Source organism: Streptomyces sp. NPDC001415, from assembly GCF_053597395.1.
Map to the genome: position 1 here is coordinate 1 of NZ_JBSFIE010000012.1, position 57671 is coordinate 57671.

At 69.6% G+C, this 57671-nt stretch carries 52 protein-coding genes and 3 pseudogenes (1 of these 55 running past the window's edge); 26 read left to right on the plus strand and 29 right to left on the minus strand.

The genetic code is table 11. The annotated features are described in order from the left end of the window. The first annotated feature begins 237 nt into the window (after window positions 1–237). From ACWC2B_RS18090 to ACWC2B_RS18110, 5 genes are all read left to right on the plus strand, one after another. Window positions 238–417, plus strand: coding sequence for a hypothetical protein (locus ACWC2B_RS18090; protein ID WP_450717597.1), 180 nt, complete (start codon window positions 238–240; stop codon window positions 415–417). A gap of 108 nt (window positions 418–525) precedes the next feature. After that, a complete protein-coding gene (locus ACWC2B_RS18095) occupies window positions 526–705 on the plus strand; it encodes a hypothetical protein (protein WP_450717599.1) in 180 nt (59 codons plus the stop codon). Between the two features lie 449 nt (window positions 706–1154). Further along, window positions 1155–1583 (plus strand): MarR family winged helix-turn-helix transcriptional regulator, encoded by a 429-nt coding sequence (locus ACWC2B_RS18100; RefSeq protein ID WP_450717601.1) that lies wholly within the window; start codon window positions 1155–1157, stop codon window positions 1581–1583. A 3-nt stretch (window positions 1584–1586) separates the two neighbouring features. Continuing rightward, window positions 1587–2612 carry an NADP-dependent oxidoreductase gene (locus tag ACWC2B_RS18105; protein ID WP_450717603.1) on the plus strand — a complete coding sequence of 342 codons (1026 nt, stop codon included), beginning with the start codon at window positions 1587–1589 and terminating at the stop codon, window positions 2610–2612. Between the two features lie 517 nt (window positions 2613–3129). Next, window positions 3130–3984 carry a class I SAM-dependent methyltransferase gene (locus ACWC2B_RS18110; protein ID WP_450717605.1) on the plus strand — a complete coding sequence of 285 codons (855 nt, stop codon included), beginning with the start codon at window positions 3130–3132 and terminating at the stop codon, window positions 3982–3984. A 318-nt stretch (window positions 3985–4302) separates the two neighbouring features. Here ACWC2B_RS18110 and ACWC2B_RS18115 read toward each other — a convergent pair whose 3' ends face one another. The 3 genes from ACWC2B_RS18115 to ACWC2B_RS18125 form a co-directional block, all read right to left on the minus strand. After that, a complete protein-coding gene (locus tag ACWC2B_RS18115) occupies window positions 4303–5277 on the minus strand; it encodes a hypothetical protein (protein WP_450717607.1) in 975 nt (324 codons plus the stop codon). 255 nt (window positions 5278–5532) lie between these two features. After that, window positions 5533–6186, minus strand: a complete 654-nt coding sequence (locus tag ACWC2B_RS18120; RefSeq protein WP_450717609.1) for a hypothetical protein — start codon at window positions 6184–6186, stop codon at window positions 5533–5535. Between the two features lie 15 nt (window positions 6187–6201). Further along, on the minus strand, window positions 6202–6486 hold the full coding sequence (locus ACWC2B_RS18125) for a hypothetical protein (protein ID WP_450717611.1): 285 nt from the start codon (window positions 6484–6486) through the stop codon (window positions 6202–6204). A 1596-nt stretch (window positions 6487–8082) separates the two neighbouring features. Between ACWC2B_RS18125 and ACWC2B_RS18130 the strand changes: the two genes are divergently transcribed. Then, window positions 8083–8361 (plus strand): hypothetical protein, encoded by a 279-nt coding sequence (locus tag ACWC2B_RS18130; RefSeq protein WP_450717613.1) that lies wholly within the window; start codon window positions 8083–8085, stop codon window positions 8359–8361. Between the two features lie 351 nt (window positions 8362–8712). On the opposite strand, the gene ACWC2B_RS18135 is transcribed toward ACWC2B_RS18130, so the two are convergent. Continuing rightward, window positions 8713–9525, minus strand: coding sequence for a C1 family peptidase (locus tag ACWC2B_RS18135; protein ID WP_450717615.1), 813 nt, complete (start codon window positions 9523–9525; stop codon window positions 8713–8715). A 452-nt stretch (window positions 9526–9977) separates the two neighbouring features. On the opposite strand from ACWC2B_RS18135, the gene ACWC2B_RS18140 reads away from it, so the two are divergent. Beyond that, a complete protein-coding gene (locus ACWC2B_RS18140) occupies window positions 9978–11309 on the plus strand; it encodes an alkaline phosphatase family protein (RefSeq protein ID WP_450717617.1) in 1332 nt (443 codons plus the stop codon). Window positions 11310–12713: 1404 nt separating this feature from the next. On the opposite strand, the gene ACWC2B_RS18145 is transcribed toward ACWC2B_RS18140, so the two are convergent. From ACWC2B_RS18145 to ACWC2B_RS18160, 4 genes and pseudogenes are all read right to left on the minus strand, one after another. Next, a complete protein-coding gene (locus ACWC2B_RS18145) occupies window positions 12714–12914 on the minus strand; it encodes a hypothetical protein (RefSeq protein WP_450717619.1) in 201 nt (66 codons plus the stop codon). A 337-nt stretch (window positions 12915–13251) separates the two neighbouring features. Then, window positions 13252–15234, minus strand: a complete 1983-nt coding sequence (locus ACWC2B_RS18150; RefSeq protein WP_450717621.1) for a glycoside hydrolase family 31 protein — start codon at window positions 15232–15234, stop codon at window positions 13252–13254. An 80-nt stretch (window positions 15235–15314) separates the two neighbouring features. Then, a complete protein-coding gene (locus tag ACWC2B_RS18155) occupies window positions 15315–15818 on the minus strand; it encodes a phosphotransferase family protein (protein ID WP_450717623.1) in 504 nt (167 codons plus the stop codon). Further along, a pseudogene (locus ACWC2B_RS18160) lies at window positions 15754–16061 on the minus strand (sugar hydrolase); the annotation flags it as partial. The gene ACWC2B_RS18155 and the pseudogene ACWC2B_RS18160, both read right to left, overlap by 65 nt. Before the next feature lie 215 nt (window positions 16062–16276). Between ACWC2B_RS18160 and ACWC2B_RS18165 the strand changes: the two are divergent. The 9 genes from ACWC2B_RS18165 to ACWC2B_RS18205 all read left to right on the plus strand — a co-directional run bounded on the left by ACWC2B_RS18165 (window position 16277) and on the right by ACWC2B_RS18205 (window position 30543). After that, window positions 16277–17947, plus strand: coding sequence for an ABC transporter substrate-binding protein (locus tag ACWC2B_RS18165; protein ID WP_450717625.1), 1671 nt, complete (start codon window positions 16277–16279; stop codon window positions 17945–17947). Further along, window positions 17944–18891 (plus strand): ABC transporter permease, encoded by a 948-nt coding sequence (locus tag ACWC2B_RS18170; RefSeq protein ID WP_450717627.1) that lies wholly within the window; start codon window positions 17944–17946, stop codon window positions 18889–18891. Before ACWC2B_RS18165 ends, ACWC2B_RS18170 begins: the two co-directional genes overlap by 4 nt. Further along, window positions 18888–19862 carry a carbohydrate ABC transporter permease gene (locus tag ACWC2B_RS18175; protein WP_450717629.1) on the plus strand — a complete coding sequence of 325 codons (975 nt, stop codon included), beginning with the start codon at window positions 18888–18890 and terminating at the stop codon, window positions 19860–19862. Before ACWC2B_RS18170 ends, ACWC2B_RS18175 begins: the two co-directional genes overlap by 4 nt. 112 nt (window positions 19863–19974) lie before the next feature. Next, the gene (locus tag ACWC2B_RS18180; protein WP_450717631.1) at window positions 19975–21003 is read left to right on the plus strand and encodes a LacI family DNA-binding transcriptional regulator; all 1029 of its coding nucleotides are present in this window, start codon (window positions 19975–19977) and stop codon (window positions 21001–21003) included. A gap of 27 nt (window positions 21004–21030) precedes the next feature. Continuing rightward, window positions 21031–23016 carry a beta-galactosidase gene (locus tag ACWC2B_RS18185; protein ID WP_450717633.1) on the plus strand — a complete coding sequence of 662 codons (1986 nt, stop codon included), beginning with the start codon at window positions 21031–21033 and terminating at the stop codon, window positions 23014–23016. Window positions 23017–23055: 39 nt separating this feature from the next. Further along, window positions 23056–25200 carry a glycoside hydrolase family 36 protein gene (locus tag ACWC2B_RS18190; RefSeq protein WP_450717635.1) on the plus strand — a complete coding sequence of 715 codons (2145 nt, stop codon included), beginning with the start codon at window positions 23056–23058 and terminating at the stop codon, window positions 25198–25200. Window positions 25201–25372: 172 nt separating this feature from the next. Further along, window positions 25373–27145, plus strand: coding sequence for a cellulose binding domain-containing protein (locus ACWC2B_RS18195; protein ID WP_450717637.1), 1773 nt, complete (start codon window positions 25373–25375; stop codon window positions 27143–27145). Window positions 27146–27231: 86 nt separating this feature from the next. Next, window positions 27232–28743, plus strand: a complete 1512-nt coding sequence (locus ACWC2B_RS18200) for a glycoside hydrolase family 43 protein (RefSeq protein WP_450717639.1) — start codon at window positions 27232–27234, stop codon at window positions 28741–28743. 48 nt (window positions 28744–28791) lie between these two features. Continuing rightward, entirely contained in the window at window positions 28792–30543 is a 1752-nt protein-coding gene (locus ACWC2B_RS18205; protein ID WP_450717641.1) for a cellulase family glycosylhydrolase, read from the plus strand. A gap of 403 nt (window positions 30544–30946) precedes the next feature. Here the strand turns inward: ACWC2B_RS18205 and ACWC2B_RS18210 are convergent, their stop codons facing one another. Next, on the minus strand, window positions 30947–31138 hold the full coding sequence (locus ACWC2B_RS18210) for a hypothetical protein (RefSeq protein ID WP_450717643.1): 192 nt from the start codon (window positions 31136–31138) through the stop codon (window positions 30947–30949). 36 nt (window positions 31139–31174) lie between these two features. Next, the gene (locus ACWC2B_RS18215) at window positions 31175–31705 is read right to left on the minus strand and encodes a VOC family protein (protein WP_450717645.1); all 531 of its coding nucleotides are present in this window, start codon (window positions 31703–31705) and stop codon (window positions 31175–31177) included. 375 nt (window positions 31706–32080) lie between these two features. Here ACWC2B_RS18215 and ACWC2B_RS18220 point away from each other — a divergent pair, with 375 nt between their 5' ends. The 4 genes from ACWC2B_RS18220 to ACWC2B_RS18235 all read left to right on the plus strand — a co-directional run bounded on the left by ACWC2B_RS18220 (window position 32081) and on the right by ACWC2B_RS18235 (window position 36775). Continuing rightward, window positions 32081–33151, plus strand: a complete 1071-nt coding sequence (locus tag ACWC2B_RS18220; protein ID WP_450717647.1) for a TerD family protein — start codon at window positions 32081–32083, stop codon at window positions 33149–33151. 435 nt (window positions 33152–33586) lie between these two features. After that, window positions 33587–34258, plus strand: a complete 672-nt coding sequence (locus ACWC2B_RS18225; protein WP_450717649.1) for a response regulator — start codon at window positions 33587–33589, stop codon at window positions 34256–34258. A 26-nt stretch (window positions 34259–34284) separates the two neighbouring features. Beyond that, the gene (locus ACWC2B_RS18230; protein ID WP_450717945.1) at window positions 34285–35373 is read left to right on the plus strand and encodes a sensor histidine kinase; all 1089 of its coding nucleotides are present in this window, start codon (window positions 34285–34287) and stop codon (window positions 35371–35373) included. Between the two features lie 217 nt (window positions 35374–35590). Then, window positions 35591–36775, plus strand: coding sequence for a DUF418 domain-containing protein (locus tag ACWC2B_RS18235; RefSeq protein ID WP_450717651.1), 1185 nt, complete (start codon window positions 35591–35593; stop codon window positions 36773–36775). Window positions 36776–36948: 173 nt separating this feature from the next. Here the strand turns inward: ACWC2B_RS18235 and ACWC2B_RS18240 are convergent. The 8 genes and pseudogenes from ACWC2B_RS18240 to ACWC2B_RS18275 all read right to left on the minus strand — a co-directional run. Further along, window positions 36949–37728: pseudogene (locus ACWC2B_RS18240) on the minus strand (ATP-binding cassette domain-containing protein); the annotation flags it as partial. Between the two features lie 68 nt (window positions 37729–37796). Beyond that, window positions 37797–38303, minus strand: coding sequence for a hypothetical protein (locus tag ACWC2B_RS18245; RefSeq protein ID WP_450717653.1), 507 nt, complete (start codon window positions 38301–38303; stop codon window positions 37797–37799). Window positions 38304–38554: 251 nt separating this feature from the next. After that, window positions 38555–39157 (minus strand): SigE family RNA polymerase sigma factor, encoded by a 603-nt coding sequence (locus ACWC2B_RS18250; RefSeq protein WP_450717655.1) that lies wholly within the window; start codon window positions 39155–39157, stop codon window positions 38555–38557. 135 nt (window positions 39158–39292) lie between these two features. Further along, window positions 39293–39877, minus strand: coding sequence for a TerD family protein (locus ACWC2B_RS18255; RefSeq protein WP_450717657.1), 585 nt, complete (start codon window positions 39875–39877; stop codon window positions 39293–39295). Between the two features lie 109 nt (window positions 39878–39986). Further along, window positions 39987–40562, minus strand: a complete 576-nt coding sequence (locus ACWC2B_RS18260; RefSeq protein WP_450717659.1) for a TerD family protein — start codon at window positions 40560–40562, stop codon at window positions 39987–39989. Between the two features lie 125 nt (window positions 40563–40687). Further along, window positions 40688–40876, minus strand: a complete 189-nt coding sequence (locus ACWC2B_RS18265) for a hypothetical protein (protein ID WP_450717661.1) — start codon at window positions 40874–40876, stop codon at window positions 40688–40690. Between the two features lie 330 nt (window positions 40877–41206). Next, window positions 41207–41614 carry a hypothetical protein gene (locus ACWC2B_RS18270; protein ID WP_450717663.1) on the minus strand — a complete coding sequence of 136 codons (408 nt, stop codon included), beginning with the start codon at window positions 41612–41614 and terminating at the stop codon, window positions 41207–41209. Between the two features lie 84 nt (window positions 41615–41698). Then, entirely contained in the window at window positions 41699–43360 is a 1662-nt protein-coding gene (locus ACWC2B_RS18275; RefSeq protein ID WP_450717665.1) for a hypothetical protein, read from the minus strand. Between the two features lie 285 nt (window positions 43361–43645). Here ACWC2B_RS18275 and ACWC2B_RS18280 point away from each other — a divergent pair, with 285 nt between their 5' ends. The 5 genes from ACWC2B_RS18280 (at window position 43646) to ACWC2B_RS18300 (ending at window position 47489) form a co-directional block, all read left to right on the plus strand. After that, a complete protein-coding gene (locus ACWC2B_RS18280; RefSeq protein ID WP_450717667.1) occupies window positions 43646–44017 on the plus strand; it encodes a hypothetical protein in 372 nt (123 codons plus the stop codon). Then, a complete protein-coding gene (locus ACWC2B_RS18285; RefSeq protein ID WP_450717669.1) occupies window positions 44014–44154 on the plus strand; it encodes a hypothetical protein in 141 nt (46 codons plus the stop codon). The genes ACWC2B_RS18280 and ACWC2B_RS18285 overlap by 4 nt, the downstream gene beginning before the upstream one ends. 361 nt (window positions 44155–44515) lie before the next feature. Continuing rightward, complete coding sequence (locus tag ACWC2B_RS18290; protein WP_450717671.1) at window positions 44516–44857, plus strand: hypothetical protein; 342 nt, start codon at window positions 44516–44518, stop codon at window positions 44855–44857. 843 nt (window positions 44858–45700) lie between these two features. Continuing rightward, complete coding sequence (locus ACWC2B_RS18295) at window positions 45701–46441, plus strand: SDR family oxidoreductase (protein ID WP_450717673.1); 741 nt, start codon at window positions 45701–45703, stop codon at window positions 46439–46441. Window positions 46442–46472: 31 nt separating this feature from the next. Then, complete coding sequence (locus ACWC2B_RS18300; RefSeq protein WP_450717947.1) at window positions 46473–47489, plus strand: RNA polymerase subunit sigma-70; 1017 nt, start codon at window positions 46473–46475, stop codon at window positions 47487–47489. 456 nt (window positions 47490–47945) lie between these two features. On the opposite strand, the gene ACWC2B_RS18305 is transcribed toward ACWC2B_RS18300, so the two are convergent. The 6 genes and pseudogenes from ACWC2B_RS18305 to ACWC2B_RS18330 form a co-directional block, all read right to left on the minus strand. After that, window positions 47946–48428: a hypothetical protein gene (locus ACWC2B_RS18305; RefSeq protein ID WP_450717675.1), complete on the minus strand. Its 483-nt coding sequence runs from the start codon at window positions 48426–48428 to the stop codon at window positions 47946–47948. Window positions 48429–48495: 67 nt separating this feature from the next. Beyond that, window positions 48496–48783, minus strand: coding sequence for a hypothetical protein (locus ACWC2B_RS18310; protein ID WP_450717677.1), 288 nt, complete (start codon window positions 48781–48783; stop codon window positions 48496–48498). Beyond that, entirely contained in the window at window positions 48780–48923 is a 144-nt protein-coding gene (locus tag ACWC2B_RS18315; RefSeq protein WP_450717679.1) for a hypothetical protein, read from the minus strand. Before ACWC2B_RS18315 ends, ACWC2B_RS18310 begins: the two co-directional genes overlap by 4 nt. Before the next feature lie 507 nt (window positions 48924–49430). Then, window positions 49431–49640, minus strand: coding sequence for an SCO3870 family protein (locus ACWC2B_RS18320; RefSeq protein WP_450717681.1), 210 nt, complete (start codon window positions 49638–49640; stop codon window positions 49431–49433). Window positions 49641–50325: 685 nt separating this feature from the next. Further along, window positions 50326–50862: pseudogene (locus ACWC2B_RS18325) on the minus strand (integrase core domain-containing protein); the annotation flags it as partial. Between the two features lie 156 nt (window positions 50863–51018). Further along, entirely contained in the window at window positions 51019–51258 is a 240-nt protein-coding gene (locus ACWC2B_RS18330) for a hypothetical protein (RefSeq protein ID WP_450717683.1), read from the minus strand. A 213-nt stretch (window positions 51259–51471) separates the two neighbouring features. Here ACWC2B_RS18330 and ACWC2B_RS18335 point away from each other — a divergent pair, with 213 nt between their 5' ends. Continuing rightward, window positions 51472–51912, plus strand: coding sequence for a hypothetical protein (locus ACWC2B_RS18335; protein WP_450717685.1), 441 nt, complete (start codon window positions 51472–51474; stop codon window positions 51910–51912). Between the two features lie 231 nt (window positions 51913–52143). Here the strand turns inward: ACWC2B_RS18335 and ACWC2B_RS18340 are convergent, their stop codons facing one another. The 5 genes from ACWC2B_RS18340 to ACWC2B_RS18360 all read right to left on the minus strand — a co-directional run. After that, the gene (locus ACWC2B_RS18340) at window positions 52144–52524 is read right to left on the minus strand and encodes a hypothetical protein (RefSeq protein ID WP_450717687.1); all 381 of its coding nucleotides are present in this window, start codon (window positions 52522–52524) and stop codon (window positions 52144–52146) included. Window positions 52525–53020: 496 nt separating this feature from the next. Further along, window positions 53021–54073: an aldo/keto reductase gene (locus ACWC2B_RS18345; RefSeq protein WP_450717689.1), complete on the minus strand. Its 1053-nt coding sequence runs from the start codon at window positions 54071–54073 to the stop codon at window positions 53021–53023. A gap of 328 nt (window positions 54074–54401) precedes the next feature. After that, complete coding sequence (locus ACWC2B_RS18350; protein ID WP_450717691.1) at window positions 54402–54860, minus strand: winged helix-turn-helix transcriptional regulator; 459 nt, start codon at window positions 54858–54860, stop codon at window positions 54402–54404. A 58-nt stretch (window positions 54861–54918) separates the two neighbouring features. Further along, a complete protein-coding gene (locus ACWC2B_RS18355; protein WP_450717693.1) occupies window positions 54919–56487 on the minus strand; it encodes an alpha-L-arabinofuranosidase B in 1569 nt (522 codons plus the stop codon). Between the two features lie 42 nt (window positions 56488–56529). Beyond that, window positions 56530–57671: the 3' portion of a glycoside hydrolase family 43 protein gene (locus ACWC2B_RS18360; RefSeq protein ID WP_450717695.1), read on the minus strand. Its footprint extends 286 nt past the window's final position; only the last 1142 of its 1428 coding nucleotides appear in the window; its start codon lies beyond the right edge, outside the window; it ends in the stop codon at window positions 56530–56532.

Consider the following 57671-nt stretch of genomic DNA (forward strand, 5'->3'; position numbering starts at 1 on the left):
GTAGTGTTTTAAAACAAAAGGTATATCGTGCGTTTGTTGTTCGGGGGAAACCCCCCCCACGACGTGGACGCGCTCATCGAGCAGCTGGAGAGCGAGTTCGAGGATTCCCAGCTCCTGACGATGAGCTTCGCAGTCGGTACGGAAGGCTGCACCAAGGTCGCGAGCTGTACGGGAAGTTGCCCCTGCGGGTCTGGCTGACCCTGCCCTGCGCACCCCACCGGAGAGGAGGTGAAGGCCATGGACATCGACCGTCTGGCCGATGAGCACTCCGTAGTCGATGACGTCGACAGGCTCATCGAGCAGCTGGAAACCCGGTTCGAGGACTCCGAGCTGCTCACCGCGCCCACGATGGCCAGCACGGAAGGTTGCACCAAGGGCGCGACCTGCACCGGAAGTTGCCCCTGCGGGCCGGGCTGACCCAGGCACCACAGAACACACGGACGGCGGCCGCCGGTGCCTCCCCGGCTCCATCCATCGCCGACGGCCGCCCCACCTACGCGCCTCACCGGAGAGGAGGTGAAACCCATGGAAAACGACGGCAACTCCGAAGAGCGCCTCGTACTCGACGACTTCGACGTGCTGATCGCGGATCTGGAGACCCGGTTCGAAGACTCCGAACTGCTCAAGGGACCCACGATGGTCGGCACTTCCGGCTGCACCGACGTCTACAAGTGCACCGGCAGCTGCCCCTGCGGAGGCGGCTGACGGATTGAGTTCCCAGCCCCACGGGCCGCCGGCGCCTCGCATCACCCCTCCACCGGCGGCCCGTGCCCCTTTCTCGTAGGGCGTGCACGGCTCGACGCGTACGCATCGATCGAACACCGCACTTGCGAAAGGCCCACCATGACGACCATCGGCCATCCCCTCGCGACCTCCGCCCGCCTGCTCCCCGTATCCACGCCACTGGTCACGGAGCTGACGTGGATGGTTGTGGACAGCGTCGGGGCGGCCGCCTGTGATCCACGCAGCACGCGGAACAGACATGCCGAGTCGTTCTGTGAGGTCGTCATCTTTCGATCCTGAAACATCAACCAACTTGAGGCCAAGCAGTCGCGACATGGGCCGGTCGGGGCGGTTTGCCGCACACCGAGCCGCGCGGTTATCGTTGAGTACTCATCGAACTATCAACGTGATCTCAGCATGTGAAGGACCCCATGAACCGGTCGCAGAAGGCAGATGACCTCGCCCTCGCCCTGAAGCTTTCCCGCGCCGCGGCGGGACTGCGGCGGCGGCTCGATGTACAGGGGCTCTCCTTCCGGGAGTTCGCCGTCCTGCACCACCTCGCGCTGGCCCCCGAGCAGCGGCTGCGCCGGCTCGACCTCGTCGACCTGCTCGGCATCACACCGTCCGGTGTGGCCCGGCTGCTCGCACCACTGGAGAAGCAGGGTTACGTCGACCGCTGCCCCGACCCGCGCGACGCCCGGCGCGCCCTGGTCACCCTGACCGACGCGGGGGCCGCACAGGCCGAGGACGCTACGGCCGTCGCCACCGACAAGGCATCGGCACTGTTCGGCCGGGCGCTCAGCCGCGCGGACCGCAAGGCCTTCGCCACTCTGCTTCACCAGCTCACGGAAGGGCTCTGACCCATGCCCCGCACGAATCGCCAGTGGGTGCTGGCCCGCCGCCCCCAGGGCGACCTCGACCCGTCCCGTCCCGACTGCTTCGAGCTGCGCACCACGCAGGCACCCGAACCAGGGCCCGGCCAGGCCCTCGTCCGCGTCGACTGGCTGAGCATCGACCCTACTCAGCGGGGCTGGCTGAACGACAGTCCCAACTACCGTGCGCCGGTCGGGCTGGGGGAAGTGATGCGGGGCGGCGGCGTCGGCGAGGTGGTTGCCTCGAACACCCCCGCACTCCCCGTCGGCACGCACGTGTACGGCGAACTCGGCTGGCAGGACTACGCCATCGGCACGTCGGACGGCCTGTACGGGATCCACCCCGTACCACCCGGCGTCGAACCCCGCAGCATGCTCGGCCTGTTCGGCGCCACCGGCCTGACCGCCTACTTCGGCATGACCGACGTGGGCCGCCCCGAACCCGCCGAAACCGTCGTCGTCTCGGCGGCCGCGGGCGCCACAGGTGCGATCGCCGCCCAGATCGCGAAGGCCCGCGAAGCACGCGTCATCGGCATCGCGGGAGGCGAACGCAAGTGCCGCTGGGCGGTCGAGACCGCCGGCCTGGACGCGTGCATCGATCACACCAGCGACGACGTCCCGGCCGAACTGGCCCGCCTCGCCCCCAATGGCATCGACGTGTACTTCGACAACGTAGGCGGAGATCTCCTGGAGGCGGTCCTGGACCGCCTGGCCCTGCACGCCCGCATCGTGGTCTGCGGCGGCGTCGCCTCCGGCTACCGGGGCGAGAGGCCCGCGACCGGCCCCCGCAACTACCTCCAACTCGGCCTGCGTCGAGCCCGCATGGAGGGCTTCGTCTTCCTCGACCACGTCGACCGTTTCCCCGAGGCATTCAGCGCGCTCGCCACCTGGTCCGCGAACGGTGACATCGTCCTGGAGGAGTCCGTCGCGAAGGACCTCACCCAGGCCCCCGCCGCCCTCGCCGGGCTCTTCCGGGGCCACAACCTGGGGAAGCAGCTGGTCCGCGTGCGCTGGTGACACACCCCGCTGAAGCTGATCCCTCGGAGCGGGCACCCTGAGGATGGACCTCCCGAGAGACGCCGTAGCTGTGTACCGGGCGATGCGCTGGCCGGCCGTGAGGCGCACCGCGCAGAAGACGCAGAAGACAAGGAAGAAGGCGGCGCATAGCGAGGGAGCGGGGCACGCAGCGCGCCGGGACCGCCTGCCCGCTTCCGCGGCCTGGGAGAGCACGCAATGCTCTCCCCGGCATTCTTGACCAGCACTCCAGGAATGGCCGCCCGCCCATCAGCCAACGCATCGTCCCCCGGTTCGGTGCACCGACCGGCCGCAGGACCCCGAACATGGTGACGAGGCCTCTCCCGGAAACCGACTTATTTTCCTCTCCGGGGGTTAACAGCCATCTCCCTACGATGGGGGGGCCATGTCCCGTGACTCCGCGCCGCCGTCCTGGCTGGAGCCGCATTGCATCCGTCACGGGCCCTGACCAGGTCTGCAACACCCCCGACCGGACTTTGCATCAGCCCTGGGAGTAGTGATGGCGTCTTCCAAGACGGCACGGGCGCATCGTGGTGGCGAAGGTGCAGCACGCGACGCTGCCGTGGCCGCGCAGTATCTGACCCCTGACGACGCGACTCGTTATGCCGCGTCCTATGAGGGTCGACGGCCGGCGGCACGGTACTTCTGTTCCCGGCTGCACGTGGTCGACGAGGCGCTTCGTGGCGCCCCGCATGGTCGTCTGCTGGACGTGGGTTGCGGGCCCGGCATGCTGGTGCGACGCCTTCTCGACATCCGGCCCGGAGATTTCCAGATCACCGGAATTGACCGGTCACCGGCAATGATCGAGGCCGCCACCGCTCGGGCGAAGGGCTCCGACGACGACATCGAGTTCCGCGTGGCGCGCGTCGAGGAGATGCCCTTTCCCGACAGGCACTTCGACGTCGTCGTTGCGATGGGCGTCCTGGAGTACACCGACGCCGCTGACGGGCTGTGCGAGATCGCACGCGTCGTACGGCCGGGCGGCCTGGTCGTGGTGACGATGCTCAACCCGCTCAGCCCGTATCGCCTGGTCGAATGGTTCGTCTACTGGCCGCTGGTGCGTGTGCTCGGCCGCATCGAAGGGCTGTTCGGCGTGCCTCGGCACGCCGCGGCCGTGTCCGGCATCCGAGCGATCCCACTGGCCCGACTCCGCCGGATGATGCGCGCGACCCGACTGACACCGCAGGACGCAGTCCACTACGACGTGACACCTCTGATCCCGCCGCTGGACCGGCCAATCCGCCGCCGGAGCCAGAAGTGGCGCGACCACCCCGAAAGGACCGTAAGCAGAGGAGCCCGCCGCTGGCTGGGCACCGCCTACCTGGTGACGGCACGACGAGAGGAAGACACATAGCGGGACACAGACCACCTCGTCCTTCCCACCATCAACGTCAACCGCACCTGCTGACCGCGCTCGCGGCCGACTCCTGGTACGAACGCTACGAACGGCGGGTGGATGCCTTCCGGCTGCCGGTTGGCGACGCCGCCCGTACTACGTACGCGGTCGTTGTCGGCAGTGACGGCTTCACACTGCTGAAGGCCGTCTACGATCCGCCGTAGGGGATTCGCCGCGCTGCGGGCCGCGTTGCCTGGGACCGCGACTCGTGATGCGCGGGGGACGAGGCCCGGGCGGGTCCAGTGCCCGGGCGCTGGACCCGCTGGTCGGAGGTGTTCAGGAAGAGTTCGAGGAGGTCTTGGTCACCTCCAGGTCGGCCTTGGGTCCGGCGGCGCCGCCGCCGGGCGGGTCGGCGGGTGTGGATTGGTTGTTGCCGGGGTTGGGGTCTTGGGTCCCGGAGCTGGAGGAGGCGGTGCTCTTCAGGTCCTTGCCGTCGCCGGTGTAGGCCGGGTCGAGCTTGACCTTGAACGCCCAGGCCTTGGCGGCGCCGTTCTTGACGGTGTCGGTGGTGCAGGTGACGGTCCGGCCCGTCGCGGTGCATCCGTCCTTCGACGAGACGAAGGTGAGGGGTGCGGGCAGGGTGACGGTGGCGACGACCTTCATGGCGTCCGAGGGCCCGGCGTTCTGCGTCGTGACGGTGTACTCGAACTCCTCACCCGGCGCGACCTTCCCCGTGCCCACCGCCACCAACTTCGTGGTGAGGTCGGCGGTGGCCTTGCCTACGGTGCCGTCGCCGGGCAGCGCGGCGGAGGCGGTGTTGTTCGTGGTCCGGGGGTCGTCCGTGTCAGAGGAGATGACCGCGTTGTTCTTGAGGTCCTTACCGTCCCCGGTGTAGCTGGAGGCGATGCGGGCCTGGAGTGTCCATGTCTTGCCTGCTCCGACGGCCAGTTGGCCCACCGGGCCGCAGGTGACCTTCTGGCCTGCCGCGGTGCAGCCGTCCGTGGCGGAGACGAAGCTCATCCCGGTGGGGAGGGTGTCGGTGACCTTGGCATTCTTGGCGACGGACGGGCCGATGTTCGTGGCCTTGAGGGTGTAGGTGACGGTGCCGCCCGGGGGGACGGGCCACTGCGCGCGCAGGCCGTTGAGTGCTGTCGTGGCCGTCATGGACAGGTCGGCGCCGTGCTTGGTGGGAGAGGGGAGGCCTGCGGTCCCGGCGAGGACGGCGGGTGCGGCGCACCACAGCACTGCGCAGGCGAGCGCGGCTACCACCGTGACCGGCAGCGGGTGCCACCGTCTCTTGGTCGTCGTCATGTGGGTTTCTGTTCTTCCTCGGTCGTGCCACGGCTGTTCGGGCGCGTGTCGGGAGGCCCGGCGGTGCCCTCGACGCCGTGGAGTGGGTGGGTACGGCCGCTGTCCGGGGACACCGGCGGTCGTGATCCGGACCGGGCCGCCCGCGAGAGGAGCAGGCCGCCGGTCAGGGAGGTTCAGGAGGAGGTCTTCGTCAGGTCCAGGCCGGCCTGAGCGCGTTCGGCCTTGGCCGGGTAGTCCTCGGCCTCGCCCGTCTTCTTACTCGCCGGTGGGCAGCGGTGCGTTCACGGCGCCCTCGTACCGGCGGATCGGGCGTCGATGACGGGCAGTGCGGTGAACGCTAGCCCCGGTCGCCAAGGCCGTTGCAGAAGGCGGGCTTGCCGTCGACGCCGATGGGGCGATGGGCGTCGGATTCGATGGTCCTGCTCTTGCCGAGGTGGAAGTCGTCGTCCACATCGCAGGAGGGCCCGGCGCTGTCGGAGGTGCAGTGGTACGGGTCCGGGGCATCGCCGAAGTCCTCGTGGTGACCACGCAATCCGCGGCGTCGATGACCTCGCCGTTGCCCGCATCCGTAATGACGCTGATGAGAGTCTTCGCTTCGGGGACCTGGTCGCCGGTGATCGGAGCCCGGACGGTGGAGGCCGTCAGGTCCCGCTGGTAGACCTTGCCCTGCGGGTTGACGATGTAGAAGTTGCCGATCTCGTCGAAGAACGCCGAGTGGTCGTACAGGCCCTGAAACCGGTTCTTGGCCAGATACTGCGGCTTGCTCGTGCGGTTGAAGTCGTCCACACGGTTGAGGGCGGAGCCGTTCGGGATGTACAGCAGGCCGTCCTTGGGGTGGGCCGCCCAGCCCCAGGAGCCATTGCCCGGGTCCAACCGTGCGCCGGTGAGGACCGGTTCGGGGGTGGTCAAGTCGATGGAGGCCGCCTACGAGATCCTGGTATCTGTGGCCTTGCCGGTGAGGGGGTGGACCTTGAAAGCCTGTGTCTGAACCAGCTTCGTGGGGTTCTCTCCGACCGCGGTGCAGCTGTACGTGTGGCACACCCCCTGCGACGTGGCCGAAGCGTGGATGCCCCTGGCGCCCTTCGCTTGGCCGTTGCCCTCGTCGATGCGGGCGGCGGGTGTGGGCGGTACTTCGACTGCGCGTGACGGCGCGGCCAGGGCGGAGGAGGTGACCGTGAGACCGGCGAGCACCGCGATGGCCAGCGCCATGGCTTGGGACCCACACCATCTGTGCCGGGGTGTGGGGTGTGGTGTTCGTCTGCACTGTCCTGCCTTCTTCGATCTGGGGCCGTTCGGGCCCGGGCGGTGTCAGCTGGAGCGATGGCGTGCCGCGTGCGGCCTGAACGCTGCCAGGAGAGGCCAGGAGGGCGGCTGCTGGGAGAGCCGAGGACGTGAGCGCGGTCACCAGGTGGCGCTGAGCCCGCTCATTGAGGCCGGGGCGCCGGGGAATCCTGGTCATGGTGGAGCCTTCGTTCCGTGCCCGAGTCGATGGACCTGCATGCCCTTGCCCGGCCACACCTGTTGGAGTCCCGAACCCGTCGAGGAGTGCATCGTATGATCATGATGATCAACTACGGAAAGTAACGTCGGCTCGCCCATGCATCACCCCGTCGGCCCCGCGAATGGAAGTGGGTACACATCCGCTGAGGTGACAGCCCGGGGCAAGCAGCGAGGGGCCCTGACCCCGGAGTTAGGACACCAGAGAGACTTGGGTCTTGACGGTCCAGGAGAACGCCCTACGCCGACCGGCAGGTGCCCAGCACCTCGAAGCCGGACGGCGCACGGTGCGAGACGGCCGCCGCCGCTGCCCGACAGCGCTACGGGCGGCGATCGAGAGCGCGGGGACGCGGCGGCTCCCCTCCGCCGGATCCCCGCATCCCCTCCCCCGGCCGGCCCAGGAGCACATGGGAGCCACTCCTGGTTCGGGCAGCCGGCAGGGCGAAGGAGAAGGGCGATCGGAGCCGGGCTGGAGACAGCGGTCCTGAGCATGAGACACCGGCAGGTCGCCGCCCACTTGGGGCTGGCAGAAGACACCGTTCGAGGGTGGATCCGCCGCTTCCGCCGCAGGCCGGCGGCCGTCCGCCGGTACTCCACAGTCGCCCTGGTCGCGCTCGCGGACGATCCCGTGATGCCCGAGCCCGCCGGGACGCCCCTGGCGGATGCGGTCTCGGTCGTCGTCGTAGATTTCCCCTGCGCACACCCCACCACAGTTGGAAAGCATGTGAGTGAGAGGACAGCAGCCGAGGCTCAGCTACTCTCCTGACATGCAGCCGGGCCTTATGCGATTGCCCTATTGACCGAACAGCCGTGCCTTTTGCTGTTCGAGTTCCGTGTCGCTCAGGATGCCCTGATCTCGCAAAGCTGCGAGCTTGGACAGCTCGTCAGCCAGTGAAGGCGAGCCTGTGGCTTGTGGGGTGTGCTGCGAGGCGACGGCCTGATCGAGTGCGGCACGGAGCGTGCTAGTCCGTGCCAGATCCCGTGAGCTTCGAGTGCCTCGGTGTAGTGCGGGACCTCCCGGTTTCAAGACCGCCGAGGAGGCGGAGTCCGGGGCGGGTGGCCGGCCATCATGCCCGTGACAGAACACGCGTTCCCGGACACCCCCAACCCCGCGAGGGGGTGGCACAGCACCAGCCGCCGTACCGAAGGGCCCGCCCGTACGCGTTACGACGTCAGGGTGGTTCCACAACAAGATCACGGCTCCCGGCGCGCCATCGCTCGATTTTGGGTCATTTAATACTAACTTTTCATGACTCTAAGGGATCGATCTGCCACGGATCGCATCCACTGCACTCCATTGGAGATGACATGAAGCTTCGTAAGGCGGCCGTCCTGGCCGCTGCCCTCGGCACCCTCGGAATGCTGGCCGCCGGCACGGCCCAGGCAGACGACGGCGGGAGGGGCGGCGACCACTTCAAGATCGGGCAGAGCAGCAACTGCAAGTCGCACGACCTGAACGTCGACGTCCTCGGCCAGGTCGGCATCCTCAACGGCCTCCTGGGCAACGCGCTCAACGGCGAAGGCAACCCCGGCGCCCAGAACACCCACATCGGCTCAAGCATGGGCTGCAACAACAGCTCCTTCTAAAGCCAGGACAGACTCCACGCGTTGCCGCCCATCTGGATACCGGTGGCTACTGGTGGATACGAGCGTGGCTGCGAAACGGCCCCGTCCCCGGCAGGTCCAATGCCGGGGACGGGGCTGTTGCCGTTGCCGTATCCACTGGTCCGGCTCCCCGAGCCAGACGAAGTCCCCCCCCGGAGCAGGTCCGCAATTCCTCCTGGCCACGTTCCAGCCGGTCGAAGGCCCGATCAGCCAGGAGATGGCCCGCCTCATGCGAGGGAAGCGCATAGACGTCCCTGCCGGACCTGTGAGGAACTGAGACCGGGCAGCGGCTGAAGCCGCTGGTCGGCCGACTGAGGGGACGGGCGTTGCCCCTCAGGTGACCAGGCGAATGGTCCAGAAGTCTCTGGCGAGGCCCGGCTCGGTCACGTACGCGTACGGGAGAGTGAAGTAGCCGCCCTGCCCCCAATCGGGGCCCCAGGAGTTGCGCACCAGGAAACGCTGCGTACTGTCGTCGTACCCCGCGGCCAGCACGGCGTGTCCTCCGACCAACTGGTCGTCGGCGCTGGGCAGTTGAGCGTCACCGGTCTTGGCGACTTCGGGGCTCTCGAAGCTGGAATAGACGGTGAATCCGAAGACGAAGGGGAATCCGGCGGCAAGGCAGCCCTTGAGCTGCTCAAGGTTCTGAATGATGCGCTGGTAGGCGGTCGCGGTCGATTTCAAGGCGTCCGTGTAACAGGATGCCGGGGGTTTCTTGCCGGCCGGGGCGTCTTTCGGGAACGGCCCACCGTCAGTGACGGCCGGGGTGTCGTCATAGGGCCACTCCGTCTCCGGGCACACCCCCAGCTTTGCCACGCTCTTGACCCCGTCACGGAGCTGCGCACCGGAGTCCGCGCCCACATGGCCTTCCATCGCCCGCTCGTTGTAGTAGATGAACAGGCGGGACGGGATGAAATCGGGAAGGCTCTGCCGCATCAGCTCGAACTGAAAGGCGCCGGCGATGGCGTTGGCGCTACAACTGCCGATGCGCCCCTGGTCGTAGACAGGGGGAAGCTTGTCACGCAGATCCGTCCTGGGCGGCGGCGTCACCAGCGCGAGACGAGGCGCCGCGTACATGTGGTCACGGGCATCGGGCAGATCGGGCACCCAGCCGAAGCGGGCGACCCGGCGCGCTACAGGACTTGACATCGAAACATCCTCTCTCGAACTGCCCGGTGGGCGGTCCGGCTCTCGCGCAAGAACACATTCGCAGTATCGATGTGAGACGGAGGTCCAGCATGTCGACGGTGCGGTGTCGATGGCTGCTGGCTCACTCCGCCCCGCGACAAGCAGCTTCAGGCCGGGGTGCCGGGCGATGATGGCGTCGCACGCGGGCTCTCGTGGGGCCGCGGCAGCCGGCCGAGGCATGTTCCCCCATCCGTGCCGGCCGGGACGGCGGGGCCGCTCCATCCGGAGCAGCCGCCGTGAGAGCCGGCGGCGAAGATCCGTCCGCAATTTCCCAACCTTCTGGGGCGACGCAGCCAAGCGATGAACGACCATCCTGTTCTACGGTGGCAGGCAGGGCCATCGTTGCGCCTGGTGGAGGCTGCCGCTTCGGCGGCGGCCTTCATCCAGCGTCCGCACCTGCCGGGAGGCGACAGATGCTGTCAAGCACCACGTTGCTGGACCAGATCGATCACTTCGTGGTCCTCATGCTGGAGAACCGCTCCTTCGACCACATGCTGGGGTTCCTCTACACCGACCAGGGCAACCGCTCTCCGTCCGGTCAGCCCTTCGAAGGGCTGACCGGGCAGGAGTCCAATCCGGACGGGAACGGCGGCAAAGCGGCCGTCTTCCGGATCGACCCGACAAGGCCCGGCGCGTACTTCATGCCCGGCGCCAACCCCGGGGAGGGCTACCGGCCCACCAACAACCAGCTGTTCGGCACACCGACTCCCGCCACCCCGACCCCCGTCGCGACCAACGAAGGTTTCGTCACGGACTTCGCCGCGACCCTGCCGCAGCGCATCCAGCACGGCCAACACGTCTACCCGGGCACCACCGCGAAAGACATCATGGGCTGCTTCACCCCGGAAGCCCTGCCGGTACTGTCCGGTCTGGCCCGCGGATACGCGGTGTGCGACCACTGGTACAGCTCGGTGCCGACGGAAACCCTGCCCAACCGGGCCTTCGCGTGTGCCGGCACCAGCCAAGGCCACATGGACGACAACACGCACACCTTCACCTGCCCCAGTATCTTCGGCCGCCTCGACGACAACAAGATCGACTGGGCCGTCTTCGGCTACCACGCACAACCACTGACCCGAGGCAACTTCCCCGACATCTCGCACGCCGACGAGCGGCACTTCGGCAAATTCATCGACTTCAAGAACGCCGCCGCCAGTTCCCTACCCGGGTTCACGTTCCTGGAGCCCGCCTGGTCCTCCACGGGCAACAGTCAGCACCCCAACTACGACGTCGCACTGGGCGAACAGCTCATCCACGACGTCTACCAGGCGCTGCGCGGCGGACCGGGGTGGGCAAAGACCCTGCTGGTCATCACCTACGACGAGCACGGCGGCTGTTACGACCACGTGGCTCCGCCCTCCGGCGCGACGCCGCCCGATGACGCGGTCGGGGAGTTCGGCTTCGACTTCACCCGATTCGGGGTGCGGGTGCCCACAGTGCTCGTCTCCCCGCTCATCCAAGCCGGCACCGTTTTCCGCGTTCCCGAGGACGGCGTGCCGCTGGACCATACCTCGCTGCTCAAGACGGTCGAGCAGCGCTGGAACCTGCCCCCGCTCACCGCCCGCGACCAGGCCGCCCCCGGTTTCGGCGACGTCCTGACCCTCCACCAGCCACGCGACGACGACCCCCTCGCGGGTGTCATCGTCCCCACCTCCATCGGCGTCAACCCGGCCCGGACCGAGATCTCCCACCTCGAACAGGTTCACACCGACATGGTCGACCGGCACCTCATCCCGCGCACCTGACGGCCGTATATTCCGCGCTGCGAGGTGTCCGTCTTTCTTCGGCGAGTTCGACACCAACAGGTTCTTCGTCTCATGGTGGGTACACGCTTCGTGTCAGCACTGGCCTGCGGAAACACAACTGCTGCCGGCAGAGTTCGCGAGCGGAACGGGGACAGCTCCTGATGGAGATGTGGCCGATCCGGCAGCCTCACCACTGTCGGTGTGATGCTGACGCCCGGTCCAAGGGGAACTCATCGCAGCGCCGGCGGGCTCCGGTCAGCATGTGGTTCGCTCTGCGCGTTGGCTTCCGACGCCCCCGGTGGTCAGTACTGGCATCCGCATGTCCTTGAACTTCGGATAGCCGACCCGCCGTCCACCCGCTTCCCGGCGAACGAGTCGAGCCAGTTCTTCCAGGCCCGTTCCGCCCGGTCGAAGCCGCTGGTGAAGGAGCAGACGTCGACCTCGGCCGACCAGGGTGAGCCGCTTTCCTCCCGGGACCGGTCACGTTCGATGCGCCACAACGCGTCCAGGCCCATCGCATTCGGCACCCGGTACCCGGCGATGAACGCCTCGTTCTTGAGGCCCTATTCGGCTGCCTCCTGCTCGGCTGGCTGCGGCTGCCGGCGCGGTCTTCTTCGGCCAAGGATGTGGAGATACCGGTGCTCCGGCATCAGCTGGCCGTCCTGCAGCGCAGCAGCCCCAAAGCCGTCTTCACCCAGCAGGACCGCACGGTGCTCGCTTCCCTGTTCCGGCTCCTGAGCAAGCGTCACCGCAGAGGTCTTAAGCTGCTGCACGTACAGGCGCAGGCCCGATGCTCGTTCTCGCGGTCCGGTTCGATGCCGACAAGTGCCTCAGCAGTGCGGCCCGCCTGGTCTCCAGGTTGGCCTGACGGGCCAGCAGTTCGACCTGGATGGGTGGGGGTTCAGTCGGTTGATCCCGGCGGTCAGGAACGCGCCCCGCCTGGGACCGTCTTGGACTGCGGCGGAGCCCTCCCCGAACCATGAAGGAAGCCATCCAGTGGCTCACTCCTCGGTTGGCTGACGCCTGACGGGACTGATCTCGGTCGTCGCCGTGGTCGTCCTGGCTCTGGCACACGACCCGGAGGCCGCGACCGCCGTCGGCACCATCGGCGGTGCCGTGACCGCCCGCAGCGCCCAGGTAGGTGTCCGCGCCCGTTGGTAGTCGACCCTGCAGGCCCGTAGCGCGCGAGGCCCCCGGCACCCTGCCTGGGGGCCTCGCGTGTCGTGTGCGGGTGGGTGCTTAGAGCCTGTGTCTGAACTCCGTCCGGATCAGACTGCGGCGTCTGGTGCGTGCGATCGCAAGGCGGCTGGAAGTCCTTGTAGCGGAGCTACCAGGGCTTTCGGCCAACGCGGCGAGCGTGCGTGCCAGACGCCGCAGGCCCGGGCGGGGTTCAGACACAGGCTCTTAGAACAAGGCGTCCTGGTCGGGCTCGTCGCGGGGCAGCGGGTCGACATCCTTGCCCTCCCACTTCGCCTTCAAATAGGCGCGCCAGTCCTTGGGCGGGGGCCAGGGTATGCCCCACTCGGCGAGTTGCTTCTTCGACCAGCCGCCGTTGGGAGTCTGCGCGGCGGCCACTTCGTCAGGAGAGGGCACGTAGTTGGGCATGTCCTGATGATGCCAAGCGTGGGGTACGGCGCAACGGTGCGAGTCGTCCGGATGAGGCGAATGGAATGGAGTGGAGTGCCGCTATTGCGGCCCCTACCGAGAACGGGCCTGGTGCGGTGACCACACTTGTCACGCTCACGGATGAACGGGGCTCCGCGCCGGTTTGGGACTCGGTGGGCGCCGAGCCACAGGTGTGGCAGCACGGCAGCCGCGGGTCAAAGGGGCGGTACGGTCACCGCGGCGGCCAACGAGCCGTGCCCAGTGGGCATGCGCCCCGCCCCGCACTCCCCTGCGCGGGACGGGGTGATCACCTGGCGGTCAGAGCCGACGAGCGGAGTCAGCCGAGCCGGTCCGCGACGTCGGCCCCCTCCCGCACGAAGACCGGGACGCGGTCCAGTGGGGCCTGCGCGTCGAACGTCGTTCCACCCTCCAGCACGCGTCCGGTGACCGGTTCGAGCCAGCGGGCGCCGGACGGCAGGTACACCCGGCGCGTCCGGGCGCCTGCCTCGTACACGGGTGCCACCAGCACATCGGGACCGAGCAGGAACTGGTCGTCCACGTCCCAGGCGCGCTCGTCCTCGGGGAAGTCGAAGAACAGCGGGCGCATCGGCGGGGCGCCGGTGCGGTGGGCTTCCTCGGACAGCGTCCTCAGGTATGGGCGCAGGCGCTCGCGCAACAACACGTGGTCGCGGAGGATTCCGTACGCCTCCTCACCGTACGACCAGACCTCGTTCGGCCCGCCGGTCATGTCGGCGGAGAAGGTGGGGAAGTTGGGCACGCGGTCGCCGTGCAGCCGCATGACGGGACTGAAGGTGCCGTACTGGAACCACCGGACCAGCAGCTCACGGTATGCCGGGTCGTCCGGGTCACCGCCGAAGAAGCCGCCGATGTCGGTGTTCCACCAGGGGATGCCGCTCATCGCGACGTTCAGCCCCGCCCTGATCTGGCGTGCGAGGGAGTCGAAAGTGGTCGGGATGTCGCCGGACCACAGCAGGGCCCCGTGCCGCTGGCTGCCCGCCCAGGCGGAGCGGACCAGCGACAGCGGCCGGTCTTCGCCCGCCGCGCGCAGGCCGTCAGCCACCGCGCGGGCGTGCTCCAGGGGATAGAGGTTCGCGACCTCGGCGGCCGGCCCTGCCGCGTAGACGGCGCGGTCGGCGCGGTCCGGGGGCAGGTCGGGCTCGCAGGCGTCCAGCCAGAAGAGCGCCACGCCCAGCGAGCGGTAGTTGTCGTTCAGCCGCTGCCACAGAGCGGCGCGTGCTCCGGGGTGGGTGGCGTCGTAGTACGCCATCGGACGGATCAGCGCATCCCCGGCGTACCGGGACGGCCACGGGAAGGTGAGCAGGCCGCCGTCGGCGTCCCGGACGAGGTGTCCGGCCGCGCGCAGCTCGTCGTGCGTGTCGCTGTCGGGCTCGACGGTGGGCCACACCGAGACGGCGAGCCTCACCCCGAGCTCCGCCAACTCCTTCACCATGGCGGCGGGGTCGGGCCACTCGCTCTGCTCGAAGCGCCAGTCGCCCATTCTCGGCCAGTGGAAGAAGTCGCAGACGATCACGGACAGCGGGAGCCCACGCTCCTTGTACTGCCTTGCCACCGCCAGGAGTTCGTCCTGGGTCCGGTAACGCAGCTTGGACTGCCAGAAGCCGGTCGCCCACTCGGGAAGCAGGGGCGGACGGCCGGTGGCCCGCGTGTAGGAGTCCAGAACCTGGGCCGGGGTGTCGCCGGCGGTGATCCAGTAGTCGATGCGCCCGCCGCCGTCAGCAGTCCACCGCGTGGTGTCGGCGCCCAGTTCGACGCGGCCCGTGGCGGGGTTGTTCCACAGCAGTCCGTAGCCGCGCGAGGAGTGCAGGAAGGGGACGGCCGCCACGGTGTTGGCCTGGATGAGGTCGATCACACAGCCCTTCTGGTCCAGGCGCCCGTGCGGATGCTGCCCCAGGCCGTGCAGCCGTTCACCGTCATAGGCCTCGAAGGACTGTTCCGTCCGGCCGCCCGCCGCGTGGATGCGATGGCCGGCGTGGTGCGCGTACGGGCCCTTCTCGGCGAGGAGTTCGCGGCCCGAGACGGCGTGGCAGAACCTCAGTCGGCCGTCGGCCGAAGCCTCGACGGCGAGGCGGCCGTTGACCAGACGGGCACAGTCGTCGTCCACCACGGACAGTTCGGCCTGCGGGCAGGGTGCGGGGTTCTCCAGCGCGCCGGGAGCGGCGGGATCGATGGTCCCGGACGAGGCGCGCACCCGGACGGCGTCCGGTCCCCAGGGCTCGATGCGGAGGACCTCTGCGGCGGTGTGCCGTTCCAGACCGCCCGCGCGGATGCTGTAGGACAAGCGTGATACCTCTGTTCTTCTCTCGAAGGGCGAGTGTGTGCGGGCCGATACCCGAGTGCCGTGCTCGTGGTTGTACGCACCTACCCCGGCGCTCGGAGCCGGACGACGGCTTCGGCGAGCATCCCGTGGCAGAACGCGAGGTGGTCCCCGCCGTAGCCGCGCGGGGCGCAGCCGGTGGCGAGGTCGCTGTCCGGGCCTGCGTCGCCGTCGAAGGCCGGCGAGACCAGTTCGGCAGCCGGGTCGCCCCAGAACGCCCGCTCGTGGTCGATGAGGCCGGTGATCCGGACCGGCCTGGTGTCGTCGCCCGGGTGGGCGAAGATGTTGCCCGGCCACAGGTCGAAGTGGACGAGGCGGGGTTCGGTGACCTCGTCGAGGGCGTACCCGTCTCGGCCACCAGGGTTCGGAGGTCGCCGGGCGGTACGTCCAGCGGTGAGCGCCAGTGGTCGGCGTCGTCGAGGAGGGCCTCGATCATGGCAGTGAAAGCCGTGCGCCAGTCGGCGGCGGACGGTGGTAGTGGAAGGCCCGCAGCTCGGTCGAGACCGCGTCGGCGACCCGGCGCACCAGGTCCCCGTCCCAACTGACACCGAGGCCTACGGCCTGCGGAAAGACCGTCGCCTCCCCGAGCCAGGAGACGCCGTGCAGGGCCTCGCTGCCGTACGGAAGGGAGCGACGCCCAGACGCGGCACGGCCGGCGCGTACTGGTGCAGGATCGCGAGCCGTTCGTGGAGCGTGAGCCGTTCGACCAGGTCGTCGACGCGCTTGCGCAGCGGGAGCGCGGGATCACGGAAATCAGGCGGATCGGCTGCGGGGACGGGAACGAAACTCACGTGGAATACCCCTCGGGCGGCTGGGCTCGATGGTCGCTCATCGAAGCCCTTCGACGCTGGCACGCTCCGGAAGAACCTGTCAACTACCCAGGAAAGCAAGGATTTTGTATTTGTTCAGGCTCTTGCTCAACCGGTAACACGTCATTAGTCTCGCCGAAACTTCCAAGCGCTTCGACGCTTCGACGGAGAGAGGCCACGCCACCATGAGAACCGGCATGAACCGCAGGAGCTTCCTGAGTACCGCCGCCACGGTCGCGGGAGCCGCCGCGATGGCGCCCCTGCTGTCCGCCTGCGGCGGCGGCTCTACCAAGAAGGCCGGGGCGAACACCAAGGAGGGCCTGAAGGCCGCCCTGCCCGCCTATGTGCCGAACGCCAACGCGGTCAAGCCGGACATAGCCTCCGTCCGGGGTGCCGCCGAGGCCGCGACCGACCCGGCGTACCTCTCCTACCCGGCCTCCCCGCCCGTCACCGTCTCCGGCGTTCCGGGCAAGGGCGGCAGCTATACGGCGGTCACTCCGCTGTGGGGCACCGCCCCGCCGGTCGGCAACTCCTTCTACCAGGCGATGAGCAAGGCGCTCGGGGTCCAGCTGACCATGAAGCCGGCGGACGGGATCCACTACGACACCATCCTCCCGACGATGACCGCCGCCAAGAAGCTGCCGGACTGGATTCAGCTGCCGGCCTGGTGGAACTCCAGCTTCGACACCGGCGGGCTGGCCGGCACCCAGCTGGCGGACCTGACTCCGTACCTGTCCGGCGACAAGGTCAAGAAGTACCCCAACCTGGCCGCCCTCCCCACCGGCGCCTGGCAGAACGGGATCTGGGGCGACAAGCTCTACGGGATCCCCTGCTCCTCCAGCAGCTTCGGCATGCCCGGTGCCACCTTCTACCGCCGGGACATCCTCGAAGCCCGGGGCATCACCGCCGACCAGGTGAAGTCCGCCGACGACCTGATGAACCTCGGCAAGGAACTGACCGACGCCAAGCGGGGCGTGTGGGCCTTCGACGACGTGTGGGTCTACCTCCAGACCGCCTGGAACGTTCCGATGAACTGGCGGATCGACAACGGCAAGCTGGTCCACATGTTCGAGACGCAGGAGTTCCTGGAGGCCCTCGACTGGCACTACCGGCTGGCCACCTCCGGCTACATGCACCCGGACGCGCTCGCCGGTGACGTCGCCAACGGGAACACCCGCTTCTACAGCGGAAAGACGCTCATCGGGGGCGGCGGACTAGGCGCCTGGAACCTGTCCGACCACCAGTCCGGCGTCGCCGCGAACCCGAACTACCGGCGCGGCGCGTTCAACGCCATCGCCGCCGACGGCAAGAGCACGCCGGTGGCCTACATGGGCGCCGGCTCCAGCATGATCAGCTACCTCAACGCCAATCTGAAGCCCGCTCAGATCGAGGAACTGCTGGCCGTCGCGAACTACCTCGCCGCCCCCTACGGCACGGCCGAGTACACCCTGGTCAACTTCGGGGTCGAGGGTGTCCACCACACCCGGGTGAACCGCGTGCCGACCTTCACGGACGAGGGCAAGAAGGACGTCCAGGCGACGACCTACCCGTTCCTGGCCGCTCCCGCCTCCGTGATCAGCAACCCGGGCGGCGAGCAAGTCACCAAGGACTACGCGGGCTGGTCGGCCGCCAACGTCAAGTACCTCACCAAGCCGCCCTTCTGGGGCATGAACTTCAGCATGCCGCCGGCGCTCGCCACCGCCCAGGCCGCGCAGAGCGTCAACGACACCCTCAAGGACTGCTACCACGGCAAGAAGAAGGTCTCCGACGTGCAGGCCGCCATCGCCGGCTGGCGTTCCGGCCCCGGGAAGCGGCTCAAGCAGTGGATGACCGACAACGTCCTCAACAAGTACGGCTCCGGCCAGTGAGCATCGCAGCACCGAAGCGCCCCGCCGCGCCGGCGCGGCTCGGTTGGCGGGTCAGGTTGAGGCGCGACAAGTCGCTCCTGCTGATGACGATCCCCACGGTCGTCCTGCTCCTGGTGTTCAACTACGTGCCGCTCTTCGGCATCGTCACCGCCTTCCAGGAGTACGACCCACTGGTCGGGGTCTGGCACAGCGAGTGGGTCGGATTCGACCAGTTCCAGCAACTCTTCAACGACCCGGCCTTCTGGGCCTCGATGAAGAACACGCTGTACCTCAGCTTCGTCCAGCTGGTCCTCTTCTTCCCGATCCCGATCGCCCTGGCCCTGCTGCTCAACACGGTGATCAGCGAACGGATCCGCAACTTCTTCCAGTCCGTGGTCTACCTGCCGCACTTCTTCTCGTGGGTCCTGGCGGTCACGATCTTCCAGCAGATGCTCGGCGGCGCCGGCGTACTCAACCAGTTCCTGCGCCAGCACGACATCGGCACCTGGGACATCATGACCAACCCGCACACCTTCGCGCTGCTCGTCACCTCCCAGGCGGTCTGGAAGGAAGCGGGCTGGGGGATCATCGTCTTCCTCGCCGCCCTCAGCGCGATCAACACCGAGCTGTACGAGGCCGCGGCCGCGGACGGTGCGGGGCGGTTCCGGCGGATGTGGCACATCACGCTGCCGGGTCTGCGCGGGGTGATCGTGCTGATGCTGGTCCTGCGGCTCGGCAACGCGCTGAGCGTCGGCTTCGAGCAGTTCCTGATCCAGCGCGACGCCGTCGGCCACGAGGCCGCGGACGTCCTGGACACCTTTTCCTTCTACTACGGCATCGCCACCGGCGGCTACAGCTACGGCGCGGCGGCCGGGCTCTTCAAGAGCGTGGTCTCCCTCCTGCTCATCTGGGGTGCCAACAAGCTGGCGCACGCCTTCGGCGAGGACGGGCTGTATCGCAAATGACCAACACACTCACCATCGGTTCGCGCAGCGAGAAACGCCGTACGGCGGCCCCGGCCGCCCACCGCCGCTCCCGGTCCGTCCGCCCGGCCTGGGAGGAGCCGCCGACCGCCGTCGGCCAGGCCGCCAAGGGACTCACGCTCGGCGGGACGCTCGCCGTCATCCTGGTCCCGCTCTGGATCATCGTGCTGACCAGTTTCTCCACCCCTGGTGCCATCAACCGGGCCGGCGGTCTGGTGATCTGGCCGGACGGCCTGACCATCGAGACGTACCGGCAGATGCTCAGCGACCCGACCGTCCGCACCGCGCTGATGGTGAGCCTCGGCATCACCGTGGTCGGCACCGCGATCTCCATGACCATCTCGGTCCTGTGCGCCTACGGCCTCTCCCGGCCCCGCTCCCTCGGGCACCGCTTCGTCCTGATGCTGCTGATCGTCACGATGTTCGTCAGCGGCGGCCTGATCCCGAGCTTCCTGGTGGTCACCGGGCTGGGCGGCTACGGCCAGTGGTGGTCGCTGATCCTGCCGAGCGCGGTCTCCGTCTTCAACATCCTGGTGCTGCGCGCCTTCTACCAGGAGACCTCCGCCGAACTCATCGACGCGGCCCGGATGGACGGCGCCGGGGACTGGCGCATCCTGTGGTCCGTCGTCCTGCCCACCTCACGCGCCGTCACCGCGGTGACCGCGCTCTTCTACGCCGTGGGCTACTGGAACTCGTTCTTCAACGTCATGCTCTACATACCGACGGACAGTGAGAAGTGGCCGCTGCAGTACGTGTTGCTCACCTACGTCAACCGGGCCAACGGCCTGCCCGGTTCCGTCAACTCGGGCTTCGGGAGCAGCCACGCGCAGACCGCGCCGCTGTCGCTGCAGATGGCGGTCGTGGTCCTCACCCTGATCCCCCTGGTGATCGTGTACCCGTTCGTGCAGAAGCACCTGCGCACCGGTGTGCTCACCGGCGCGATCAAGGGCTGAGCAACCCGCGCGGGGCCCGGGGCCCCACGGACCGGTAGCGGTCCCGGACCAACCTCCCCGCCGCACGACCGGGACCGCTACCCACCGAAACCGACACGAAGGAAGCACAGCGATGGTGACACTCGCCGATGTGGCCAGGCACGCCGGCGTCTCGTCGAGCACGGTCAGTTACGCCCTCAGCGGCAAACGGCCGATCTCCGACGAGACCAGGGTCCGCATCGAACGGGCCATCACGGACCTCGGCTACCACCCCAACGCGGGCGCCCGTGCCCTGGCCGGCAAGCGTTCGCACATCATCGCCCTGGTGGTGCCGCTCCACCCCGAGGTGCACGTGCCCACGATGATGGAGATCGCCATCGCCGTGACCGTGGCCGCCCGCGAACACGGCTACGACGTTCTGCTGCTCACCAACGACGAAGGGCCCGAGGGGGTCCGCCGGGTCGCCGCCACCGGACTCGCCGACGGCGTCATCCTGATGGACGTCCGGCTGGACGACGACCGCATCCCGTTCCTGCGGGCCCAGGACATCCCCGCCGCACTCATCGGCCTGCCCGACGACCCCGCCGGACTCTCCTGCGTCGACCACGACTTCGCCACCGCGGGCGCGCTCTGCGCCGACCACCTGGCCGACCTCGGCCACCGCGACATCGCCTTCATCGGCTACAGCAGCGGCGTCTACCGCAGGCACGCCGGTTACGCCGAGCGCACCCTCAACGGGTTCCGCGGCCGCGCCGAGCGGCGCGGTCTGCGCGTCCTCCACCGGCCGTGCGAGGGCACGTACGAGAGCACCGCCGGCACCCTGGCCCGCATCCTCGCGGACCGGCCGGACACCACCGGGTTCGTCGTGCAGAACGAAACCGCGATCGGCCCCCTGCTCAGCCTGCTGCGAACCGGCGGGCGGACCGTACCGGAGGACGCCTCCGTCATCGCCATCTGCCCCGATTCCCTGGCGGAGCAGCACTCGCCCCGGCTCACCTCCGTGACCGGTCCGAAGAAGGACCTCGGGCAGGCCGCCGTCGAGCAGGTCATGGCGAGGATCGCCGCGACCGTCGCTGGTGACGAGCCGGAGGACCAACTCCTCCTGACACAACCGGTGTTGATGGTTCGCGAGAGCACCGCACCGGCCCCGCGCCGCAGTTGACACCACGACCCGAGGGACGGTTCCCAGATGGACATGCGCCGGCTCACCGACCGCCTCGGCGGCCTCGCCTTCGGCGGGGACTACAACCCCGAGCAGTGGGACGCGGAGGTGTGGAAGCAGGACGACGAGCTGATGCGCCGGGCGCGGGTCAACCTCGCCACCGTCGGCGTCTTCTCCTGGGCCCTGTTGGAGCCCGAGGAGGGCCGCTACGACTTCGGCCGGCTCGATACCCACCTCGACCGCCTGCACGCGAACGGCGTAGCCGTCGACCTGGCCACCCCGACCGCCTCCCCACCGCCCTGGTTCACCCTGGCCCACCCGGACGCGCTGCCGGTCGGCCCCGACGGCACCCGGCTGACCCATGGCAGCCGGGACACGTACTGCCTCGCCGCGCCCGCCTACCGCCGGGCCGCCCGCCGCATCGCCGACGCCCTCGCCGAGCGCTACGGCGACCACCCGGCGCTCGCCCTGTGGCACGTGCACAACGAGTACATGACGCTCTGCTGGTGCGACCACACCGCGGCCGCCTTCCGGGTCTGGCTGCGCGCCCGCCACGGCTGCCTCGACACCCTCAACGAGGCCTGGGGGACGGCCTTCTGGAGCCAGCGCTACACCTCCTGGGAGCAGATCCTGCCGCCGCGTGCCAGCCAGTGGCACCGCAACCCCGGCCAGGCCCTGGACTTCAGCCGCTTCTGGTCCGACGAGACCCTCGCCGCCTACCGCGAGCAGCGCGACGCGATCCGCGCCCACAGCGACCGCCCGGTGACGACCAACCTCATGCTGCCCTCCTACCAGAACCTGGACCTGTGGGCCTTCGGCCGCGAGGTCGACCTGGTGGCCGTCGACCACTACCCCACCACGCCCGGCATCGGCGCCGCCGCCGACACCGCCTTCGGCGCCGACCGGGCCCGTTCCTTCGGCGGCGGAGCACCCTGGCTGCTGATGGAACAGGGCACCAACACCGTCTACGCCGGCGACCGTACCCTCGCCAAGGAGCCGGGCGAGATCCTGCGCCACTCGCTCGGCCACATCGCCCGCGGCTCGGAGGGCGCACTCTTCTTCCAATGGCGCCAGTCCCGGGCCGGCGCCGAGCAGTGGCACTCGGCGATGGTCCCGCACGCCGGGCCGGACAGCCGCACCTTCCGCGAGGTCACGGCGGCCGGAGAGGCCGTCGCCCGGCTCGGCGAACTCGCCGGCTCCACCGTCCGGGCCCAAGTCGCCGTCCTGCACGACTCCGACGCCTGGTGGGCGATGCGGACCGACGGGCTCCCGTCGTCCGAACTCGACTACCACGACGCACTGCGCCGCGCCCACCGGGCGCTGTGGGACGCCGACGTGACGGTCGACTTCGCCCATCCCGAGCACGACCTGAACCGCTACCGGCTGGTCCTGGCACCGGCCCTGTTCCTGCTCACCGACGCGGGCGCCGAGAACCTGCGCCGCTACGTCGAGGGCGGCGGCACCCTGCTGGTGCAGCACTTCAGCGGCGTCGTCGACGAGCGTCTCCACGCCCGCCTCGGCGGCTACCCGGCCCCACCGCTGCGGGACGCGCTGGGCATCCGGGTCGAGGAGCACCGCCCGCTGGCGCGGGACGAGGAGGTCGTCCTCTCCGACGGCTCGACGGCCACCTCCTGGAGCGAGTCCCTGCGCACCGAGGGCGCCGAGGCGCTCGCCGCGTACACCCACGGCATGCTCGCCGGCAGCCCGGCGCTCACCCGCCACGACTTCGGCTCCGGCCAAGGCTGGTACCTCTCCACCCGCCTCGACGACGCCGGCTACGCCGCCCTGGTCGGCCGACTGCTCGCGGAGGCCGGGGTTGGCCCGGAGCTGCCCGGCCTGCTTCCCGGCGTCGAGGCCGTCACCCGGCACGCCCCGGACGGCCGCCGCTGGCACCTGCTGCTCAACCACCGCGGCGAGGCGGTCCCGCTGCCCCGGCCGGGCCATGACCTGCTCACCGACGGGCCGCTGGCCGAGCTGCCGCCCGGCGGCTGCGCGGTCCTGCGCATGCGCTGAACGCTCCCACGTCTTCCGGCCCCACCGAGAAAGGCCACCATGAGCGACCCGCACGAGACGATCCGCTGGGGCCACCACGCCCTGGAGCTGGAGATCGCCCTGGACGAGCAGGGCCCACCCCGCCTTGTCCGCCTCGGCGCCCCCGGCGAGAAGACCACCACCCCACGCCCCGCCGCACCGCTGCCGCTGGTGGAGGTGACGACCGCCGGCCTCGGCCGCTACTGGTCGGGGCGGCACCTCGTCAACAGCGCCCTCGGCGGACGGCTGCGCCACCGCTCCCACCGCGCGACCCGGGAAGGTGACTGGCACGTACTCACCGTCGAACTCCACGAGCCGGAGACCGGTCTGACCGCCGAGGCGGTCTACCGCTCCCCGGACGGCCTGCCGGTGCTGCGCGGCGAGGTGCTCCTGCGCAACGACGGGCCGCGGACGCTGCACCTGGAGTCGGTCGCCTCGCTCGTGTCCGGCTGCCTCACCGGGGGCGACCCGGCGGCTCTGGACAGCTCCGACCTGCTGTGGGCGGAGAACGACTGGTTCGCCGAATGCCGCTGGCAGCGTCAGCCGCTGCGGGTGTCCTCGCCCGAGCGGGGCCGCCGTTTCCCCACCACCTCCGGCCGCAGCACCCACGTCGTGGCCGGGCAGGGCGTGTGGTCCAGCTGCGGCCACCTGCCGATGGGCGGCCTGACAGACCGTCAGTCCGGCCGCACCTGGCTGTGGCAGATCGAGCACAACGGCGGCGGCTGGCGCTGGGAGTGCGGGGTGCGCGACGACACCGCGTACGCGGCGCTGTACGGGCCGAACGACGCCGACCACGGCTGGCGGCTCCCCCTGGAGCCGGGCGCCGAGTTCCGCACCGTACCCGTGGCCCTCGCGCTCGCCTCGGACGGCGGCCCGGACGGCGCCTTCGCCGCCCTCACCCGCTACCGCCGCGCCACCCGCCGACCGCACGTCGACCACCACCGGCTGCCGGTCATCTTCAACGACTACATGAACTGCCTGATGGGCGACCCCACCACCGCCAAGCTGCTGCCCCTGATCGACGCCGCCGCCGAGGCCGGCGCGGAGTGCTTCGTCATCGACGCCGGCTGGTACGACGACACGGACGGCGGCTGGTGGAGCACCGTCGGGGCCTGGGAACCGTCCACCTCCCGCTTCCCCGGGCCGAACGGAATCCATGACGTCCTGGACCACATACGGGAGTTGGGCATGGTCCCCGGTCTATGGCTGGAGCCGGAGGCGGTGGGGGTGTCCAGCCCGGTGGCCAAGTCCCTCCCGGAGGAGGCGTTCTTCCGCCGTGACGGGGCGCGCGTCGAGGAGGGCGGCGGCCGCTACCACCTGGACCTGCGCCACCCGGCCGCCCGGGCGCACCTGGACGGTGTGGTGGACCGCCTGGTCGGGGACTGGGGCATCGGCTACCTCAAGCTCGACCACAACACCGACCCGGGCTCCGGCACCAGCGGCCACCCGGGCGAGGCCCCGGCGGCCGGGCTGCTCGGCCACAACCGGGCCCAACTCGCCTGGCTCGACGGCATCCTGGACCGGCACCCGGACCTCGTGATCGAGAACTGCGCCTCCGGCGGCATGCGGATGGACCACGCGCTGCTCTCCCGGCTCCAGTTGCAGTCCACCAGCGACCAGCAGGACCTGCTGCGCTACCCGCCCATCGCGGCGGCGGCCCCCACCGCCGTCACGCCCGAGCAGGGCGCCGTGTGGGCCTACCCGCTGCCCGAGGACTCGCCCGACGAAGTCGCTCTCACGATGGCCAACGCGCTCCTCGGTCGCATCCACCTCTCCGGCCGGCTCACCGAACTCTCCCCGGAGGCAAGGGAGTTGGTCCACGAAGCAGTGACTGTCCACAAGTCGATCCGCGCCGACCTGCCGCAGGCGCTGCCCGCCTGGCCGCTCGGGCTCCCGGCCTGGGAGGACCCGTGGATCGCCCTGGCGTTGCACACCCCGACGACCACCTACGTCACCGCCTGGCGCCGCCACGGGACGGACTCCGTCAGGGAACTCGACCTGCCCCACCTGGCCGGCGCCGAGGTCCGCGTCGAGGTGCTCTACCCGGCTTCCAGCCGGGCGGCCACGTCCTGGAACCCGGACACCGCCGAACTCACCCTGACCCTGCCGACGGCCCCGTCCGCCGTCCTGCTGCGCCTCACCGAGGAGCCGCCTGAAGGGAGTTGACGATGCAGACCGCGACCGCGCGCGCCCCACCGCGCCGGCCCGCATCCGTACGGGACACGCTTCGCGTCCGGGCCCGATCCCAGCAGCCGCACCGGGCCTCTGCCACCAGAAACGCGGGAGTTCGCTTCCCCCACTCGAACACCACGCACCCCCACCCCCTGGAGGGACGCAATTGAGATGGCCAGTCAGCTCGTGTCATGATCGCGTCATAGCCGTCGCGGCGGCCCTGTCGCTCGCGCTCACCGGCGCGATCGCCTCCGTCGCGCCGCCCGCCGCCGCCGCGAACTCCGTGTCGGTGTCGGTCGATGCCGCCCTGCAGCTCGCCACCGTTCCCGCCACCGGCGTCGGCGTGAACATCCCGGTCTACGACGCCAACATGAACTCCGCCGCCACCCCCGGCCTGCTCAGCACGGCCGGCATCAACACCGTCCGCTACCCCGGCGGAAGCCACTCCGACGTCTACCACTGGCAGACCGGCACCGCCGAAGACGGCGCGTACGTCGCCCCCAACACCGGCTTCGACGCCTTCATGGCCACCGTGCGCGCCGCCGGAGCGCAGCCGATCATCACCGCCAACTACGGCTCCGGCACCCCCCAGGAGGCAGCCGCCTGGGTCCAGTACGCCAACGTCACCAAGGGCTACGGCATCAAGTACTGGGAGGTCGGCAACGAGGTCTACGGCAACGGGGAGTACGGCGCCAAGTGGGAGTACGACACCCACAGCAGCAAGAGCGCCACGACCTACGCGAACAACCTGCTCCAGTACATCGCGGCGATGAAGGCGGCCGACCCCGGCATCAAGATCGGCGCCGTGCTGGCCGCCCCCGGCTACTGGCCGGACGGCATCGTCGGCCCGGGCGACACCATGGACTGGAACCACACCGTGATGTCGATCGCCGGCTCGAAGATCGACTTCGCCATCGTGCACGCCTACCCCACCAGCACCAGCCCGGCCGACCTGCTCACCAAGCCGCAGGCCCAGAACGCGAACATCGCCGGCACCGTGCGCTCGCTGATCAACCAGTACGCCGGGTCCAACGCCCCCAACGTCGGCATCGCGGTGACCGAGGCGAACGCCCAGGCCTACCTGGACACCTCCCCCAACGGTCTGTTCACCCCGGACAACTACCTCACCTGGCTGGAGAACGGCGCGTTCAACGTCGACTGGTGGGACCTGCGCAACGGCACCGACTGCTCGAAGGTGACCACCGTCGAGGGCGCCACCGACTACAACGACGGCGGCATGGTCTCCAGCGGCGCCTCCTGCGAGCCGTCCGTCAACACCCCTTTCCCCGCCTACTACGGCACCCAGATGATCAGCAGGCTAGGCACACCCGGTGACACGCTGGTCAAGGCCGCCAGCTCGTCCTCGCTGATCTCCGCGCACGCCGTCCGCCGCGCCACCGGCGACGTGGACGTCATGCTGATCAACAAGGACCCGAACAACGACGCCACGGTGAACCTCTCCTACTCCGGGTTCACCCCGTCCTCCGCCACCCCGACCGTCCACTCCTACCTCAAGAACGCCCACGGGATCGGCACTGCCCAGAGCGGCAGCCCGACCACCCAGACCGTGCCGGCCTACGGGATCACGGTCGTCCAGATGCACCCGACCAGCGCGGCCTGCCGGGTCGTCTACAACAAGAACGAGTGGCCGGGAGCGCCAGGCGTGGCGGTCGGCAACATCACCGTCGTCAACAACGGTCTCGGCCAGGTCAACGGCTGGAACCTCGGCTTCACCTTCCCCGGCGACAACAGCATCACCAACAGCTGGAACGCCTCGGTGTCGCAGAGCGGCCGGAGCGTCAACGCCCGGAACGTGTCCTACAACGCCACCGTCCCGCAGGGCGGCAGCGTCCAGTGGGGCTTCAAGTCCACCTGGTCCAGCAGTGACGCCAACCCCTCCGCCTTCTGGTTCAACGGCGCCTCCTGCGCGATCGGTTGAACCGCTGAGCCGGTGGTGCCCCGGGCTCCCCAGGACCCGGGGCACCACCCCCTCCCGAACCGAAGCACCGAAAGGAACCGACCCACGTGTCAGAGCACTCCCGGCCCGGCAGCACCGTCCCCAACCCGGTGATCCCCGGCTTCCACCCCGACCCCAGTATCTGCCGCGTGGGTGACGACTACTACCTCGTCAACTCCAGCTTCGAGTACTTCCCCGGCATCCCGGTCTTCCACAGCCGCGACCTGGTGAACTGGACCCAGATCGGCAACGCCCTGGACCGGCCCAGCCAGCTCCGGCTCCCGCTCGACAGCCCGTCCTCCGGCGGGATCTACGCCCCCACCCTGCGCCACCACGACGGCCGGTTCTGGCTGATCGTCACCAACGTCAGCGGCGACGGCAACCTGCTCTTCACCGCCACCGACCCTGCCGGCCCGTGGTCCGACCCGGTCCGGCTGCCCGGGGTCCACGGCATCGACCCGGACCTCGCCTGGGACGAGGACGGCACCTGCTGGTGCACCGTCGCCGGGGTCTCCCAGGTCCGCATCGACCCGCACACCGGCGAGACCCTCGGCGAACCGCACCGGATCTGGTCCGGCACCACCGGCGCCCTGGCCCCCGAGGCCCCGCACCTGTACCGGATCGGCGAGTACTGGTACCTGATGATCGCCGAGGGCGGCACCGAACGCGGCCACGCCGTCTCCATCGCCCGCGGCCCGTCGCCCTCCGGCCCGTTCGAACCGTGCCCGGCCAACCCGATCCTGACCCACCGCGGCACCCCCCGCCCGATCCAGAACACCGGGCACGCCGACCTCGTACAGGGTCCCGACGGCTCCTGGTGGATGGTGCTGCTCGCCGTCCGGCCCCGCGGCGGCACCCCCGGCTGGCACGTACTCGGCCGGGAGACCTTCCTCGCCCCGGTCGAGTGGGTGCACGGCTGGCCGGTCGTCGGCGAGGTCACCGCCGAACTGCCCACCCCGGCCTGGCCGCTGCGCCCCGTGCCCGGCGTACCGGCCCGGGACGACTTCGACCAGGCCGAGCTGCACCCCCAGTGGATCTCGGTGCGCGAGCGCCCGGAGGGCTCGTGCACCACGAAGGAACGATCCGGCTGGCTGACGCTGCGCGCCGTCGGCGCCTCCCTGGACGACAACGACGCGGTGTTCGTCGGCCGGCGCCAGCAGCACCTCGCCTGCCGCGCCCGCACCCTGATCGATCCCGCCGACGGCAGCGGCGGCCTGGCCGCCCGCCTGGACGAGGAGCACCACTACGAGATCGAGGCGACCGACGGCGAAGTGAAGGTCTTCGCCCGGATCGGCCCGCTGCGCACCGAGGTCGCCACCCGGCCGGTGCCCGCCGGCGCGGTGGTGCTCGGCGTCGAGATCGCTCCGGAACCCCCGCGCGGCGCGCGGACCGGGCCCGACACCCTCTCCTTCGGCATCGAGGAGCCCGACGGCACGTTCAGCGTGCTCGCCACCCTCGCCGGACGCTACCTGTCCACCGAGGTGGCCGGCGGCTTCACCGGCCGGGTCATCGGCATGTACGCCGCGACCGGAACCGTCCACTTCGACCGGTTCGACTACGAGCCCCTCCCGCTCCCCTGACCACCCGCCAGGGGCTTCCCGCACCCTGTTCACACGAAAGGGACATCCGTGAACGACGCACAGCAGACCGCACGCCCGCACAGCCGCCGGCTCCGCCGCACGGCCGGCCTCGTGGTCGCCCTGGCCACCACCGGCAGCCTCGCCTGCGGCACCGCCATCGCCGCACCCGTCGACCAGCCCCGGTCGGCGGCCGAGGCGGCCGGGGTCCGGGTCCCGAAGGACCCGATGGCCGCCGTGGCTCAGATGCAGCCCAGCTGGAACCTCGGCAACACCCTGGACGCGATCCCCGACGAGACCTCCTGGGGCAACCCGCTCACCACCAAGGCCACGTTCGACGGCCTCAAGGCCCAGGGCTTCCGCAGCGTCCGCATCCCCATCACCTGGTACACCCACCAGTCCGCCACCGCGCCCTACACCATCGACCCGGTGTGGATGAAGCGGGTCAAGCAGGTGGTCGACCTCGCCCTGGAGGACGGCCTCTACGTCGAGATCAACGTCCACCACGACTCGTGGCAGTGGATCAAGTACATGTCCACCAACCACGACACCATCATGGCGCGGTTCAACTCCACCTGGCAGCAGATCGCCACCACCTTCAAGGACGAGCCGCGCACGCTGCTCATGGAGAGCATCAACGAACCGCAGTTCGACAACGCCACCGACGCCCAGAAGACCCAGTATCTGCGGGAGCTCAACACCTCGTTCCACAGCATCGTCCGCAACAGCGGCGGACGGAACAAGGACCGCCTGCTCGTCCTGCCCTCGGAGGAGACCAACAACGCCCAGCACTGGCTCGACGACCTGTCGACGACGATCAACTCGCTGCACGACCGCAACCTGGTGGCGACCGTGCACTACTACAGCTGGTACCCGTTCAGCGTGAACATCGCCAACGGCACGACCTACGACGCCACGAGCCAGAAGGACCTCACCGAGGGCTTCCGGCGAGTGCACGACACGCTCGTCGCCAAGGGCGTCCCCGTCTACCTCGGCGAGTACGGACTGCTCACCTCGCCCTACTCCGGCGTGGTCGAGCGCGGCGAGATGCTGAAGTACTTCGAGCACGTCAACTACGAGGCGCGGCGCAACGGCATGACCTCCGCCGTCTGGGACGCCGCCAACGACTTCCTGAACCGCAGCACCATGCGGTGGCAGGTCCCCGAGATGGAGGCCCTGATCAAGTCGTCCTGGCGGACCCGCTCGGGCACCGCCTCCACCGACAACGTCTTCCTGCCGAGCACCGGCCCCATCACGGCGCGGACCATCACGCTGAACCCCAACGGGCATCGGTTCACCGGGCTCTGGCAGGGCGACGTCCCGCTGATACCGATGCGCGACTACACCCTCAACGGCAACCAGCTCACGCTGACCGCGCAGGCCCTCACCCGGCTCGCCGGCAACCGGGCCCCCGGGCTCAACGCGACCCTCCAGGTCCGGTACTCCGGCGGCGTCCCGTGGAAGCTCTTCGTGCGCTCCAACGACAAGCCAGCTCTCTCCGGCGCCACCGGAACGCTCGACGGGCTCACCATCCCGACCCGGTTCAACGGTGATCTGATGGCCAACGTGCAGTCCACCTACGCCGACGGCACCGCCGCCGGCCCGGCCTCCTGGACCACGTACCAGTCGTTCGACAACTACCGCACCGACTACACCGCCAACACCACCACCGTGAAGGCCGACTTCCTCAAGTCCCTCAAGGACGGCGCCCCGGTGACCCTCACCTTCCGCTTCTGGACCGGCGCCACCGTCACCTACACCGTCACCAAGTCCGGCAACACCGTCACCGGCACCGCCTCCTGACCCACTCCCCTCCCCGCTCCGGCCACCGGTCACCCGGCGGCCGGAGCATTCACACGCCCCTTCAACGATCCTCTCCCGCCGCTGGCAAGGCGCGGAAGGGCCTGCCAGACCCTCAAGCCCGTTTACCCTGCTGCCGAACGAGCAAGCGGCCTGGACCGGTTCGCCGAGTTCGCCGCCGCCTGTGAGACGACCTACCCGGCAGTGATGCGGCTCGCACTCGGTGCCGCGGCCGAGTATCAGAGACGCCAGATCACCCACGTTGTGGTCGATGCGATCACCGACAGGGCCGCCCGGATCAACGTTCGCTGCGTACGCCCCCATCACATCGGGCCCATGGGCAGTACTGCTCCGGCGCGACCTGCTCTACGCAACCTGGCCCGGGCCTGCGAGGGCGTGCTGCTCATCAGCCTGAGCGGGTATGTGGAGCGGGGCATCGCCAAACCGGTGCCGTCCACCGCGCCCAGCCGCCACTGCCGGTACCAGGCGCGGACCGTGTCCGGTCGGCCACCGGCCGGCACACCCGCGCGAACAAGGCCTTCAACGGCTCCGGCCCCAGCCTGAGGCGGGCCCGCCCGATCGCTCCGGCCGTCGGCACCCGCCACGTCCTCTCCCAGCGCCGTGCATGCGGGAGTCAGCGCCAGTGGTTGTTGCTGGTGTGGTCGCCGGCGAGCCAGCGGGTGAGGTCGGAGTGTGCCGTGGCGCGTCGCTCGGCGTCGATCTTGTCCGCGTCGGGGTGGTCGACAGCGAACTCCAGGATGAGTCCGTTGGGGTCCGTGACGTACAGCGAGATGCAGAAGCCGTGGTCGAGCACGTGGGCGTTCGACCCTGCGTAGTCGGCCGCGTCGATGCGCTGGCGTATGGCTTCCTGGGTCTCCGTCTCGACCTTGAAGGCGAGGTGGCGCAAGGGGGTGGCATTGATGTCCGTCTTGAACTCCTCCTGGTCCTTGGGGTCGGCGAACTGGAAGAAGGCGAGCGCGCTGCCGTCGGCCAGACCGTAGAGGCAGTGGCTGTAAGCGCGTTCGGCTCCGGACAGCACCTCGCGTTCGGTCCATGTGGCCACCAGGGGAAGGCCGATCACGTCTTCGTAGAAGCGACGGTTGGCCTCTTGGTCGTCGGTGATCCAAGCGTGGTGGTGGAGGCGGAGCGGCATGGCCTGACTCATGTGGGGTCATCTCCGTTGGCTGGGTGGAGTGTTGAGCCGGATACCTGGATGGTCTCCGACGCTCCAATCAGCATGCCCTCTACACAGGTTGACGGTTAAACCATATCGAGCCAATGTTCGCGCTTCGGAGGGCGAGCGCCTGTCTGGTCGGGCCCTCACCAACAGCAAGGCGCGAGGCGCGCGGTTGGCGATGGGAGTGGCCGCCGGTCGGCGGGGGTGATCCCGCCGACCGGCGGAGTGAAGTGTTCCGCGGCGAGTGATGGGGTGGGAAAGGAGAGCGGGGCCAACCGCGCCTGTCGCGTCCGGCCCCGCAACGTGAGCCGGACTGCAGGCGGCAGTCCGAGGACCGCGCACGGACACGCATGGAGGAGCACGATGACAACGGCCCTGACCAAGGGCGGCAACCTGATGCTGAGCAAGCAGGCACCCGGACTGACCGCGGTGACCGTCGGACTGGGATGGCAGACGCCGGCCCTGGCCGGTGGCGGGTACGACCTGGACGCCAGTGCGCTGATGTGCGACGGGGCCGGGAAGGTCCTGTCCGACCAGCACTTCGTCTTCTTCAACAACCCGCGCAGCCCTGACGGTTCGGTCACCCTCGTCGAGAACGCGGGGGTCGGCGGCGGACGGGATGTCCGGCAGATCCACGTCGACCTCGTACGCGTACCGGCCGACACAGCGAAGATCGTCTTCCCGGTGTCCCTGTACGAGGCCGACCGGCGCGGCCAGACCTTCGGCCAGGTCACAGGCGCGTACATCCGGGTCGTCGATCAGGACGGCAGCCGTGAACTGGCCCGCTACGACCTGAAGACGGAGGCATCGGCCGAAACCGCGATGGTCTTCGGCGAGCTGTACCGGCACGGTACGGAATGGAAGTTCCGCGCCATCGGCCAGGGCTACGCCTCTGGTCTCGCGGGCATCGCGACCGACTACGGCGTCGACGTCCTGCGCGGGAACACCGCCCCGGCCGCCATTTCGCCCTTCCCTCAGACTCCCGGCAACAGCGCGGCGCCCATGTCGCCCGTACCCGCAGGACACCAGGCTCCGGCCCCCGCCGCATCCCAGGCGACGCCGGACGCACCTCAACAACCCCCAGGGAGTTCCCCCATGACCTGCTTCTTCGACCCCCACCACGGCACCGGCACCACCTGGGTCATGTGGTCGCCCCAGTGGGGAACGCCCCGCCAGGTCCAGACGTGCGGGGACTGCGCCCAGCGGATCCAGAGCACGCCGCCGCCCTACTACGGCACGCCCCAGCCGACGGACCCGCACGCCGGATACCCGGCACCGGCCCAGCAGGGTTATCCGCAGCAGGGATATCCGCAGACGCCCGGCGAGAATCAGCCCCGCCGCTTCGGCACGGGCGCGCTGCTCGGGGCCGGGGCCGCCGGTCTGGTCGGCGGCGCTCTGCTCAACGAGGCGTTCAGCGACGACGGCGAGTACTGACACACGCTGATGCACGATTCTGACCCCGCATGGTGACCGGCGGCGGGCTTGTCGACCCCCGGCACGTGCCGGAGCGCGACGTTTCGGAGCGGTGGCGCGTGCCGCTCCTCGACGCTTGCGAGGGGCCCCTCGTTGCCGCCCGCGTCCCTGGCATGGGAGCGGGTCGGGTGTTCCGGTAGCACCACGCTGGTCGGAGCCCGCGCCAGCCGGATCGACCGGTTCACGACAGCTGGCGTCCGCAAGGCCCCGGAGGCGCGCCAAGACCACGCGTCCCTCCCCCGGCCCACTGTCACCTCGTGGTGCCCCTGCCACCCGGCGGGTGATACCCCGCCGGGTGGCCGGACGTGCCGCTCGTCCGGCTGCTGTCGGCCTCCAGCGCCCTAAAGTCGAGGTGGCAGGGGTGGGTGGCATGGACGAAGGTGAGGCGGAGCACGAGTGATCCGGGTAGTGGTGGTGGACGACGAGGCGCTGGTGCGGTCCGGGTTCGGGCTGATCCTGGGAGCCGCTGACGACATCGAGGTCGTCGCGACGTCGGGCGGTGGCGAGGCCGTCGAGACCGTCCTGAAGGAGCGGCCCGACGTCGTCCTCCTCGACATCCGGATGCCGGACGTGGACGGGCTCACCGTCCTGCGCGAGTTGCGGACGATGCCGGACGCGCCGGTGGTGGCGATGCTGACGACGTTCGACGCCGACGAGTACATCCTGACCGCGCTGGATGGTGGCGCTGCCGGTTTCCTGCTCAAGGACACCGAGCCCGACCAGCTCGCCCAGCTGGTGCACACCCTGGCCGCGGGCGGTGTCGTGCTGTCCCCCAAGGCGTCCCGGACCCTGCTGCGCGGCCACCCCGGCACCGAGGCGGCCGTCGATGAGGACGCGGCCCGCGTCCGGCTGCTCACCGACCGCGAACGGCAAGTCCTCGTCCTGGTGGCGGGCGGGCTGTCGAACACCGACATCGGGGCGCGTATCCACCTGGGCGCGGGCACGGTGAAGGACCATGTCAGCGCGATCCTCACGAAGCTTCGGGTGACGAGCCGGGTGCAGGCCGCGCTGCTCGCGCAGCGGGCCGGGCTGCTCGACGAGCGCCCGCGGTCTGGGGACGGCGGGTGAGCCACGCACTCACCCTGTGGAAGCGCGTGCCACCGCCGGTCGTCGACCTCGCCGTGGTGGCGGTGGCGGCCATGGACACGTGGCTGAACCTGTGGGACGCGACAGAACCCGAGCTCGTGCTGGCCGCGCTCGGCTGCGCGGCGCTGGCCTTCCGGCGCAGGTTCCCGTTCGTCGTCTTCCTGTTCTCCCTGCCGGTCACGCTCCTGCAGGACGTCGCGGTCATTCCGCTCGTCGCCCTGTTCACCCTGGCCGAGCGGTCCCGCGACCGCCGGCTGCTCGCCGTGTGTGTCGCCCTGTCCACCGTCGTGGGTAGCCTGCCATGGCCCCACGTCGGCGGCTCCGGGGTCGTTCAGCCCATGACGCTGGTCGCCTTCGCGTACAACCTGGCGGCCGCACTCGCCCCGGTCCTCTTCGGTCAACTCGTCCAGGCCCAGCGGGACTTGAAGCGCCGCCTGGTCGAGGTCGAGGAGGCCAAGGAACACGAGCGGGCCCTGCACGCCCAGGCCGTGCTCGCCCGCGAACGGGCCCAGCTGGCCCGCGAGATGCACGACGTGGTCTCCCACCAGGTCAGCCTGATCGCCGTACAGGCCGGAGCGCTGCAGGTCGCCACCAAGGAAGCGGACACCAAAGAAGCCGCCCGCACGATCCGTTCATTGAGCGTCACCACGCTCGACGAGCTGCGCACCATGGTCACGCTGCTGCGCGCCTCCGGCGGCCACGCCACCGAGCTGACTCCCCAGCCCACCCTGGCCGACCTGCACAGACTGGTGGCATCGAGCGGCACTCAGACACGGCTGACGGGTGACCTTCCGCCCGCTGTGGGCACCCCCGCCCAACGGGCCCTCTACCGTACGGTCCAGGAGTCGCTGACCAACGTGCGCAAGCACGCCCCCGGGGCCACGGCCCTGGTCGAGCTGTGGCAGGCGGGCGACGACGTCGGCGTGACCGTCACCAACACCCCGCCGACGCGCCCTGCCCTGCCCCTGCCCGGCTCGCAGCAAGGGCTGGTGGGTCTGCGGGAGCGGGCCGAGATCCTGCACGGCACCCTGGAGGCGGGTCCGACCGCCGTGGGCGGCTACCGGGTGCGGCTACGGATCCCCCTCACTGCGGACTGAGCACAGCGGATGCCGTTGCGCCCCCGCCAGCCGGCGGGGTGTGTCCCGCTGGCTGGCGGGGGCATTGCCGTAGCCTGCCGGATGGTCCGCTTCCGGGTGGCACCGCGAGATTCTCCCTATGACACAGACGCCACAGACGCAGCCGCCCCGGAAGACGTCGCCTCCTGCCCCTCAAGCCCCGCCCGGGTCCGCCGTGGCGGCCCCGGCCGCTCCCTCGATGGGGCGCCTGGTCGGGGTGGACCTGGCCCGCGCGCTGGCGGTGTTCGGTATGTACATCGTGCACATCGGCCCGCCGCTGTCGGCCACGGACGGCGTCGGAAGCTGGGTCCGCTACCTGGCCGATGGCCACTCATCGGTCCTGTTCGCCACCCTCGCCGGGTTCTCGCTGATGCTGATCGCCGGCCGCCGGGAGCCGAAGACCGGCCTGGCGGGCCGGCAGGCGAAGGCGCGGATCGCGATCCGCGCCGTGATCCTGCTCGCGCTGGGCACCGCGCTGGCGATGGAATACGGGGACGTCATCATCCTCGGCTTCTACGGCGTCTACTTCCTCCTGTCCCTGCCCCTGCTGCGCCTGTCCGCCAAGACGCTGGCGATCATCGCGGCGGGGCTCGCGCTCGTCACCCCGCAGCTGGCGTTCGTCCTGAAGATGTGGCTGAGCGAGTCCGTCCAGCAGACCGTCAACGCCTACGACCCGCTCAAGTCGCTCAGCAAGGTGGGCGTGCTCGATCTGCTGCTCACCGGCCTCTACCCGACCATCACGTGGATGGCGTTCGTGGTCGCCGGCATGGCGCTGGCCCGCCTCGACCTGTCCGCCACCGCCGTCCAGCGGCGCCTGGCCGCGCTCGGCGCCACCCTCACCGTGTCCGCGTACGGTCTGGCCGTGCTCCTTGCGGGCAAGGACGCGGTGCGGAGCACGGCGGAGGACGGGAAGCGGTCCAGCGGCTCCGGCGCGTTGTCCGGTGGTTCCGGGGCGGTGCCCGGCGGCTCGGGGGCGGGGCCGAGCGGCAGGGGGTCCGGCGAGCAGCTCGTGTCGTCGGCCTCGGACCTGTTGGGCGCCGGGCCGCACACCGGCACCACGTTCGACATCATCGGCAGCGTGGGCGTCGCGATCCTTGTCATCGTGGGCGCGACGGTGCTGATGGACCGCCTGTCGCGCCTGCGCCGCCTGGCGAAACCGGTCATCGCGGTGGGCACCATGTCCCTGACGGCCTACGTCGGCCACTTCCTCCTGCAGTCCGCGTGGCCCGCTTCCGCCGCGGGCACCACGAAGTCCTGGATGCCCGTACTCACGTACATCCTGGGGGCGATCGTGTTCGCCGCGATCTGGTCCCGCTTCTTCCGCCGCGGCCCGCTGGAGTGGCTGTTGCACCAGGCGTCCGGTCTGGCCGGGCGCATCCGCTGAACGGTTCCCCGCTGCCCGTGTCCGTATCCGTGTCCCGCCCGAACGGGCCACTCCTCGGGCACGGGTGACCTGCCGGTCCCGCTCTGCCGGCCGCCGGCAGAGCGGGACCGGAAACAGGACAGGACAGGACCGCTCACGCGGCGGGAGAGCAGGCGACCGGATGCCCTGGGGGGTCACTTCGCGGGGGCCGGGAGCTGGGTGGCCGCCAGCTGTGCGTACAGCGGGTCCCGGTCCATCAGATCGGCGTGGGTGCCCGCGGACCGTACCCGTCCGGCCTCCATCACGACGATCCGGTCGGCGTGGATCACGGTCGACAGCCGGTGGGCGATCACCAGCACGGTGGTCTCGCGGGCCACCTCGGCTATGACGTCCCGCAGCGCCAGCTCGTTGACCGCGTCGAGCTGCGAGGTCGCCTCGTCCAGGAGCAGCAGCCGGGGCTTGCGCAGCAGCGCGCGAGCGATGGCGATGCGCTGCCGCTTGCCGCCCGGCAGCTTGGACCCGCGGTGTCCGACCAGTGGCTCCAGCCCCTCGGGCAGCCGCCCGACAAGGGCGTCCACCCTGGCCCGGGTCAACACGTCGCGGATGTCGTCGTCCGTCGCGTCGGGTGCCGCGAAGCCCACCTTGTGGTGGACGTCTGCGAGGTCGGCGCGATAGCGGAAGGAGGCGTCCTCGAAGCGGACCGTCGCCGGGCCCACCACCGCTGCCTGCTGCGCAGGCACGGCGGGCTGCTGGGTCGGCGGCTCGGTCGACAGACGCTCGGCCTGCGTGAGCCGAGAGATCGCGGCCGCGCCCTCCTGGTACTGGGTGGCGGCGTCGACCAGCTTGGACAGCGGCTCCATCAGGTAGAAGAGGCAGAGCAGGAAGGCGATGAGGGTGGACACGGGGATGTCCCCGGAGGCCACCCGCGCCCCGCCGATGCCGAGCACCGCCAGGAACGCCAGCTGGACGGCGACCTCGTCTGCGGCAGTACCCCGCCCGGGGCTTGACGCACGGGGCGGGGCACGCGCCGGGCCTGGGCCCGCTACTTGATGAGCGCGTTGGCAACGACCACGATCACGCCGAGCAGCCCGTCGGCCACACCCAGCTTCACCGCCGAGCCCCAGGCGCGGCCGGCCGTCCGCGCGGCCAGCAGGCCCCAGCCGAACAGGAGCACGATGTTGAGGGCGAACACGACGTACTCGATGTCCTTCGAACCCCACCAGCCGAGCCCCGCTCCGCACATCAGCAGCACGGTCGGCAAGGTGGCGGCGACCAGCGGCCACTCGTCGAGCAGCACCCGCAGGGCCCGCAGGACCCCGTGGTGGGTCTCGTCACCGCGCCGGGCGATGAGGTGCGCGTACCCGTGAGCCAGCGCCGAGGCGACCGCCGTGATCAGCAACCACTTGGCGTCGTAGAGCCGGTTTGAGCGCGGCATGTCGCCGTACTGGGTGAGCGCGGCCACCATCGAACTCGCGAGGACCGCCCCGTACACACCCCCGAACAGCACGTTGGGCTGCAGGGCGTGATGGCGCAGAGAGTGCGTACGCATGGTGGATCTTCCTCGCGGGGTGGTCGGCGGGCTGATGTGCCGCCTATGACACCGGCCCGCCGTCCCCTCTGGGAGACCACCCCGCCGGACCGCGCCAGGGTTCGCCTGATCGGCTGGAGCGGGCCGCCGGGTGCGGCGCGCGTCGGCCTTCGTGCCGCCCCGGCACTTTGCTCCGAACTCGGCGGAGAGCGCCGGGTTCCCGCCGCGCCGACGGCAGCGCCCCCGGTTGTGGCGCGCGGCGCACGCGTCCCTCAGGCGGCGGTCGCGCGCCCGGCCAGTTCCTGGCGCAGGAGCAGGAGCGCCCGGTGCAGGGTGCTCTTGACCGTGCCCGGGGAGATGCCCAGTGCCCCGGCGGCCTCCTGGGTGCTGAGCTCCGCCCAGTACCGCAGCACCACCACGTCGCGCTGCTTGGCACTGAGCACCCTCAGGACGTCCAGCAGCTCGGCCCGGTCCAGGAGCTGGTCCGTGCCGTCTTCTTCGGGGATCTCGGGTGGGCGCTCCATCGGCACCTCGTCCGCTTTCCGGGCGCGCCACCACTCGGTCCGTACGTTGATCATGACGCGCCGGAGGTAGCCGTCGGCGAGGGACTTGTCTGTGATGCCGTCCCAGTGCGTATGGGTGCGCAGGAGCGCCGCCTGGACCAGGTCCTCGGCGTCCGTGGGGTCGGGCACCAGGCGCCGCGCGGTGCGCAGCAGGGCGGGGCGCCGCATACGGACGTACTCCGCGAAGTCCTCCGGCCGCTCGTAGAACCCGGGCGGAAGGGTGTGGCCAAGGCGGCGCGCGCCGGAGCCGGCCCGCGACGGTGCGCCGCCGGCGGGAAGCCCTGCCCCGGAGGCAGGCTCGGTGTACGCCATGACGCCCTCCCGGGTCGTGAGCGTGGGTCGCGGGGTGGTCCGGCGGTCGGCCGGGACGGGGACGGCGGTGGCATCGCCGCTGTCCGGGGGGGGGCAGGACCGGCGGGCGTCGGAGTTCAGGTTCGCCAGCGGCCGTCACACGTGGCGGGCGACGGCCGGCAGCAGGTCCTCGAAGGTCCGGCCGCTCTCGGCCTGGCCGATGGCGACCATGTTCCACACGGCCCCCCTGCGGACGACCTTGGCCATGATCTGCGCGGTGTGCGGGCCGCCCTCGGCCAGCGTGTACCGGGCCAGCTCCTGCCCGGTGGCCTCGTCGACGAGCCTGCAGTGCGCGTTCTCGATCACCTCAAAGGTCTCGCCGCTGAAGGAGTTCACCACGAACACGATCTGGTCGACGTGCGGCGAGACCCGGGGCAGGTTCACCCGGATGAACTCGTCGTCACCGCCCACGCCCGTGCCGCCGCTCCGGTTGTCGCCGGAATGCTCCACCGCACCGTCGTCACTGAGCAGGTGGTTGAAGTAGACGACGTCGATGAAGTGGGCGCCGCTGAACAGCACGGCCGACGCGTCGAGGTCGATGTCGCGCGGCGGCATGAACCGCGTCAGGAAGCCCTGCCGCGGGGTGGCCTGCCAGCCCAGTCCCATACGGATCAGGGCCAAGGGGCGGCCGTCGGTCTTGGTCAGGCTGATCTGCTGGCCCTTGGTGAGGTTCACCGTCATGGTGGCTGTCGATTCCCTTGGAAGATGGGTGAGTTGGGGCCCGCCGCCCGCACGCGGAGGGGGGATGTCCGCGCGAGCGGGGCGGGCGGCGGGGGCTAGGGGGACTTCGTCAGAGGCTGACGCCGAAGTCCTGGGCGATACCGGCCAGGCCCGAGGCATAGCCCTGGCCCACCGCGCGGAACTTCCACTCCGCCCCGTTGCGGTACAGCTCGCCGAAGACCATCGCGGTCTCCGTCGCGGCGTCCTCACTCAGGTCGTAACGGGCGATCTCGGCGCCGCCGGCCTGGTTGACGATCCGGATGTAGGCGTTGCGGACTTGGCCGAAGCTCTGACCACGGGCGTGCGCGTCGTGGATGGAGACGGGGAAGACGATCCGGGCGACGTCGGCCGGGACCATGGCGAGGTTGACCTTGACGGTCTCGTCGTCCCCGTCGCCGTCACCGGTCAGGTTGTCCCCGGTGTGCTCGACCGAGCCGTCGGGGCTGCGCAGGTTGTTGTAGAAGACGAACCGCTCGTTGGAGGCGACCTTGCCGTTCTCGTCGCACAGCAGCGCGCTGGCGTCGAGGTCGTAGTCGGCTCCCGTCGTGCTCCGTGCCTCCCAGCCCAGCCCGACGAGGACAGCGGTGAGGCCAGGCGCTTCTTTGCTGAGGGATACGTTGCCGCCCTTGGACAGGGAAACTCCCATGGTGCTGCTCTCTTTCGTGCGGTTGCGTAACTCGTGCGGTTGCACAAGGGGTTGACTCGGTGGGCGGATCAGCGGCGGCTGGACCGCTGGAGGGGAACCCGGGGCGCGTTCGCGCCGTCATGGGCTCACCTGTGGGGCAGGCCGAGCCCGTGGTTGCGGAGCACCTCGTGGAGCCGGGCGATACGGCCGTGCTCCCGCACCTCCGGACCAGTGGCGTCGCGGGCGGGACCGCCGAGCGCGACGACGCTGACGAGGACGGCCACCGCAGCGGCCAGGGCCCCGGCGGACAGAGTGCGGCGGACGGACGTCGACATCGCGGATCTCCCAGCGGTGGTCGCATACACCGCCGTGCGGTGCGGTGTACGCGTCGGACAGAACCAGATCGTGCGTGCGACCGGAGTCGCAGCGCACCGGCTGATGTCTCCACCCTCGCGAACCACCGGGCCAGCCGGAATCCGGCAGGTGTCCGGCCCCACCCCGCCAGATGGCCGCCGGACACCCCGCCACCTGGCGGGCCCCGAAATCCCACGGCCACTTCCCCCGCTCATGGAGCGCCCCCGCCTCCTTGGCCAGAGCCCACCCGGCCGGCCCCTGGACCGCCTCCGGGCCGTCGCGACGACCTGGTGCCCCTTGCGGCGTGTCCATCAGACGAGGCAGAGCACAGTGTCCGGCTTCTTCGGGACGTGCCGGGTGGCCGGCAGGGGCCGGACGAGAGGCCGCGAAGGCGGCACACGCCGGGCGGGCCGGCGGGGTGGGCACGTTGCCGGTCGCGCCGGGCGGGCCGGTTCGGGCTTGGGCGCCCAGACCAGCGGCAGTTGGTACTCCAGGTCCCAGCCTTCCACCTGCCAGGGCTCATTGATCCATGACTGGAGTTCGATGCGGTGCTCCACCGCTGCGGCGTCCTGGGGCAGCAGACGCCAGTAGCCGTAGCCGAGGAAGCTACCGGTGGCGATGTGGGCAGCGATCCAGTCCGCATCGGAGGAGCGCACGGCGACATCGAGTCGCACACGCCGCCCGTTCACGATGACCGGGTGCTCTGCGGTGTACTGCACCACACACGAGACCCCCGGTTACTGAGGACGACGGTTTGATGTCATCTCGTGACTGGTGCGCCAGCCGCAGAAAGACCTGTCATCTCAAGGTCGCACCAGGGTTCGTGTGACCCCCGCGAACAGCGTCGTGGCCAGCGTCCAGCCACTGATGATCAGCACATAGGCCAGTAGCTGACCGGACCCGCTCGGATTCCACGCGCCCGATTGACCGAGGCTCACCACTGGCACCAATAGGTCGAGCGTGTAGGCGATTGCGTTGAAATGCGGGCCGCCCGCACTCATCGGTGCGGGACGGTGGGACGCGAAGTAGACCGATCCGGCGGCGAGCAGGCCCAACAACCACAGCCCCGCCAGCCATGGCCGATACCCGTACCCGACCGTTGCGTCCTGGAGAAGGCCCCACACCTTAGCCGACACACCCGCCGCCTCACGTCGCTGCCGCTGCTGAGCCAGCAGCACCCGCCGCGACTCGCCGTCGCGCCCCACCGCGCGGTAGCGCGCGGCCAGTTGCTCATAAGGCTGGGGCTGATACGCGTCAAGAGCCAGCCATTTCAGTCGCGTTCCGGCCGTCGGCAACGGCATCAGTTCGTCATAGACGAAGCCGTCCAGGCGCAGTTGGGCAGGCCAGGACGCGGCGGCGTCCTCGAACGTCTCAGTCCGTGCCCGCCGCAGGTCCAAACTGTGCGCGGTGAATCCCTCGTTGCAGACCATCGCCCCCTCGACGCGCGCGCCGGAGGCGTCGAGCGTGCCCAGTTGCGCACCGCTCAGAGTCAGCGGCCCAACGACGCGGGCCGAGTCGAGCCGAACCGCGCCCGAAGCCGTGAGGCCCGACAGGTTGACTCCGCCTTCGACCGAGATGTGGTCCGCGCGCAGCGCCGTTGCGCCGCGGTCGTCCACCAGGTCGGCGTCGGGCAGCATGAGCCCGCCCTTGATCGTGGCGCCGCTGAGGTCGACGCCGCCGGTGACGGTGAACCGGTTCTTCGCCCGGGTGTTGCCACGGCGCGCGAAGATGCCGGTGTCGACGCGCAAGCCCTGCGCCAGCAGCGCGGGAGTGGGCGGGCGGTCGGGCTCCTCGTGGGTGATCCGGGCGCCGTCCAGGTGCAGGTAGCCGCCAATGCGCGCGCCGGGGAGCCGGAACTGTCCGTCGACAACGACGTCGTGGCAGTACATCGCGGTGTCGACGACGAGCAGGTCGCCGTTGACGGCGGTGCGCGGCGGTGTCCAGTCGGCGTGGGGGTCCGGTGGTTCGGGCGGGGGCGCGGTGATCGTGGTCCCGCTGATTTCGATCTCGAAGACGCGTGCCGCGTAGAGGCTGAGCCGGTCGAGGCGGCAGCCCTCCACCTGCAACTCGCCGCGGATCTCGGCTCGGTTGGCCTCCAACACAGTGAGGTAGCAGCCGCGCAGGCGCACGCTGCGGGTCTCGGCTTCGGCGAGGTCCAGGCCGTCGTCGAAGCAGCACCGCTCGAAGTCGAGTCCGTAGGGAACTGTCATGTGAGCGAGCGCGAGTCGCCCGATGACACGGACGCCGGCCAGCTTGACGCCCGCTCCGCCGTTCGCATGGGGCCCGCTGCCGGTCAGCAGCGCGGTGATCACCTCGGCGCGAATGTCGCGGGTGTGCGGCCAGGACTCCGCTTGATCGGGTCCGTCGTCGGGTCCGGAGCGCAGGTCGACCAGGGCACCGGTGGGGAAAGCGTGCCAGAGCCGCTCCTCGGTGGTCGTCAGCGTGCTGATATCCAGGCTACTCACGGCAGTTGAGCATCGCCGCGCTTGATCGATGACGCAAGGGGACCAATCGCGAAACCCCAGGTCACGCGGAGAATTAGTTCCCGGCACCCACCGGGCATACAAAGGGTGCGCGGCCTGCTCCTCCTCGCTGGTGCCTGTGACGGCCGCTGGTGGGAGTACGGGTCGGCAGGTCCTTGCACGCTGGTTTCGCTGCAAATCGTGGGGCTCAGAACTACGAATGGGCCACAGTGGGAAATGATCACGGATTTGTCGGTAGGTTCGGACTCCTGACGGAAGGAGCACCCCGTGGCACCGGCACCCCAGCATCACACCGAGGATGAACTGATCCCCCGGCCCGAACGCACGGCCGGCGCGCTGCGGGCCGCCCTGGCCAGGGTCGCCCCGTCCCGGTTGGAGGAGATGCAGCGCACGATGGACGAGGCGTTCTCCCAGGCCATCGACCACAAGTCGCTGGCCCCGATCCAGGCGTGGCTGCTGGTCTGGGCGCAGCACATCGAGATCGCCAGGCGTGTGGATCTGCGTACCCGCTACCAGCAGGCGCAGGACGTTCTGGCCATGTACGACAAGCACGAGCACGACGACGAAGGCGCCGTGAACAAAGCCCTCGCTGAGATCAGCGCCGTACTCGATGAAGCCCAGCAGGCGGTGCGCGGTTGAGCTGGAACTGGGAGTACGCCTTCGGCGCCGAGGCGACAGCCCGGACAGCCCCGGCCCCGTTCCTGCGGGAAGTGGAGAAGAAGGCGGACGAGCTGGTCCGCATGTGCGAGGTCACCTACCTCCACGCCAGCGACTAGCAAGGACTCGACCCCAAAGGTGCCACCCTCACCGTCCCCGGCGGAATGATCACCTACCAGGTCGTCGTCCGCCGCGAGCGCGTGTACATCGTGCAGATCACCGCCCTGGAATGGTGACGCGCCCGCGAAGGGCGTCTTGGAGCGTGCGACACGGCTTCCGGCGGCTGGGACGCCTACTTCTCGTGGCATGCAGGGGCCCACTCACCCCTCGATCCTTCCGGCGCACGCTCAACGGGCCAGCGGACCGGCCGGTACCCTTCGGGGTGTAGACGTAGGTGATCAGGCGGGCGGCGCGTGCCCCGGTCCCATGGCTTCCCTGTGGGCGCCTACTTCATCACCCCGGAGCCTTTCCCTGTACAGGGTGTCCGTCCCGCCGGCGGTCTGCCTCCAGGCGAGCGGGACGTCACGGCGTACTTCCCTGCTCCGCCACCACCTCGGCCTGAAGGCCCTGTTGACGGAATGGGCACTGCTGACGGACATCGTGCCCGGAGTGACGTGGCGCGGGGACGACATCGGACGCTGGCTCACCCGCCGGGAACGCGACTTCGGCAGACTCAACACCGAGCAGCAGAAGCGACTCGCCGAACTCGTCGTGCGCCCGGCCGTACACGCCCATAAGACGTCGGCGCAGAGTGAGGCGAGGCTGGTCCGTGCGGGGTGCGGAGGCATTCACGGGGGCCTGGCGTGGCTCCGACGTTGTTGAACGGGCTCTGGCACAGATCTTGGGGAGCAGTCGCGGAGGGTCACCATGGCGTTCGATTGCGGTGGGCCCCTCTCTCGTGAGACCGCGTGCGCCGTGCCATCGGCAGCGGTGACTGACACTCCCCTACGCCACAATCGCCAGTGGGGCAGTGGCCCGTTCCGTGAGCCTTCGCCATCTTCGAAGGTGCTGATCGGAGGCTCTCGTGTGACGCTCGGTCGGGGTGCTCGTGCTGGTCGTGGGCGGGAGTCTTTGGTCTTGATCGTCTGACGGGGCTGGCCGGAGCGGTTTCTCCGGTTCCTCCGCGCCCTGCTCGGGTGCTGCCTACGATCCGCTTCATGGTGGAGTCCGGGATCGCGGGACGGATCGCCGTGCGGCGTGCGGAACTGGACGAGCTCGAAGAACAGCTGACCAAGCAGCTTGCGGACTCGACCTCGACACGCAGGTCAACGCCAACCCGGAGGAGGACCTCGCGCCTCGCTGCACCGGCACCGGCACCGGCACCGGCAACATCAGCGCGGAAGCCCGCGCAATCCGGCGGCCGCTCAGCCGGGCTTGGTCATTACCGGTCTCGTCAACTCGCCGACCGGGTAGTGACATTGGCCGTACGGAGACCACTACTGGGCCCTGGCGACGATCTCCATGGACCCAGCCATCTGAAACACCCACAGCCGGTCGCACGTCCCCGGGCCGGGCGGGGTGGATCAGGAGGCGGTGGCAAAGATCAATATTGCTACCGTCGCGGCCCCCGCTCCGGCGAGAATTCTCCCCGCAGACGCGACGGTTTTCCGGCCCACCGCTGGTCTTGATTGGTGACCGAACCTGACCAGAACTGTGGAGCCTCCCATGTCAGATCACACCCAGACCGCAGTCGTCACCGGTGCCGGCCGTGGCTTCGGACGCGCGATCGCCGCCGCGCTCGTCGTCCAAGGCACCCCCGTCATCGGCATCGCCCGCAACGAGCCCGAGCTGCGCGCCGTCCGCGACGAACTCGGTGAAGGTTTCACCCCCATCGCCGCCGACGCCACCGACGAAGCCCTCGCCGCGGAGGTGATCCGCACCCACCGCCCGGGCCTGCTCGTCCTCAACGCTGGGGCCGTGCCGCACATGGCGCCCGTGCAGGAGCAGACCTGGGAAACCTTCAGCCGCAACTGGGAGGTCGACACCCGCCACGTCTTCGCCTGGACCGGCGCGGCCCTGCGCGAGCCGCTCGCCCCGGGCAGTGTGGTCATCTCAATGTCCAGCGGAGCCGCCCTCGGCGGCTCCCCGCTCAGCGGTGGGTACGCCAGCGCCAAGGCCGCCGTCCGGTACCTGCGGCAGTACGGCGCCGAGGAGTCCGAGCGGGCCGGGCTGGGCATCCGGTTCGTCACAGTCCTGCCGGACATGACCCCGGTCGGCGGGGTGGGCGACACCGGGGTCGCGGGCTACGCCGCGCGCGTGCGCGTCGACCGGGAGACCTTCATCGCGGGACGGCAGCCGATCCTCACCCTGGAGCAGGTCGGCAAGGCCGTCGTGGAGCTCGCCGGGAACCCGGACACCGGCCCGGAGTACCGGCTCGGCGGCGCCGGTCTGAGCCCGATCGGCTGAGTATGAACCCGATCAGCTGAGCCGCCGTCCCATCGCCCCACCGCCCGCCTACAGTGGCCCCGCCGCAACCCGAGGAAGATCCAGGATGCCGTCGAACGCCGAATTCACCGCCTTGGCCGAGCCGTTCCGCCAGGAGCTGCTCGCGCACTGCTACCGGATCCTCGGCTCGATCCACGACGCCGAGGACCTGGTGCAGGAGACGTACCTGCGGGCGTGGCGGGGGTTCGACGGCTTCGAGGGCCGTTCCTCGGTGCGGCGGTGGCTGTACAAGATCGCCACCATGGCCTGCCTGACGGCCCTGGAGAGGCGCTCCCGGCGCCCGCTGCCGTCGGGCCTGGGCGCGCCCTCGGACGACCACAGTGTGGCCGTGGCGCCGCGCGACCCGTCCGTACCGTGGCTCCAGCCGGCGCCGGATTCCCTGTTCAGCACCGGCGACCCTGCGGCGATCGTCGCCGCGCGGATGGGCGTGCGTCTCGCCTTCGTCGCCGCGCTCCAGTACCTGTCCGCCCGCCAACGCGCCGTACTGACCCTGCGCGACGTGCTCGGGTTCCGGACGGCCGAGGTGGCCGAGGTCCTGGACACGACCAGTGCGGCCGTGGACAGCGCGCTCCGCCGGGCCAGGGCCCGCCTGGCCGAGGCCGGGCCGGTCGCGGACGACCTGGCCGAGCCGGACGAAGGAACCCGGCGCGGTCTCCTCGACGACTATGTGGACGCCTTCACCCGCGCCGACCCCGACGCGCTGGTGCACCTGCTGCGGGCCGACGTCGAACTGGAGATGCCGCCGACCCCGACCTGGTTCACCGGCCGCCGGGCCGTCCTCGGCTTCCTTTCCACTCGCGTCCTGCGCCCGAACCTGTGGCGGATGACCCCCACCCACGCCAACGGCCAGCCCGCCCTCGTCGTCCACCGCTACGCGGGCGACGGCCGCTACGAGCCCTACGGGATCCAGGTCCTGACCCTGCTCGGGAACCGCATCGCCCGGATCACGGCCTTCAACGACCCGGCCCTGGTAGCGACCTTCACCACCCGCGCCCTCGGAGTCCGCTGACACTCGCGCCCCGGGGCTCTCGGCCTCGGGGCGCCGATGGTCCTGAGTACACCGTCCTTGAGCCTTCGCCATCTTCGAACGTGCTGGTCGGAGCCTCTGGCGTGACGCTCCGTGGGCGTGCTCGCGCTGATCGCGGGGGCGGGAGTCTCCGGTCTTGATCTTCCGTCACCGGTTGACCTCAAGGTTGGTCAGGACGAGCAAGGCGCGCATGAGGGCGGTGGCGCGGCCGGGGTCGGTGCGGAGCTTGGTGAGGACACGCCATGCCTTGAGGTTCGCGAAGCCGTGTTCGACGGGGCGCGTCCGGCGGACTGGACGCGGTTGGCCTGCCTCCGGCCGGGGGTGAGCTTGCGGGCGCGGGTGGCCTTGCAACCGGTGACGATGACCAGGTCGTCTGGGTTGTCGGGTCGTCCACGCCGAGGAAGCCCAGGTCGGCGAGCGCGCCGAGGCCAGCCGCCTTCAAGGGCTCGACGATCTTGTCGTGGCGGGCGGCGGTGGCGTCGTGGGCCCGTCCCGGCCGGCCGGCAGATTCCAGATCAGCCTGCCCCTCTCGTCGGTCAGGGCGAGGAAGTGCAGGCCTTGGCGGTGGTGCTTACCGGCGTAGTTGGGCCGGTCCTGCGCTCCGGTGCGGTGCTGGGTGGGGATCAGAGTGCCGTCGATAAGCACGACCTGTCCGCCTCGCTTGGCTATCGTGCGCAGGGCGCGGTCCAGGCGCGGCGCCCTGGCGGCGAGCAGTGAGAGCATCTCGTCGTGCCAGCGCCGCAGAGTCGACTCGGGCACGCTGTTGCCGTCGGCCAGGACGAGCAGGCGCTGGTCGAGCCGCAGCATGGCCAGGACCAGCACCGCGATCCGACCCGACGGCAGCGATCTGGACGGGGAGCCGATCGCCTTCAGCTGGGATTGCAGCAGACCAGCGAGGTAGGTGACAGTGCTCGTGGACAAGTTGAGGCGACACTGCAAACAAGGAGACGGCGTCCCCGGCGTGTTCTTTGAGTTTGGTCACACGATCTCAACGGCTCTCGGAGGCACCGTAGTTACGCTCCGCGTAGCCGCTCGCGGCGGCGGCCGGCAGCGCGCTTGTCACAGGCGCGGAGCGAGCCCAGTGCCTCGCCGACCGCTCGGGTCGCCACCGGCGCCCGGCCCCGCGGACGAAGACCAGGATGCGCTGGTACTCCGGCGGCAGCGCGGTCTCGGCCATGCCGTTGTCCCGGTGCGGGACCAGCAGCACCGAGCGGCCCGCGACCTGGGCCGTCACTGGGGCGGCCACGGTTTGTTCATCGGCGAGCTGCTCGGTCATCCGGTGCCAGACCCGTTCGGCGACGGTGAGTTCGTCGCGCTCGGCCGCACTTCCGCGAGCTGCTTGGCCAACTGTTCTTCGAGGTTGTCCAGTTCCGCACGCCGCGCGGCGATCCGTTCCGCGATCTCGGACTCCGTCACGAAGTGGATCGTAGGCGGCGCCGGGGCAGGGGCGCGGAGGGATCTGTGAAGCCGCTCCGGAGCACCCCGTCAGGCGATCAAGACCGCAGACTCCCGCCCACGACCGGCACGAGCACCCTGACCGAGCTTCACACCAGAGCCTCCGACCAGCACGTTCGAAGAGGGCGAAGGCTCCGTGATCCTCAGCCACGCCTGACCCTCAGCTGGCACACCGCCAGGGAAAGACCCCTCGCGGCACATGCCCACTGGGCCCGAGTTCACCGCCCTCGGCCAGGCCGGGGGCGGTCTCCCGTTGGCCGCTGTCACCTGCCGGCGGCCGAGCGCGCCGCCGTCTCCCGGGCCCACGCGCTGCTGGAACTCCCCCTCGATGCCGGCGGAAGCGAACACGAGCGACACGCCGCGTACGCCAAGGGTCCCGGCAGAGCGGCAGCCCGATTCCCGTCCTGGACAGGCGACGGGTGCCGGGCACTTCTCCTGACACCCGTCGCTGTGGCCAAGAAACTCAGTTCAGTGGCTTCGGCGGGCTCGGGCCCACGTCACCGCAGTCATGGCCGCGGTGAAGTACGTCATGACCGAGATAAAGGCCACGTCCCGGACGTAGGGCTCATAGCCGGATGTACGCAACTGGACCGCCAGGAATCCAAACACGGTCCCGAGCGCCACGAGCCCGGCACACAGAGCTCCGAAGGGGATCTGCTTCATCCCATTCCCTCCCATCGGTGGAACAACGTGATCATCACCCACTGTACGTGGACGCGGTCAACTGCCCACGCCCGCCCCGAAGAACCCCTGATGCTGCGATGCCCGCGCAGAGCCACACCGCGTCAACGGGCTGCCCATCCGCCACACCAGGTGTCATCGCGCCACAGGCTGGCGGACCACCTGTCGGGCACGTTGAGGTAGGCGGAGGCGGCGGTGTTGTCGGCCTTGTCGGCACTCGACCGCTTGCCACAGTTTCCCTGCACTCGACGACGAACCCCAAGCCCATCCGTGCAGCCGATTTCGGAACCTGACAGGTGCCTTGCTGTCGCGGTTGAGCGCTCGTTGCCCAGGGCCCGCCAGCGATGACGGTGGTGCGGTTGTCGACATCCGAAGTCGCCTGCGCGTATGACTGAGAAGGTGCGTCATGAGCGCGAGCTGGCGCTCATTGAGCCCGGCGCGAGAGGCTGGCGCTCGATGCCCCGGACCAGCCGCCCGCGCCGGTGTGTGGTTGCGGACACCACCTCGCCAAGCATGCCAAGAAGGCCAGTGCCATGAAGGGGTGAAAACTCTCGTCGCCTGGGACGCAGACAGCAAGCCGGCCAGTACAAGCCAGGCGAGTGCAACTGTCAGCAGTACGTGGGCCCCCAGCCGCTTTCCCGGATCTACGCCGAGGAACTGACGGACCTGGCCTGAGCGGCCGTCAGGCTGTCCTTGCCGAAAATCTCATCCACCGGGTTCCGTCGGCATGTTCGTACTCGTGGAGGATGCCACCGAGTCGATCGCGTCGTCGTATGTCGAGGTGGGCGATCTGGTCCGGATCGACGATCGGCGCGGGCAAGGGCTACAGCCATCGGGCGTTGGCGAGGCCCTGGTGCGGCCGATGGGAGTTGTAGAACCGCTCGAACTCCCGCAGAACGTGCAGGGGATGCCGCTGGCTCCATATCAACGTGCGGTCCAGGAGCTCGTGGCGGCAGGTCTGCACCCACCGCTCCATGATCGAGTTCATGCGGAGCATCCGGACGCCGCTGAGCACGACCTCGATCTCCGCGTCCTTGAGGACGGCGTCGCACAGAGCAGGGAACTTCCCGTCCCGGTCCCGGATCAGGAACCGCGCCCGGCAGCCGGCGTCCTCAAGCTCCATGACCAAATTCTTCGCGGCCTGCGCCACCCAGGAGGCGGTCGGGTGCGAGGTTGTGCCCAGGATCCGGATCCGTCGGTTGGTGTTCTCGATGGAGGCGACGGCGTGTCGGTGTGCGACCAGGTCGCGGTGCCGTCGCAGCACCCTGCCCGGGCGTACCAACAGCCGCACACTGCGGAGCAGATCCCGTACACCTCACACACCGGCTCCCACCAGGGCGGATGAGGTTGTCGGCAAGGGCAGGGCCGTACCGCTCTAGTTTTGTTCGCTGTGGATGTGGTCGCGGTTGTTGCATGCGTCGTCCACGGCGTCGGTCCACGGTGCGGCCAATGGGACGAGTCCGAGTGCCTGCTTGCAGAGGTTGGCAGTGGAGAGGGGCTGATGGCCGGCGACATTGATGCGGCGGCCCACGTCGTCGCCGTTGTCGGCGTGGGCCGGGGTGGCGAGGGCGAGACCAGCGATGGTGAGCGCGGCGAGCGCGCCGATCTTCTTCATGGCCGGTCAACGACACCGGATCGGCCCAGGTCACGCTTCTGCTCATCCTTCCGCCGCGGGGCCCCTCCCCCATGCCGAGTCCGAGACCATCGACGCCTCGCATCCACCGACCGCCCGCGCCCGCCCCGTTGTGCCACGGGCATGCAGCCTCCTGCTGCCCAGCTCAGCGGTCTCGGTGGAACCGCACCTGCCTGGGATGTTGTCTGGGCAGACGTGTCTGATCTTCTGTTCCTCACGGTGGCCTTTGCGCCGTTCCTGGCGCCCTGCGTTGTCCTGGGCGCTGCCCTCGCTCTGGTCCTACGGGTCCGTAATCAGCGACCGGTCCGGGTCGGACGCCTGCCGGCCGTCGCCACCTCCGCCCTGGTGGCGGTCATGGCCGGCGCGGCGGCGTTCGGTGCGTACTCGTGGGGCGTGATGTCGGGGTTCTACATCCTGGACCCGGATCAGATGTGCGCAGCGAGGGGCGCAGCAGGCGATCGCGTGGTGACGCGATGGACGCTGCCGGTCAGTGCTCAGTGCGTCACATCAGACGGCATGGGAACCGAGCTGGCCCCGGGCTGGGTGAATCCCGTGATCTTTGCAAGCCTCGCACTGCTCCTGCTGGCCCTCACCACCGGAACCCTCGCAGCGGTGCACCGACGCTTCCCACGCTGAAGCACTCACCCGCACATTGCCTACGCGCCCACGACACACCTCACTCGCTGTGCCGAATCACGAAAGCTGTCACCAGGGGCTTGCTGGAGTGGGGCTTCGCTTGGGCGAAGCACGGTGGTTGCCACCACCACAGTTGGCTATGTGTCACCCCGTCCCCGACAGCACGCCCGGTGTCACCTGAGGTCCCGCTGGCAGTGCGGAGCAAGCCACTCGCCGTCCGAGGTACACCGCTCAGAGTCGCGGGCACCCCGTACGCTCCAAGGCCTTACGCGCGGCGAGGTAGCCCGCGACCTTGAACGCCAGTTCGTGAGAGCCGAACGCAAGGGCGCGAGCACGCCGGAGCACGACCCGAGTGGCGATGACGACTCCGTGCTCGGGCAAGCTCAGCTGCTCCTCGATCCCCACGGCAGCAGCCGCAAAGAAGAGTGGCAGGTCTTGGGCAGGTTCGTACTCCACCGTGAGCCCCTGGGCTACCTCGAAGTCGAAGCCCTCGGCTGCGGGCTCGAAGTCCACCTCAATCTCCGCGAAATGGGGCGCACAGTTCTGCTTCTGATGCAGCACGCGCACGCCATGGATCAGATATGGCGGCCACCGGGACAGCGCTGACGTCATGCCAGAACGCTACCCCGTGCTGGGTATCCCGCCATGGGGACTGTGCTCACCGCCAGGAGGACCGTCGAGTGTTTCCGGATCGACAGGATGATCCCGATGAAGCCGATGACTTCCCAGCAGACCGGCGCCGTTCAGGCCGGTTTCGCTCCGCCTCTTCGTCAGGTGCCTCACTTGGAGGTTGGTGATGGCGATGGTCAGTGTCATCTACAGGAACAACACGCCCGATGGGAAGGCTGAGTAGCCGATGAACTGCTGTCGCACGATGCCGACGCGAAGAGGAACCCAAGTTCGTGATGCGCAGGAAGATGCCGGAGGTGCGGCCATACGGCCTGATCCGTGCCCCCTGGTCATCCGTGCGGAGAGAACGAATGATCGCAGTCGGCCAGTCATCGACCAGCGCAGCAGCCCGAGTTGCGGCACCCCACTGAACTGCGATCAGTTCAGCACGTGATCAGGACCGGGAACTATGCAAGGCAGTGACTCGCGAAGTCCGGAGCTAGCGAACGTCGGTGGCCGTACGGCGATACACGGAACGCCGGTCATCGATCTTGGGCCAGTGCTCGCCGTAGATGTTCGTGAGCACGGACGGCTCCCGTACGAAGTCGTGCGGGAAGCCGAGGGATACGGCACTCACCTCGTCGAGGCGGGCGACCGCGTCGGCGTCGAGGCGGACGTCGAGGCAGCCGAGGTTGTCGGCGAGCTGGCTCTCCTTGGTGGCCGCGATGATGGGAACGATGTTGCCCGGGCGGTTCAGGAGCCAGGCCAGGGCCACTTGGGCCGGGCTCCAGCCGCCCTGCTCGGCGATCTCCATGACGGCGGTGATGACCTCTTCCTCCTGCCCGTTCGGCTTGTCGCCCCAGGCGTCGAGGCGTCCCGTCTCACCTCGGCGGTACTTGCCGGTGAGCTTTCCGGCCGCCAGCGGCGCCCACGCGAGGACAGCCAGGTCAAAGGCCCGCGCCTGCGGCAGCAGGTCGCGCTCGGGGGTGCGCTCCAGCAGGTTGTAACGCAGCTGCGATCCCGCGAATGCGGTCCAACCCCTCATCTCAGCAAGGGTGTTGGCCTGCGCGATCTCCCAGGCTGGCCAGTCCGACACACCTACGTACAGGACCTTTCCGGTCCGTACGAGGTCGTCGAGGGCTCGCATCACCTCGTCGACCGGGGTGAAGTTGTCACGGGCGTGCACCCACAGGATGTCGAGTCGGTCGGTGCGCAGCCGCTCCAGGCTGGCCTCCACCGACTGCACCAGGTTCTTGCGGTGGTTGCCCGCCGCGTTGACGTCACCCCCGGGGAACCCGCAGGTGTACTTGCTGGCAAGAACGAACTCCTCGCGGCGCCCTTCGAGCAGTTCGCCGAGGATGCGCTCGGCACTGCCGTAGGTGTAGATGTTCGCCGTGTCGATGAAATTGCCGCCGGCGTCCGCGTAGGCGTCGAGGATCCTGGCGCTGGTCTCCTTGTCTGCGCCCCAGCCCATGTCGTCGCCGATGGTCATCGCCCCGAGGCTCAGCTCGCTGACACGCAGACCGGTCTTGCCAAACAGTGTGTAACGCACGGTGGTTTCCCTTCGAACAGGTCGTAGCTGTGACGGTAGATCCTGGAGTGCACTCAAGGGCAAGGGCGACTTGGAGCGGATCGCTCAAGGGCCCTACCAGGGACGCTTCCATCGCAAGCCGCTTCAGCGGTTCCACCGCCATGCCTTGAGCCTGGGACCGATGGGACTGGACCTGCCGCGCGCCGAACTGACCTGTGAGAACTGACCTGTTGGGTCGCAAGCACGTCGGGCGACTGACCGCAGTGGGGCCGCGCCACCACTGAACCTCCCGTCCCGGCTGACGCCGCCGTGCACTGCGCGGCGGCGCGCCGGCGGTTCGCGACGCCTGCTACGGGGTCCTCCGCACGTGGGTGGTGTCAGCACCAAGGAGGGTGCCGTCGGCGCCGGTCGGCGCGATTTCCGGCACGGTCACTCCGTGCTGGTCGACCAGCACGGAGTGCGTCTCGCCGGGAGCGAAAGCGTGCCGTTCTCCCCACTGTCGAAGGGTGAGGATGGCGGGGAAGAGGTCGTGGCCGGCCTCGGTGAGGACGTATTCCTGACGGCGGCCCGGCGGTGCGGTTCGCAGGGTCAGGAGCCCGTGAGCGATGAGCTTGCGGAGCCGGTCGGTGAGGATGTTGCGCGCGATGCCGGTGCGGCGCCGGAACTCGGTGAACGACCGTGCTCCGTCCATCGCGTCGCGGATGACGAGCAGGCTCCATCTGTCGCCCACGAGGTCGAGCGTACGGGCGACGGGACAGCCGGAGTCGGTCCACTCCTCGTTCGTGGCTCGCATGGTGGTGCGTGGCATGACACCCGGGAGACCTGGGTGCGAGACCGCGCCGGGGATCGCTCGTCAGGTCAGCTCGTCATGCCAAGGGAGCCGCTGTGAGCCAGCTGGTGTCCTGAGCCCACGAGGTCGTGGAGTCCCAGGCGTTGGAGCCGCCGTTGGAGGCGATGTAGGCCGAGTAGTTGTAGTGGCGGACGTATTTCGTCGGGTTGTTGGCGGACTTGAAGGAGTGACCGGCCCCGCTGTTGCCCGCCGTGGGACAGAAGGTGGCGTCCTGTGCGAACGAGGCCGCGCCGTTATCGGTGTTCACGGAGAGCCGGAAGTTGTAGTGGCGCAGGAACTGGCCGGGCTTGCCTGCGGACTCGAAGGACAGGCAGGAGCTGTTCGACAGTCCGGATCGGACGATCCAGGTGGCGTCGGCCTTGTCGGCGGCCGGGCTTGAGGAGTTGACAGCGGAGATGCCGACCGTGCTGTCGGCGTCGTTGCGGCGCAGGTAGTGCGAGGTGCAGCAGGGCGCGGTGGTGGCCTTCAGGGAGATGCGGGAGCCGGGGGTGAGGGTTCCGGTGCTGGTTGAGCCGCTGTTGTAGCCGGCGGCGGCGATATTGGCCTGGACGGTGTTCTCGGTGGCGTCCGAGGGGTAGCCCGAGGTCATCACGCCTTCGTAGAAGGTGCCTTGGCCGGTGTTGCTGTTGTCGCCGCCGATGCCGAGGATGATCGCGCCCTGCTTCTTCATCGGGTTGTAGCCGGAGGCGTTGGGGCGTACGCCGCTGTAGTACGTGGAAAGACCGCCCGACTGGGCGTTGCCGCCGCGGGTGGCCCACTGGTTCGGGCCGCCCTTGAGCATGGCGGTCACGAACCGGTGGTCGACGGTCGGGGTGCCCGCGTTGTAGCCGCGGTTCACGCCGGAGAACAGGCCGTTCTCCAGGTCGGCCATGACCCAGGGGCCGTTGCCGCTGCCCCATCCCCAGCCCTTGCTGTTGCCGAAGTAGAGGGCCTCCATGGTGCCGTTGCCGTCGTCGTTGCCGGTCGTCTCGGCGTTGCCGTAGTCGAAGCAGCAGCCGCCGTTGTAGTGCGTGCCGTCGAAGATCGCGTACATGCCCTCGGGCTGGTCGCCGGTGGCGATGCCGTGGGTGTTGTTGTTCCGGTAGCCGGTGCCCGGGGCCACGTGGACGCCATATGCCTTGTGCCCGCCGACGGTGACCGGCGCCTCGAAGGCGTTGGCCAGGTTGTCGTTCCCGCCCTCGGCCGGACCGGGCCAGTGGCCCTTGAGCGCCTGGGTGAGATTGTTCCCCTTTCCTGACTGGTCGTAGATGACGGTGATGACGCAGCTGGTGTTCGCGCAGAAGGAGTCCTGCTGCGCGGCGTCGGCGACACCTCCGGCAGTCAGCGGACCGATGTCCTTGGTCGCGTTGTCGGAGGCTCGCTTGACCTGGTACAGCGGGCCGTTGTACGTCCCGTACAGGGCGCGGGTGGTGCTGTGCGCGGCGACGCAGGGGGTACCGCCCGCGGCATAGAGGTCACACGGGCCCTGGGTGGCGGCCTGCGAGGTGGTGGCTGCGGAGGTGAGCAGGCCGCCGGTGAGCATGGCTGTTGCGACCGTTGTGAGGAGGGCGCGTATCGCGCGGCGGATCAGCGGTGGTTTGGTCATGAAGAACTCCTTCACCTGTGGTGGGGGGTTGTCACGTGCGAGTCAGCTCGTCACGCGGAAGGTGGCGTCGTTGCGGCCCGTCGCCGTGGTGATCGGGTCGAGGCGCAGTTGGAAGGCGTAGTGCCGGATGTACCGGTCGGGGTGGTTGTACGACTGGAACGACGCCCAGGACGGCTCGGCGAGGCCTGCCACCTGCCGGAAGGTGGCGTCCGCCGCGAACTGGCCGGTGGCGTCGTTGTGGGCAAGTTGGAAGTCGTAGCCGGAATGCCGCAAGAAGTACCCGGGGAAGTTCACCGACTCGAAGGACACAGTGCCGGAGCCCGCCAGACCGGACCTGGGCCGGAACTGGGCGTCGTCAGCGGGGCTGACGTCGGGATCGATGCGTACGTCGACGTTCGCGTGCCGCACGTAGCGGTCCGGGAAGTTGTAGGACTGCAGCCGCTTGGCCGGGGTGTCGGGCCAGCGGGCGAGTACGCGGCTCTCCTCGGCGGCCGTGAGCGTCATGATCGCGCCGTGGCGCTTCGCGGTGCCGCCCATGTCGTAGTTCCCCGGCGCCTCAAGCCGGTAGCCGCCGACCTCGAACGGATTGCCGGTCAGAATGGGCCGGTATTCGCGCACGCCGTTCTGGCCGAGCTGGTCGATGTAGAGGGCCCACTCGTCGCGATCCCTGAACTTCATCCACACCGGGCCTTCGACCACGTTCCCGGTGAGGCCCAGGCTGGAGAGGTTGCCGAGGTCGGTCCATGTCCCGAGGATCGAGTTGCTGCCCTCGACCGTGTTCCGGCCGTCGCCGGAGACCCGCACGTAGCGGTAGGTGCCGACACCCGGCGGCACCTCGGTCATCTGGGTGTCGACGACCGGCGTGGTGCCCGGCGGGTCGATGTACACCCGCGGGGTGGTGATGGTGCGGAAGTCGCTGGTGCGGGCGTAGTAGATGCGGTACTTCAGCACTCCGTTCAAGGTGGCGTTCGTCGCCCAGTACAGCACGTAGTCGTTGGTCTCGGGGTTCCAGATCGCCTCCGGTGCCCAGGCGTTGCGCCCGTCGGGGATCGCGCCGGCGACGTTGAGCAGCCGCGGCTGCGACCAGGTGACCAGGTCCGTCGACTCCCACACCACGAGGTTGGGGCTGCCCTTTTCGTACGTGGAGCCGCAGCGGACACACAGATCGGTCGCGATGATCCAGT

Coding starts and splice junctions, on each gene's coding strand:
- ACWC2B_RS18220 (WP_450717647.1), top strand. CDS start 32,081: ATGACAACGGCCCTGACCAAGGGCGGCAACCTGATGCTGAGCAAGCAG.
- ACWC2B_RS18310 (WP_450717677.1), bottom strand. CDS start 48,783: ATGACCGAGCAGCTCGCCGATGAACAAACCGTGGCCGCCCCAGTGACG.
- ACWC2B_RS18145 (WP_450717619.1), bottom strand. CDS start 12,914: ATGCCCAACTACGTGCCCTCTCCTGACGAAGTGGCCGCCGCGCAGACT.
- ACWC2B_RS18125 (WP_450717611.1), bottom strand. CDS start 6,486: ATGGCGCTGGCCATCGCGGTGCTCGCCGGTCTCACGGTCACCTCCTCC.
- ACWC2B_RS18320 (WP_450717681.1), bottom strand. CDS start 49,640: ATGGGAGGGAATGGGATGAAGCAGATCCCCTTCGGAGCTCTGTGTGCC.
- ACWC2B_RS18250 (WP_450717655.1), bottom strand. CDS start 39,157: ATGGCGTACACCGAGCCTGCCTCCGGGGCAGGGCTTCCCGCCGGCGGC.
- ACWC2B_RS18095 (WP_450717599.1), top strand. CDS start 526: ATGGAAAACGACGGCAACTCCGAAGAGCGCCTCGTACTCGACGACTTC.
- ACWC2B_RS18330 (WP_450717683.1), bottom strand. CDS start 51,258: ATGAAGAAGATCGGCGCGCTCGCCGCGCTCACCATCGCTGGTCTCGCC.
- ACWC2B_RS18235 (WP_450717651.1), top strand. CDS start 35,591: ATGGGGCGCCTGGTCGGGGTGGACCTGGCCCGCGCGCTGGCGGTGTTC.
- ACWC2B_RS18265 (WP_450717661.1), bottom strand. CDS start 40,876: ATGTCGACGTCCGTCCGCCGCACTCTGTCCGCCGGGGCCCTGGCCGCT.
- ACWC2B_RS18190 (WP_450717635.1), top strand. CDS start 23,056: ATGAGCGACCCGCACGAGACGATCCGCTGGGGCCACCACGCCCTGGAG.
- ACWC2B_RS18185 (WP_450717633.1), top strand. CDS start 21,031: ATGGACATGCGCCGGCTCACCGACCGCCTCGGCGGCCTCGCCTTCGGC.
- ACWC2B_RS18350 (WP_450717691.1), bottom strand. CDS start 54,860: ATGCCACGCACCACCATGCGAGCCACGAACGAGGAGTGGACCGACTCC.
- ACWC2B_RS18100 (WP_450717601.1), top strand. CDS start 1,155: ATGAACCGGTCGCAGAAGGCAGATGACCTCGCCCTCGCCCTGAAGCTT.
- ACWC2B_RS18260 (WP_450717659.1), bottom strand. CDS start 40,562: ATGGGAGTTTCCCTGTCCAAGGGCGGCAACGTATCCCTCAGCAAAGAA.
- ACWC2B_RS18140 (WP_450717617.1), top strand. CDS start 9,978: ATGCTGTCAAGCACCACGTTGCTGGACCAGATCGATCACTTCGTGGTC.
- ACWC2B_RS18165 (WP_450717625.1), top strand. CDS start 16,277: ATGAACCGCAGGAGCTTCCTGAGTACCGCCGCCACGGTCGCGGGAGCC.
- ACWC2B_RS18115 (WP_450717607.1), bottom strand. CDS start 5,277: ATGACGACGACCAAGAGACGGTGGCACCCGCTGCCGGTCACGGTGGTA.
- ACWC2B_RS18255 (WP_450717657.1), bottom strand. CDS start 39,877: ATGACGGTGAACCTCACCAAGGGCCAGCAGATCAGCCTGACCAAGACC.
- ACWC2B_RS18090 (WP_450717597.1), top strand. CDS start 238: ATGGACATCGACCGTCTGGCCGATGAGCACTCCGTAGTCGATGACGTC.
- ACWC2B_RS18110 (WP_450717605.1), top strand. CDS start 3,130: ATGGCGTCTTCCAAGACGGCACGGGCGCATCGTGGTGGCGAAGGTGCA.
- ACWC2B_RS18135 (WP_450717615.1), bottom strand. CDS start 9,525: ATGTCAAGTCCTGTAGCGCGCCGGGTCGCCCGCTTCGGCTGGGTGCCC.
- ACWC2B_RS18355 (WP_450717693.1), bottom strand. CDS start 56,487: ATGACCAAACCACCGCTGATCCGCCGCGCGATACGCGCCCTCCTCACA.
- ACWC2B_RS18130 (WP_450717613.1), top strand. CDS start 8,083: ATGAAGCTTCGTAAGGCGGCCGTCCTGGCCGCTGCCCTCGGCACCCTC.
- ACWC2B_RS18295 (WP_450717673.1), top strand. CDS start 45,701: ATGTCAGATCACACCCAGACCGCAGTCGTCACCGGTGCCGGCCGTGGC.
- ACWC2B_RS18245 (WP_450717653.1), bottom strand. CDS start 38,303: ATGCGTACGCACTCTCTGCGCCATCACGCCCTGCAGCCCAACGTGCTG.
- ACWC2B_RS18180 (WP_450717631.1), top strand. CDS start 19,975: ATGGTGACACTCGCCGATGTGGCCAGGCACGCCGGCGTCTCGTCGAGC.
- ACWC2B_RS18175 (WP_450717629.1), top strand. CDS start 18,888: ATGACCAACACACTCACCATCGGTTCGCGCAGCGAGAAACGCCGTACG.
- ACWC2B_RS18105 (WP_450717603.1), top strand. CDS start 1,587: ATGCCCCGCACGAATCGCCAGTGGGTGCTGGCCCGCCGCCCCCAGGGC.
- ACWC2B_RS18215 (WP_450717645.1), bottom strand. CDS start 31,705: ATGAGTCAGGCCATGCCGCTCCGCCTCCACCACCACGCTTGGATCACC.
- ACWC2B_RS18340 (WP_450717687.1), bottom strand. CDS start 52,524: ATGACGTCAGCGCTGTCCCGGTGGCCGCCATATCTGATCCATGGCGTG.